Raw genomic sequence first — 55,636 nt, 5'->3', positions numbered from 1 at the left:
GCTCGTGGCCGAACAACTCGGACTGCAGCAGGGTCGGCGCGATCGCCCCGCAGTTGACCGCGTGGAAGGGGTGCCCGTTGCGCGGCGACAGGCGGTGCAGTGCATGGGCGGCGGCCTCCTTGCCGGTGCCGGTCTCGCCGGTGACCAGGACCGGCAGGTCGACCGGCGCGAACTTGCGCAGGGTCGCGCGCATGGCGAGCATCGCGCCGCTCTCGCCGATCAGGCAGGCAAGCGCATCGTCGGATCCGCCTAGCGTGGATGCCTGCTGCAGCGATGCCAGTTGCCGCAGCAGTTCGGCAGGGTCCAGCGGGTGCGACAACCGGTGCCGGCAACTCGACAGGGCGTGCCGGAGCGGGATGTCGCTCTCGTCCAGTGCCGGCGGCAGCAGCGCGAGCAGCGGAAGGTGGCGGTACGTGGTGGCCACTTCGGCGGCGGCCGCCAGCTCGCTGCCGGAGCACGTCCTGAAATCCAGCACGCCGATCACGATGTCCTCGCTGCGCATTCCCACGCCGCCGGCCTGCGACGGCGACACCGCGCGTATGTGCCATCCGCTGGAAGCCAGCAGCGCCCGTTCCGTCGAATGGGGCGTCCCGAACCAGATGACGCAGCGGCGGGAGGGAGCAGGTGTTGCGGACATGACGGTCACCTTGCTGCAGGCGACCAACTTATACCTTTCATGAATGATGCGGAATGTGCAGGAAACCCGGATATGTGCCTGAATAGGCTGGGGAAACCGCGTGGTGGGCATTCATCCGGCCGGCGGCCTGCCGGCAACGAAAAAGCCGCGGCGGTGCCGCGGCTTGTCGGGGATCGGGTCGGGAGCCGGTCCGAGGTTACAGGTCCAGGCGGCGCGCCTGCATGAACTTGTCGCCCCAGTAACCGCTGAGCAGGGTGTCGGTGCGCACGTCCTTGCCGGTGCTCGGGGCATGCAGGAAACGGCCTTCGCCTACATAGATGCCGACGTGGTCGACGCGGCCCTTGCGGCCGAAGAACACCAGGTCGCCGGCGACCAGCGCCGAGCGGTCCTTGATCAGTTCGTTGCTGGCCTGGCTGGCCATCTCGCGCGAGACGCGCGGCAGCTCGACGCCCAGGGCGGTACGGAACACGTAGCCGACCAGGCCGCTGCAGTCGAAGCCGGCATCCGGCGAGGTGCCGCCCCAGCGGTACGGGGTGCCCAGCAGGGTCATGGCGCGGCGCAGGATCGACTGCACCTTGCCGTCGTTGTCGTTGGCCAGCGCCGCATCGGTCGCATTGGCGACGCTCTTGGACGCGTCGTAGGCCGAGAGCAGGCGGCTGAGGTCGCCGGCGAACATGGCCGAGCGGTCCATCAGCGGGATGGTGTCGTTGGCGGCCAGGTGCGGGAGCAGGGCGGCCAGGGTAGCGGTAGCGGCGGCGTCGGCCTTGCTGCGCTGGGTTTCGGGCTTTGCCGCTGCCGGCTTCGCGGCGGGGTCGGCTTCCGGGACGCTCTGGGCGAAGGCCGGAACGGCGGCGATGGTCAGTGCCGCGGCGCAAAGCAGCCGGCGGAACGCGGGAAATCGGTGACCGGGTTGACCCGGATGGGACGGATTTTCGTTCGTCACGCGGCAGTCACGGAAAAAATCGATGGGCGATCATGCCCTGTGAACGGCTTGTATAGGTACAAATTTCGTTAAATTTTCATTATTCCCCATGACTTATTTCACACTTCAACGCAGCACGCGCTTGGCGCCGGTGTAATGGTCGCGCCAATAGGCGCCATCCAGATAATCCAGCCGGACCGTGCCGCCGGTGCTCGGCGCGTGTACGAAACGGCCCTCGCCGACATAGATGCCGACGTGCCAGACGTTGCCCTTGTCGCCGAAGAACACCAGATCGCCGGCGGCCAGTTGGCGCGGTTCGATGCGCGGTCCCTGCACGGCGGCCAGTTCCCGCGAGGTGCGTGGCAGGTTCAGCGCCAGCATGTCGCGGTAGACATAGCTGACCAGCCCGCTGCAGTCGAAGCCGGACTCGGGCGTGTTGCCGCCATAGCGGTAAGGGGTGCCGACCAGGCCCAGCGCCCGCATCAATACCGACGAGGCGGCGGCCGGGTCGGCCGGCGTCACCTGCGGCCAGGAATGCGTGGCCGGGGGCGGCGGGGTGCGCTTGGCGGGAGCATGGCCGCAGGCGGCCAGGACCGCGGCCGCGGCGAGCAGGGCCGGCAGCCGCCAGCGGCGGTACCGGAAAACTGGCGTGATGTGCATGGAGCCCGGATAATGCGCCACCTCAAGACGGCTGCCATGATGGCCGCCTCCCCGTCGGCCGGCAAGGCCGTCCCTACGTCTGCCAGCGGGCAGCCACCTGAAAGAGTTGCGCATGAAGATCGAAAAAGACCGCGTCGTCCGTTTCCACTACACCGTTTCCGAAGTCGGCCAGGAGCCGATCGAGAGCTCGAAAGACCGTGAGCCGCTGGCGATCCTGATCGGCCACGGCAACATCATCCCGGGCCTGGAGACGGCGATGATGGACAAGGAAGCCGGCGAGAGCTTCGGCGTGGACGTGAAGTCGGCCGACGCCTACGGCGAGCGCCGCGAGGGCCTGACCCAGCGCGTGCCGAAGAAGCACTTCGGCGAGACCCGCCTGGTCCCGGGCCAGCAGGTGATCCTGCAGACCAACTTCGGCCCGCGTGCCGTCACCGTCGAGAAGGTCGGCATGACCGTGGTCGACGTCGATCTGAACCACCCGATGGCCGGCAAGGACCTGCATTTCGACGTGGAGATCGTCGAGGTCCGCGAGGCCAGCGAGGAAGAAGTGCAGCACGGCCACGTGCATGGCGACGGCGGCCACCACCACTGATCGCCGACCGGCAGCACGACAACGAACGGCCCGCCCTGTGCGGGCCGTTTCGTTTCCGGAAGGCGGACGGTGGCGATGGGCGCATGCTCTAATCGCCGGTCCATCCACGGGGGAACCACGGACGTGTCCATCGCCACCTTCCAGCCCATCGCGCCGGACGAGCGCATCGCCACGCTCGACGTGCTGCGCGGACTGGCGCTGCTGGGCATCCTGCTGATGAACATGGAGGGCTTCGCCGGCCCGCTGGACCTGTCCACCACCGGCATCGACCCGCACTGGCAGGGCCTGGACCGCTGGGCGGATGCCTTCGTCTACATCTTCGTGCAGGGCAAGTTCTTCACCCTGTTCTCGCTGCTGTTCGGCGCCGGCTTCGCGGTGATGGCGCAGCGCGCCGAGGCCGCCGGGCGCGACTTCACCCGCTTCTACCTGCGCCGCAGCCTGGGCCTGCTGGGCATCGGCCTGGTGCACGCGCTGCTGCTGTGGTCCGGTGACATCCTGGTCGCCTATGCCCTGCTGTCCTTCCTGTTGCTGGCCTTCCGCGAGGCACCGCGCGCCTGGCTGCCGGCGATGGGCGTGCTCGCATACCTGGCCGCGGTTGGATTGATGCTGCTGCTGGGCGCGCTGATGATGCTGGTGCCGGCCGAGACCACGGCCGCGCAGGCGGCGCACGCGCAGGCGGCGATCGAGGCGCAGCGGCAGGCCTATGGGCACGGCACCTATCCGCAGGCGGTGCTGCAGCGGCTGCGCGATTTCGGCACGGCGCTGGGCGCATTGCTGGTGGTGGGGCCGCAGGTGCTGGGCATGTTCCTGATCGGCAGCTGGTTCGCGCGCAGCGGCGCCATCGCCAGGCCCGAAGGATACCGGCGCCTGTTCGCCTGGCTGCGCTGGGGCGCCCTGCCGCTGGGCCTGGCCCTGATGCTGGCCAGCGCGTGGTACCAGCCATGGCTGGCGCCGGGGCGGTTCGACCTGCGCTCGGCCGCGGCCTATGCCGCCACCTCCGTCGCCGGCCTGTTGATGTGCCTGGGCTATCTGGCCTGGGGCGTGCGCTGGAGTCATGCGCTGCGCGGGCTGGCGCCGGCCGGGCGGATGGCGTTGAGCAACTACCTCGGGCAGTCGCTGGTCTGCACGCTGCTGTTCTACGGCTACGGGCTGGGGTGGTTCGAACAGATGGGGCGCGCCTGGCAGTTGTTGTTCGCAGTGGCGCTGTTCGCCGCGCAGGTCGGGCTCAGCCGGGCCTGGCTGCGCCGTTTCCGTTTCGGGCCGATGGAATGGCTGTGGCGGGCGATCACCTATTGGCGCCTGCCGCCGTTGCGCCGCGGCGAAGCGGGAGCGAAGTAACCGCAGCGTGGGGCGGGGCATGGCATGCTCGGCCTCGGCATGAGCAGCCGGGTGGACAATCGATGGCCGACTGCACCGCAGGGCGCGCCGATGATCGCCCTTTCCCCACGCAGCAAGGAGTTACAGCAGTGAATACGCGATCGTTCGATGTGGTCGTGCTCGGCGGCGGTTCCGGCGGCCTGGCGGCTTCGTTCCGTGCCGCGTCGCATGGCGCGAAGGTGGCGATGCTGGAGCCCGCGCCGCTGGGCGGCACCTGCGTCAACGTCGGCTGCGTGCCGAAGAAGGCGATGTGGCTGGCGGCCGACCTTGCCGAACGCATCGCGCTGGCCTCGCAACTGGGGTTCGACGTGCCGGCGGCGCCGCAGGTGGCATGGCCGCGGCTGCTGCAGCGCCGGCAGCGGTATATCGATGGCATCCACGCCAGTTACCGCCAGCGGCTGCAGGACACCGGCGTGGCGCACATCGCGCAGCGCGGCCGCCTGCTTGACGCGCGGACGGTGGAGTGCGACGACGGCACCCGGCTGCACGCCCCGCACATCGTCATCGCCACCGGCTCGCATGCGCTGAAGCCGGACCTGCCGGGTGCGGCGCTGGGCGGCGTATCGGACGATTTCTTCGCCCTGCAGGCCGCGCCGGCGCGTGTTGCCATCGTCGGCGGCGGCTATATCGCGGTCGAACTGGCCGGCGTGCTGCATGGGCTGGGCAGCGAGGTGACGCTGCTGGTGCGCGGGCAGCAGCTGCTGTCCGGGTTCGACAGTGAGATGACCGCGCAGATGGCGGAAAACCTGCGCCAGCAGGGCATCGACGTGCGCTTCGGGTGCCGGGTGCAGGCGCTGGAGCGGCATGGCGGCGGCATCCGCGCGCTGTTGCAGGGCGGTCCGGCCGATGCCGTGTTCGATACCGTGCTGTTCGCCACCGGGCGTGCGCCAAGCACGCGTGGACTGGGGCTGGAAACGGCGGGGGTGGCGCTGGATGGACAGGGCGCCATTGCCGTCGATGCCTTCCAGAACACCTCGGTGCCCGGTGTCTTCGCCGTGGGCGACGTGACCGCACAGGCGATGCTGACGCCGGTGGCGATCGCCGCTGCGCGCCGGCTGATGGATCGCCTGTACGGCGGCCAGCCGGACGCGCGGCTGGACTACGACAACGTACCCAGCGTGGTGTTCTCGCACCCGCCGCTGGGCAGCGTCGGCCTGAGCGAGGAGCAGGCGCGCGCGCGTTTCGATACGGTCAACACGTATCACAGCCGCTTCCGGCCGATGCTGCAGGCGCTCGGCGACGGGCAGGTGCGCACGCTGTTCAAGATGGTCTGCGCCGGCGTGGACGAGAAGGTCGTCGGCATCCACCTGCTGGGCGAGGGTGCCGACGAGATCCTGCAGGGCTTCGCGGTGGCGTTGAAGGCCGGGGTGACCCGCCGGCAGATGGAGGACACGGTCGCGATCCACCCGACCTCGGCCGAGGAAGTGGTGCTGATGCGCTGAGCGCGCCACAGGCCGGATAATACCGGGGCCATCTCCCCCGGATGCCGTCATCACGTGAATGCTTCTTCCAGGCGCGCTGCTGCGCCGGCGCCTGTTTCTTCCCCACTGCCGACCACCTCGCGCCGCCTGCTTGCCAGCGGCCTGCTGCTGGCTGCGGTCGGCGCCATCGCCGCCTCCGGCAAGGCGGTGATCGTCAAGCTCGCCTACCGCCATGGCGCCGACGCCACCACGCTGCTGGCGCTGCGGATGCTGGTCGCGCTGCCGTTCTTCGTGGCGATGGGCGCATGGGCCGCGCGCCGGGCGCAGCCGCTGTCGCGCGGCGACCTGTGGCGGGTGGTGGTGCTGGGCTTCAGCGGCTACTACCTGTCCAGCTACCTGGATTTCCTCGGGCTGCAGTACATCAGCGCCACGCTGGAACGGTTGATCCTCTACCTCAGCCCGACCCTGGTGGTGCTGATCGCGCTGGTGGTGCTGCGGCAGCGGCCGACGCGGCTGCAGGTCGCGGCGCTGCTGGTCAGCTACCTCGGCGTATTGCTGGCGTTCGGCCACGACATCCAGCTCGAGGGCCGGCGCACGTTGATCGGCTCGGCGCTGGTGTTCGCCAGCGCGCTCAGCTACGCGGTCTATCTGTTCGGCAGCGGGCAGGCGGTGGCGCGGATCGGCGCGGTGCGCCTCACCGCCTATGCCAGTACGGTGGCCTGCGCGCTGTGCATCGGCCAGTACCTGCTGCTGCAGCCGCTGGCGGCGCTCGCTCAGCAGCCGGCGCCGGTGTACTGGCTGTCGCAGCTCAACGGCACGGTATGCACGGTGCTGCCGGTGCTGGCGATCATGGTCGGGGTCAAGCGCATCGGTTCCTCGCTGGCCGCGCAGGTGAGTATGCTGGGTCCGGTATCCACGATTGTGCTGAGCATATGGCTGCTCGACGAACCGATGGGCCCATGGCAGAGCGCCGGCACCGTGCTGGTACTGCTGGGCGTGCTGCTGGTGGGCAGCGGCGTGGCCAGGAAGCGGTGAGCCGCACCGACGACGCCGGCGCGGGGCACGCGCGCATCCTCGCGGTGATCCGCGCCATTCCGCGCGGTCAGGTGATGGGGTATGGCGAAGTCGCGGCCAAGGCCGGCCTGCCTGGCCGCGCACGGCTGGTGGCGAAACTGCTCGGTGCCAACGAGGACCGGAGCCTGCCGTGGCACCGCGTGCTGCGTTCGGACGGACGCATCGCCATGCCCGAGGGCTCGGCCGGCTGGCGCGAACAGGGCCAGCGGTTGCGCGCCGAGGGTGTCCAGGTCGAGAACGGCCGGGTCCGGCGCGAGCGGCCGGCGCGCGACCTGGATGCGGAGATCTGGGCGCCAAGGTAGTGCCGGAGGGCGTCCTCGCCTTCGCGCCGGCGTCGCATGGGGTGCATTGCAGACCGCAGGCCCGTCCCGCCATCGCTCTTGCCTCCGCCGCTTTGCGGCCTGCGCCTGGCAATCCCGCGCGATCCTGGCCTGGTGAGGAGGCCGGCCAGCGGCCGGCGCTTACCCTATAGCGCTCGACCCTTGGTTCGGTGATCGCACGAAGCAGCGTGGGCGTGGAGCGCGGAACGGAACCGGCGGTTGGCCCTGGCCGGAAACCGTGGGGCGTCAGCGCGAAGACGATGACGCAGCAGCGAAGGCGACGCCGCATCCGCGGCTATCATGGCGGCAGTTCCCAAGGATGCCGCCATGTTTCCCCGACTGCCCACCGTCACCAAGGCGCTGCTGATCGCCAACGTCGTCCTGTTCGTCCTGCAGCAGCCTTTCCTGCTGGGGATGCAGACGTTCGAGCCGTTCGTGTTGTGGCCGATCAGCTCCGGCGGTTTCGATCCATTCTCGCCGGGGCAGAACTTCCAACCCTGGCAGCTGCTCACCTATGGCTTCCTGCACGGGAGCTTCGGCCACCTGTTCTTCAACATGCTGGCGTTGTTCATGTTTGGTGCGCCGCTGGAACTGACCTGGGGCGAGAAGCGTTTCGCGACCTATTACCTGGTATGCGTGGCCGGCGCCGGCCTGTGCCAGCTGCTGGTGGCGGCGCTGGTGGGCGAGGGAGGAGCTGTGCTGGGCGCATCGGGCGGCGTGTTCGGCCTGCTGCTGGCCTACGGCATGCTGTTCCCGAACCAGCGGGTGATGCTGCTGTTCCCGCCGATCCCGATGAAGGCGCGTACCTTCGTCATCGTGTTCGGCGCCATCGAACTGATGCTGGGCTTCACCGGCTGGCAGCCGGGCGTGGCGCACTTCGCGCACCTGGGCGGCATGCTGTTCGGCTGGCTGCTGATCCGCTACTGGCGCGGGCAGCCGCCGTTCAACAGGCGTGGCGGTGGTGGGCGGCCGAACCATCTGCGCCGGGTGAAGTGAAGCGCGTCCCGTAGCGCCGGGCAGGGCCCGGCGGGCTTTATCGGTGATGCTCCAGCGGGGCGTTGCCCCGCTCTACGAGGTATAGCGCTCTGTAGCGCCGGGCAGCGCCCGGCGGGCTTTATCGGTGATGCCCCAGCGGGGCGTTGCCTGGCCCCGTGGGGGGGGGCTCCCTTACGGCGCGAAGAGACGAAAAAGCCGCGGGAAACCGCGGCTTTTTCGTTTTCAGAAGGGCTGGCGGATCAGCGCCAGACCTTGATCTGCTCGGCTTCGGTGCGCTGCATCGGCTGGCCCGGCTTGCACTGGAATGCCGCGCCGAAGGCCGGCAGGTTGGCCAGCGGGCCGTTGGTGCGCCAGCGGCCCGGTGCGCGCGGCTCGGAGGTCAGGCGCTGCACCGCTTCGTTGGGCGAGAGCTGCTGCGGCCACAGCGAGGCCCAGGCGCGGAAGAAGGCCTGGCGGTCGGCCGGCTTGGCGTCGGGCTGCGCGGCGGTGAAGGCGTCCCAGGCGATTTCCACACCGGAGATGTCGGCCATGTTCTCGTCGCGGGTCAGTTCGCCGTTGACCTTGGCATCCTTCACGCCCGGGAACGCATAGCCGCCGTACTGCGCGGCGACGCGGTTGCCGATCAGCGTCCAGGCGCTCTTGTCGGCCGGCGTCCACCAGCTGCGCAGCTCGCCCCTGGCGTCGACCAGCGCGCCCTTGGCGTCGATGGCGCGGCTGATCTCGTGGGCGACCAGCGCGCCATAGGCACCGAACTTGCCGGGCACGCCGGCGGCATCGGTGAAGATCGGGCCCTGCAACGCGGCGGCGGTGACGATCAGGCGGTTCTGCGCCAGGTCGTAGGACAGCGCCGGCTGCTGCGGCAGCACATCCCAGCGACGGTCGGCGTTGCCCTTGCCGATGCGCTTCATCTCCTGGGCATGACGCCAGGTCGAGGCGATCAGCATGTTGCCGCCGAAGCTGCCGCGGCCCATCGGTTGCACGGTGTAGTCCAGGTCGCGCAGCGGCTTGCCGATCTCGATCTTCAGCGCGGCCAGCTTGGCCTCGGCTTCACTCTTGGCCTCGGCGCTCATCCAGGTGCTGCGCTTGACCGCGGCGATCTGCGCTTCGCGGATCTGGTCGACCATCAGGCCGGCCTGGCGCAGCGCATCGCGGCTGACATAGGCGGCGGCGTATTCGTGGCCCAGCATCGGGCCGGCGGCGACGTTGATCGCCTCCAGCACCTGCTCCGGGCGGGTCGGCGCGATGGTCTGGCCGCGCAGTACGCGGCCGCGGAACTCGAACTCGGCGTCGCGGTAGGCCTTGGACAGGTAGGGCGCCATCGCATCGCCCACGCGCCAGCGCAGGTAGGCCTTCCACTGGTCGGCCGGCAGGCGGGTGATCAGGCCGTTGAGCTGCTGGAACAGCGCCGGATCGGACAGCGACACCAGGTCGTCGTTGACGCCCTGCGCCTTGAGGAAGGCGTCCAGCTGCAGGTTCTTGTAGCGGCCGGTCAGGTCCTTGGTGGATACCGGCGCGTAGTTGTTGAACGGGTTGTTGATGCCGGCCAGCGGCTGCGCGTTGCGCGCCAGCTCGGTTTCCAGCTGGATCACCAGCGCCGATTCGGCGTCGAGCTTGTTGGCCGGGGTGCCGGTCAACGCCAGGATCTGCTTGACGTAGGCGCGGTAGCGGCCCATCAGCGCGACCGTGTCGGCATCGGTGCGGGTATAGAACGCCGGGTCGGGCAGGCCCATGCCGCCCTGCATGAAGTAGCCGATGTGGCGGTCCAGCGCCTTCAGGTCCACGTCCGGGGCGAAATTGAACGCCACCGGGATGCCGACCTGGTGCAGCGCGGCGATCGAGGCGGGGATGTCCTTGGCCTTCTTGATCGCGTTGATGCGGCCCAGCAGCGGCGCGATCGGCCTGGAGCCGTCCGCCTCCACCGCCGCCTCGTCCAGGCCGCTGGCCCAGAAGTCGCCCAGCAGCTTCTGCACATTGCCCTGCGGTGCGCTCATCGCGCGCTCGAGCAGCTGGCGCTGCTGGTTGCGGGCGTTGTCGGCCAGCTGTCCCAGCGCCGTCACCGCGCCGACCTGCGGCACCGGATTCGCCTTGAGCCAGTCCGCGTTGGCCTGGTCGTGGAAATCGGTGCAGGCGGGACTGACCAGCGGCGCGGGAGCCGCCTTCTTGCGGGCGGCATCGGCGCCTGGCGCGGACAGCACGGCTGCAAGGCCGAAGGCCAGTGCCAGGGGAAGCGGGCGAACGTTGGGCATGTGCAGCGAATCCATCAAGGACTGGAAGTGGGCGGAGTTTACCAGCGGGGAATGCAGGGAGAAGACCACGGCGCGGGGGAATGGCTGGCCGGGTGGGAAATACCCCGGCGGGGCGCCACCCGCTTCGCAGGGGGCAGCGTTCCGCAGCGCCTGGCAATGCAGCACGTGACTGGCACGGCACGGCATGTTCGCGCTGTTGCTGCGCAGGGCAAGCCCTGCATCCCGGCACCCACGCATGGCATTCCGGCGACGCGCAGAAAACGAAGGCCCGGGATTCCCCGGGCCTTCGTCGACAACGTGCAGCCTCAGCGGCGGCTTACCAGATCACCACCTGCTTGTCGCCGGTGCGGACCATCGGCGAGCCGGCCTTGCACTGGAACGCGGCGGCGAAGGTCGGCAGGTTCGACGGCGCGCCCATGGCACGGAACTGGGCCGGGGCGTGCGGGTCGGTGGCCAGGCGGACCTTGGCGTTCTCCGGGGTGTACTTGCTGCGCCACACCGTGGCCCAGTTGAAGAAGAAGCGCTGGTCGCGGGTGAAGCCGTCGATCTTCGGGTCTTCCTTGCCGGCGCTGGCCTTCTGCAGGGCGTCGTAGGCCGTGGCCAGGCCGCCCAGGTCGGCGATGTTCTCGCCCAGGGTCAGCTTGCCGTCGACATGCTGGTCGCCCACCTTGTACTCGTTGAACTGGTTGATCAGCTTGCCGGTGCGGCCGGCGAAGCCCTTGGCGTCGGCCGGGGTCCACCAGTCTTCCATGTTGCCGGTCGGCCCGAAGCGCGCGCCCTGGTCGTCGTAGCCGTGGGTCATTTCATGGCCGATCACCGCGCCGATGCCGCCGTAGTTCAGCGCGTCGTCGGCGTTCGGGTCGAAGAACGGCGGCTGCAGGATGGCGGCCGGGAACACGATCTCGTTCTGCATCGGGTTGTAGTAGGCGTTGACCGTCTGCGGGGTCATGCCCCACTCGGTCTTGTCCACCGGCTGGCCGATCTTGGACAGTTCCCACTTGTAGTTGAACGCGGTGGCGGCGCGGATGTTGCCCAGGTAGTCGTCATGCGTGGTCTGCAGGCCGCTCCAGTCGCGCCACTTGTCCGGGTAGCCGATCTTCGGGGTGAAGGTCTCCCACTTGGCGATGGCCTTGGCCTTGGTCTCATCGCTCATCCAGCTCAGGTTCTGGATGCGCTCCTTCAGCGCAGCGGCCAGGTTCTTCACCAGCTCTTCCATCTTGGCCTTGGCTTCCGGCGAGAAGGCGACCTTGACGTACAGCTGGCCGAACGCGTCGCCGGCCTCGCCTTCGATGGTGCCCAGCACGCGCTTCCAGCGGGCCTTGATCTCCTTCTGGCCGTTGAGCGCCTTGCCGTAGAAGTCGTAGTTCTCCTGCACGAAGGCATCGCTCAGGTACGGCGAGGCGCCGTCGATGGTGTGGAAGCGCAGGTAGGCGCGCCACATGGCCGGGTCGGTGTCGCCCAGCATCTTGCTCACTTCCTGGTGGAAGCCGGGGATCGCCAGCGAGAACTTCTCCGGCGCGGCGATGCCCTGGGCCTCGAAGAACCTGCTCCAGCTGAAGTTCGGGGTCAGCTTGTCGGCGTCGGCCACGGTGACCGGGTTGTAGTACAGCGAGACGTCGCGCGACAGCTCGACGCTGGACTTGGACGCCTTGGCCAGGCGGGTCTCGAACTTGACCACGTCCTCGGCCTGACGGGCGGCGTCGGCGGCGGCCACGCCGGACAGTTCCAGCACCTTGGCCACGTGCGCCTGGTAGGCCTTGAGCTTGTCGGCCTTCTTGGCGTCGGTGTAGTAGGTGGTGTCCGGCAGGCCCAGACCACCCTGGCTGGCGTAGGCCATGTTCATCGACGAATTCTTGAAGTCCGCTTCCGGGCCGAAGCCGAACAGCACGTTTTCGCCCTTGGCCGCGCTGGTGCGCAGGTAGTTGGCGATGGCGTCCTTGTCGGCCAGTGCGTCGATGGCTTCGAGATCGGCCTTCAGCGGCGCGATGCCCAGCGCGTTGATCTTGGCTTCGTCCATGCCCGAAGCCCAGAAGTCGCCGACGATCTTCTCCACGCCGGTGGCGTTCTTGATCGCCGCGACCTGCTCGACCAGCTGGTGCTGCACGGCGACCGAGCGCTCGTCCAGGATGGTGAAGGCGCCCCAGCTGGTGCGGTCGCCGGGGATCTCGTTGGCATTGAGCCACTTGTCGTTGACGTAGCCGCCGAAGTCGGTGCAGACGTCCTTGCTCGGGTCCAGGTCGGCCGCGGTGAAAGCGTTGTAGGCCGGCAGCTTGGACTCGTCCAGCTTCAGTTCGGCGGCGGCCTCGGGAGCCGGCGCGGTGGCAGCGGCTGCCGGGGTTTCTTCTTTCTTGCAGCCGACCAGCGCGGCCGAGACGGCCAGGGTCAGCAGGAGAATCTGGGGTTTGCGAACGATCACGGGAGGCCTCCAGGCCGGATTCGGTGCATGGGGTGAGACCCCGATCACAGGGGCGTGCGCAGAAGATACGCCTGTAACCGTCATGGAAAGGGTGTCGAAGGTCATGCCGGCTGCCAGAGGCGGGGAGTGCTATACAAGGTCCATGGCAGAGAACTCTTCGCGGCAGTGGGATGCGGTGCTGGTCGGCGGCGGACACAACGGGCTGGTCTGCGCGGCCTACCTGGCCAAGGCCGGCAAGCGGGTGCTGGTGCTGGAGCGTCGCGACGTGGTCGGCGGCGCCGCGGTCACCGAGGAATTCCACCCCGGTTTCCGCAATTCGGTGGCGTCCTACACGGTGTCCCTGCTGCAGCCCAGGGTGATCGAGGACCTTCAGCTCGAACGTCATGGCCTGCGCGTGGTGCCGCGGCGGATCAACAACTTCCTGCCGCTGCCCGATGGCCGCTACCTGCTGGCGGGTGGAGGGCGCACCGGCGAGGAGGTGGCGAAGTTTTCGGCCCGTGACGCCGCGCGCCTGCCCGCGTACGAACAGCGCCTGGAGGTATTCGCCGACGTACTGCGCGCGGTGGCGCTGCAGCCCCCGCCGAACGTGAGCGAAGGCGGCTGGCTGCGCGCGTTGCCGGAACTGTGGAAGGCCGGCCAGCTGGGGCGGCGCCTGCAGGGGCTGGACGCCGGCCTGAAGCAGGAACTGCTGGACCTGTTCACGATCTCGGCGGCCGAGTACCTGGATCGCTGGTTCGAAAGCGCACCGATCAAGGCCCTGTTCGGCTTCGACGGCATCGTCGGCAACTACGCCAGCCCATACGCGCCGGGCACGGCCTACGTGCTGCTGCATCATGTGTTCGGGCAGAGCAATGGCGTAAAGGGCGCCTGGGGGCACGCCATCGGCGGGATGGGCGCGATCACCCAGGCGATGGCGCGATCGGCGACCGAGGCCGGCGCGGTGATCCGCACCGGCGCCGGGGTGGAGCGGGTGCTGGTGGAGGCCGGGCGGGCGACCGGCGTGGTGACCGATGCCGGGGAGGTCATCCACGCCCGGGCGGTGGTCGCGAACGTCAACCCCAAGCTGCTGTACGAGCGGCTGCTGGATCCGGCGGACGTGCCTGCCGCGACCCGCGGACGTATGGCGAACTGGCGCTGCGGCTCGGGCACCTTCCGCATGAACGTGGCGCTGTCGCGCCTGCCCGATTTCAGCGTATTGCCGGGGCAGGGCGACCATCTCACCGCCGGCATCATCATCGCCCCCAGCCTGGACTACATGGATCGCGCTTACCTCGATGCGCGCCGTTATGGCTGGTCGCGCGAACCGGTGGTGGAGATGCTGATTCCCAGCACGCTGGACGACTCGCTGGCGCCGCCCGGCCAGCACGTCGCCAGCCTGTTCTGCCAGCACGTCGCCCCGCAGTTGCCGGACGGGCGCAGCTGGGACGACCACCGCGAGGAGGTGGCCGACCTGATGATCGCCACGGTCGAGCAGCACGCCCCCGGCTTCGCCGCCTCGGTGCTGGGCCGGCAGATCCTCAGCCCACTGGATCTGGAGCGCACTTTCGGCCTGGTCGGCGGCGACATCTTCCACGGTGCGCTGAGCCTCAACCAGCTGTTCAGCGCCCGCCCGATGCTGGGCCAGGCCGACTACCGCGGCGCGCTTCCCGGGCTGTATCTATGCGGTTCGGGCACGCATCCCGGCGGGGGCGTGACCGGGGCACCGGGGCACAATGCGGCGCGGGAGATACTGAAAGACAACGGCCGCTGACGCGGCCGTTGGGGGATCAGGGCTTGTCGCCCACCCGGGGCATCGCGTCCTCTGTTTTCGGTTCCTCCGCATCGATGATCGGGGAAACCTCGGGAATGCGGCTTTCCGGCTTGGGCTGCTCGACCTGGGTCAGTTCGCCCACGTCGACCTTGGCGATACGCGGTTCCATCCAGATGTCGTCATGCCACTGCAGGTACTTGTCCGGATTCCAGTAGCGCTCGTCGTAGAACTTGGAGCCATCGATCGCTATGCCTTCGCCGTCTGGGCCGGGAACATAGATCTTGAGGTTACCGACGGTACCCAGCCGGCTGCCGGTCATGCGCATACGCTCGCGCCGCAGCACGGTGGCTAGGCGAGGCTTGGCGGCCTCGTCGCCATAGGTTGCGTAGACGGTCCGCCCTTCTTCAACGGCGCGCGCGCGTTGCTGCTCGTCTAGCTTGGACCAGTACCGCTCGCGCAACCCGGCGAATCCCTTGTAGCCCCGCTCGGCGGCCAGGTCCATCCAGGCATAGGCCAGGGCCGGATCGGCCTCGGTTCCCTGACCGTTCCACAGCATCTCCGCGACCATGCCCTGCGCCGGCTTGTCTGCATAGTAGGCGGCGCGCTTGAAGAACTCGAAGGCTTCCTTGGCCTTGCCGTCGCGCATGCGCTCCAGGCCCAGCAAGCGGTAGCGCAGGTCAGGGTGGCTGGAGAGAAAGCCCGCGGTGGTCATCAGCGGATCGCGGGTAGGGTCCGGCGGCGCTTTGCCTGGTTGGGCGGCACTGGCGGTCGGTGCGGCCGCGATACAGGCCAGCAGGAGAGCCGCCGCCAGCGATGACTTCACTGTCATGTGTACTTGTTCCTGTGTGGGCGGCCGTGGGAGTGGTCGCAGTCCTGCTAGGTTTGCAGATCACCCTGGGCAGGACACCTGCCATCAGTTGGGGCCGATGGCAGGTGCGGCGACCTCAGCGCTTCCCGCCGATGTGCCGGTTGAAGAAGCCGAGCATCTCGCTATAGAGGTTGAGGCGTGCCTCGTCGCCATAGAACCCGTGCATTTCGCCCGGCTGGATGATCATGCCTTCGGGCGGGTTGCCGGCCGCGGCCAGGGCTTTGCCCATCAACTCGGTCTGTTCCGGCACCGCACGCGCATCGCGGGCGCCGGCTGCCAAGTAGACCGGGATCTTGACTTCGGCGGCACGCTGCGCCGGCGAGGCGCGGGTCCAGTCGGCCTTGTCGCTGCCGTGGGTCCGGCGCAGGTAGCGCAGGCCCGACTCGCGTGCGGGGATGTCACCCTTGGTGAACAGCATCGGCACGTCGTAGACACCGACGTAGCCGAAAGCGCACTTGAACAATCCCGGCTCCCGGATCGGCGCCATCAGCGAGGAATAGCCGCCGAAACTGCCACCGTAGATGCAGATCCGCTCCTTGTCGACGTAGCCACGATCGATGGCCCAATGGGTGGCGTCGAGGATGTCGTTCTGGATGCCTTCGTCCCACTGGCGATGGCCCGCGTCCTGGAACTCCTTGCCGTAACCGCTCGAGCCGCGGAAGTTGACCTGCAGCGTGGCGTAACCGCGGCTGGCGAACAGCTGGGCTTCGGGGTTGAACGACCAGTCGTCGCGCGGGCCGATCGGGCCCCCGTGCGGATTGACGATCAGCGGCATGCGCTTGCCTTCCGATTCCTGCGGGAGGGTCAGGTAGGCATGGATCAGGCGTCCATCGCGCGCGGTGAAGGAGAACGGCATGGTGCGCGCCATCTTCTTCGGGTCGATCTGCGGCCTGCGTGCCAGCAGCGGACGGGCCGTGCCGGCGTCGCGGTCGAACAGGTACAGCTGGCCGGGGTTGTGGTCGCTGGTCACCGAAACGAGGATTTTCCTGCCGTCGTTGGTATAGCTGGCGAAATCCACCTTCTGTCCCTCGAACGCCGAGGCCAGGGACATGTACAACGCGGCGTCGGGGTGTTCCTCGTCCAGCAGCGTGACCTTCGGGGCGCCGGCCTCGGTCACCACGCCGAGCAGGGTGGTCTGGTCGGTGGACCAGATCCGTTGCGATACCTCCGCTACCGGGTCGCTGAACAGCTGCGTGTACTCGCCGCTGCTGGTATCCAGGGTTCCGATCGAAGCAGGCGATTTGTTGTCGCTCTGCATCGCGTAGACCGTTCCGTTCTCGGTGGTGCGCAGGACGCTGAGGTGCTTGCCCGCGGTCTTGGAAGCATTGACCAGTGTCCACGACTGGTCGTCGCGGCGATACAGTTCGGTTCGTTCCTCGTACTCGCCGAACTCGTCGCGTGTCGAGGAACAGACGGCAAATCGCGGCTGCTTGGTGGCATCCAGCGTGACGCTGCAGTTTTCCTTGGGGGCCCGGCCCAGCGATGTCCGGCGGCCGTTGAGGACGTCCATCTTCACTAGTTCGGTACCGACGCCTTCGTTGGAGCGCGCGCTGGTCGCCTCCATGATGACGTACTGGTCGTCGTTGCGGAGCGTATCGACCAACGAATAGCGCTCGTTGCCAACGGCCTTGCTTGCCTGGGTGGCGTCGCGGGTTCCATAGAACACCAGCGGCCGCGGTTGGCTACCATCGGCGTTGACCGCAAACCACTCGCCAGTGCTGAACGGCTGGGCATAGCCGCCCATCTTCTTGATGGCGGTGAACATCAAACGCTCGCCGCTGACCCAGTGGAAGTCGCCGATGCTCTTTTTGTCGGGCAACTGGTTGATCTTGATGGGGCCCATGTCGGCGGTGCGGAGTACCACCAGCACGTCCTGCTCGCCCTTGTCCACGGTCATGGCCAGATACTTGCCATCAGGTGAGATCTTGGCGGTTCCGTAGGCGGGGCGGCCGACGAAGTCGGCGATCGGCTGTTGGGCGGTTGCCAGGGCCGGCGCGATGCAGGCCGCCAGGCACAGCAGTGCCTTGCTGCGAATTCTCATGTGTGCTCCTTGCAATCTTCTGTCTCGAAACAGAGGCGGGGCTGGCGCGGCGTGCCGCCAATGCGGGCGTTGCTGAAGCCCCCGCGTGCGCATGAGAGAAAGCCCGGCGGGGGCCGGGCTTTCTCCTTGTTGCCAGGTACTCTCGTACGATCAGAACTTGTAGTTCAGCTCGGCCGAGATCTGGCGGCCCACTGCCGAGTAGGCGCGCCAGAAGTACGGGTACGAGTTGAAGGTGTCGTCGTTGCCGCCGGCCTTGTCGAACAGGTTGACGACCTGGATGCCCACCGAAGCCTTGTTGGTGATCTTCTTGTTCACCGTCAGGTTCCAGGTGAAGTACGGCGAAACGCGGCCGGTTTCGGCCCAGTTCGGCAGCGAGCCGGCACGGGTGCCGTACACCGAGGCGCTCCAGTCGTCCTTGCTCCACGCGCTGTTCAGGGTGACCTTGCTGCGGTAGTTGAAGTACTGCAGGTCGTCACGGGCGTTGTGGAGTTCGCTGTCGGGCAGGTCACGCTCTTCCAGCTTCAGGACATGGGTGTACTTCATGCCGAAGGAGAAGCGGCCCCAACGATCGGTGTCGAACTTGTAGTCCAGCGAGGCGTCGATGCCCGAGGTGCGCATCATGGCCTGGTTGAACGGAACCGACAGCTTCTCGGTCACCTTGTTGGTGCCCAGGTCGGTATTGTCGCGGGTGATCAGGTTGGTGAAGTACTTGCACGCCTGGGAGTTGCCGTCGACCGGATTACCGTTGATGTCCTTGCCCAGGAGGCAGTCCGCTTCGTTGCGGAACAGGTAATCGGAGTCGATGTCGGAAACCGCGCCTTCCAGCTTGATGTTGTAGTAGTCGACGGTCATCGCCAGGTCATCGATGATGTCCCACACGAAGCCGACGGTGAACGACTTGCCGGTCTCTTCCTCAAGCGCGCGGCTGCCCTGGCGGGTGCTGAACACCTGGTAGTAGTAGTCGGTGTTGCCGGTGCAGGCGGTGGACTTGGGGTCCAGGTTCGCCTGGCGGCAGCGCAGCTGGTCGACGATGTAGGAATACGAGCCCGACGGACCGGCGAACACGTAGTGCATGTCCGGCGCTCGGAAGCTGGTGGAGTAGTTGCCGCGCAGCAGCAGGCTGTTGAACGGACGCCATTCCAGGCCGGCCGACCAAGTGCCAGCGCCGTCGACGTTGGTGACGTCGTCGTACTTGTCGAAGCGGCCGGCCACGCTTGCCTTCAGCGAATCGAAGATCGGGATGCTGAGTTCCAGGCCCATCGCGTAACGGTCGCGCTCGCCGCCGCCGCCGGTGGCGGTCAGGTTGTAGATCTTGTCGGCACCGGTGTAAGTGACGGTGGAGCGGATGTCCGGATCCAGGGTGTACTCCTGGGTCGCGGCTTCCACCACCAGCGCCGCACCCAGCGGGCCGGCCGGCAGGTCGAACAGGTCGCCGCTGATGGTGAAGCTACCCGTGGTGTTCTTCGACGAACCGCTGTTGCGCACGTCGGTGATCAGCGAGTTGTAGACGTCCGGGGTCAGCGGGCTGAACAGGCGATCCACGTTCATCTTGTGGATCGGGTAGCTGCCCTGCATGCCGAGCTTGGGGCCCAGGAAGTAGTCGCTGATCTTGTTGGTCAGGAAGCGCGGGCGGGTGGTGTCGTAGTCGAACCTGGAGTGCGAGATGCTGGCATCCCAGTCGAAACGGTCGGCGATGATGCCGCGCACGCCGCCGACCACGTTGATCGAGGTTTCGTCATAGACGGTGGCCTGCGGGCCGCCGACTTCCTCCGGGGTGAAGATGCGCTGGGCCTGGACGTATCCCAGAGTCGGGTCGTAGACGTAACCCGGGGTCTGCCAGAACTGCGTGGAGCTGTAGCCCTTGTTGGTGCTGTCGGTGACCAGCGCCTGGGCGTATGCCTGCAGGCCATTGCTGAAGTCATAGGTGCCGGCGACGTAGCCCGAGAGCTTGTCGAACGAGTTCTGCACCGACTGGGTCGCCGGGTAGCCGAAGTAACCGCAGCGGTTCGGGGTGCTGTTGGAGACGCTGGCCGAGCTGTTGTACGGGGTGAATTCGGACGAGGTGGCCGCGCAGGCTTCGCGCAGGTTCTTCACCGAATTGTTGATGCTGCCGTCGCTGCCCTTCCACACGTACTGCGCGCCGGTATTGCGGTACAGGTACACGCCGCTGGTGGCGGTGGCGAAGTCCGGGCGGCCCTTGAAATCCGGGTTGTCGTAGTACGAATCCATGAAGTCGCGCTGCGACGCCTGGATCTCTTCACGGTTCAGGTACTCGGCCGCGTAGGTCACGCTCCAGTTGTCGCCGCTCTTGCCGCCGGTGAACTGGAACAGGCCGGTGTCGCCACCGCCACGGGTGGAGGTGCCGGCGCGGATCTTGACCGCGTTGCCGTCGTAGTTGCTCTTGGTGATGATGTTCACCACGCCGGCCACGGCGTCGGAGCCGTAGATGGCCGAGGCGCCGCCGGTCAGCACTTCGATGCGCTCGACGGCCGCACCCGGGATGCTGCTCAGGCTGACCGCGTTCGAACGGCTGTTGTAAGGCTGCGGATAGTCCGCCATGCGCTTGCCGTTGATCAGGATCAGGGTATAGCCCGGACCCATGCCGCGCATGTTCAGGAACTGGGCGTTCGGGGTGAAGCCGCTCTGGGTCAGCTCGTTCTGCACGTCGCCGGTGATCTGGCTCAGGGTGGTGAGCGCCTCATAGACGGTGTTGAAGCCTTCCTTCTCGATGTCCGCAGCCGTCAGGACCACGACAGGAGTCGGGCCTTCGACGTCGGCACGCTTGATGCGGGAGCCAGTGACCGTGACCTTGTCGAGGTTCGTGGCGCGCTCGGCGGAAGCCTTGCCGGCCTGAGCGGTTGCGTCCTGCGCGAATGCGGCGGGTGCGCTCATTACGCCCAGCAGGGCGCTGGCCAGAACGGTACGCTTGAATGTGGTTTTGCGAATCACTTTAGTGAATCCCCTGAAGTTGGCTAGGATGACAGCACCGGGCCGGAAGCGTTCCGGAATCACGGGAATAGCTGAACGGCAGCCGGCTGTATGTTGAACGTAACATGACTTTAACGATATGTGCACGTTGTCGCGGCAAGTTATGCACATTTTTTTTATGTGAACAGGTATAAGCGCGGCGAATTCTGTTCTGGCGTCGAGCTCAAGCGCCTGTAATGACAGGTGCCGGCATTGCCACAGGGTCTTCCGGCACCGGCGTGATGATTTTTGGGCATATCAGGTTGCGGTTTTTCGCCGATGCGGTGCGCATTGGCGGCGTGCGCGGGCAACTCCGTCTGGCACGACGGGCATGGCTGCTACCATTTCCAGCCCCCCAGTACGGTCCTTGATCATGTCCCAGCCAATGTCACGGGTTGCCGCCCATGCCGTCCAGAAGGGGCTTTCTCCCCACCCCCGCATCCGCAACGTCATCGCTGTGGGCTCCGGCAAGGGCGGGGTGGGCAAGTCCACGACGGCGGTGAATCTGGCCGTGGCGCTGCAGCGGCTGGGCGCACGGGTGGGAGTGCTGGATGCCGACATCTACGGGCCGAGCATGCCGGCGATGCTGGGGCTGAGCGGGCGCCCGGAGAGTCCGGACAACAAGTCGATCGAGCCGATGCGCGCGTTCGGGGTTGAGACCATGTCGATCGGGTTCCTGGTCGAGCAGGATTCGCCGATGATCTGGCGCGGGCCGATGGCGACGTCGGCGCTGACCCAGCTGTTCAACGACACCCGCTGGGGCGATCTGGACTATCTGCTGATCGACCTGCCGCCGGGCACCGGCGACATCCAGCTGACCCTGGCGCAGAAGATTCCGGTGGCCGGGGCGGTGATCGTGACCACGCCGCAGGACATCGCCACGCTGGACGCGCGCAAGGCGCTGAAAATGTTCGAGAAGGTCGAGGTACCGGTACTGGGCATCATCGAGAACATGGCGGTGCATACCTGCTCCAGCTGCGGCCACGTCGAGCACCTGTTCGGCGAGGGCGGCGGCCAGCGCATGGCCGCGCAGTACGGCGTACCGCTGCTGGGTTCGCTGCCGTTGGAGATCGGCATCCGCGAGCAGGGCGACGCCGGCTCGCCGATCGTGGCCGCGGCGCCGGAGTCGGCGGCGGCCAAGGCCTATGTGGCCGCGGCGCAGCGCATGGTCGAGGAGCTGGGCAAGCGCCCGCGTGCGGGGATTCCCATCGTTTCCTCGCTGGTCTGATATGCCGGCTGGCGCCGGCCAGCTGGCTGGAAACCCCGGATTCCGGGCATCGGCGCAGGTGCCGACCAGCGGCCGGCACTGTCATGTTGCATCCCCCTTGGCCATGGGGCGCCCAGGATGCGGGTGTGTCTGGCAGGAGTCGGAGCCCGCGGTCTGCGGTCCAGGCCGCGGGGCGACAGTGCGCAGCCCTGGCGCGTACCGGCCAGCGCCCGGCGCTACCGGCTAGAATCACGCTTTCCACCCGATCCGCCAGGACACCGAATGAGCATCAAGAGCGACCGCTGGATCCGCCGCATGTCCGAGCAGCACGGCATGATCGAGCCGTACGAGGCCGGGCAAATCAAGCAGGTCGACGGCCAGCGCATCGTCAGCTACGGCACGTCCAGCTACGGCTACGACGTGCGCTGCTCGCGCGAGTTCAAGGTGTTCACCAACATCAACTCGACCATCGTCGATCCCAAGCACTTCGACCCGAAGAGCTTCGTCGACATCGAGGCCGGCGAGTGCATCATCCCGCCGAATTCTTTCGCGCTGGCGCGCACGGTGGAGTACTTCCGCATCCCGCGCGACACGCTGGTGGTGTGCCTGGGCAAGAGCACCTATGCGCGCTGCGGCATCATCGTCAACGTGACGCCGCTGGAGCCGGAGTGGGAAGGCCACGTGACCCTGGAGTTCTCCAACACCACGCCGCTGCCGGCGCGCATCTACGCCAACGAGGGCGTGGCGCAGATGCTGTTCTTCCAGGCTGACAAGGACGATGTCTGCGAGACCTCGTACCGGGACCGCGGCGGCAAGTACCAGGGCCAGACCGGCGTGACCCTGCCGCGCACCTGAGCCGCCGCTGCGGTCGCAGCAATGAAAAGGGCGCGGAATCCGCGCCCTTTTCGTTTCCAGCGGCGGCCAGGCTTACTTGCCGCGCCCGAACAGCATGCCGATGCCCACGGCCACCAGGATGGCCGGCCACCACGTGGCCAGCATCGAGCCGATGTTGCCGTTGATCCAGCCCAGGTTCTTGGCCAGGAAGAACAGGCCGACGACGATCAGGATCAGGGCGGCGATCAGATTGGAGCGCATCGACTTGCAGGTCCTTGGTTGAGGTGGCGGCTATCGTAGCCGCTGGCGCCAGATTTCGACACGCTCGGCCAGCACGCCCGGGTCGAAGCGCTGCGCCGGACCGCTGCCCCAGACCGGTCCGGGCCAGGCGGCGTCGCCTTCGTGGCGGCCGATCAGGTGGATGTGCAGCTGCGGCACGATGTTGCCCAGCGCGCCGATGTTGAGCTTGGTGACGTTGGGTTTCTGCTTCAGGTGGCGGGAGATCTGGTTGATCTCGGCCAGCAGCAGGCGCTGCTGGTTGCCGTCCAGGTCGATCCATTCGCTGGCGCCGGTCACGCGCGGGACCAGCACGACCCAGGGGAAACGGTCGTCGTTCATCAGGCGGATCTGGGACAGCGGGCCGTCAGCGATCAGGACGCTGTCGGCGGCAAGGCGGGTGTCAAGCTCGAAATCGGACGTCACAACTTCGGTCATCGCAGGTTCTCGCTGAAGAAGGCCAAGGTGCGTTCGCGCGCCAGCGCGGCGCTCGGAGCGTGGTAGTGCATGCCGGCCTCGCGGTTGAAGGCGTGGCCGGCCGGATACACGTATACCTGCATCGACGGTTGCTTTTCACGATGCGCTGCAACGGCGGCCGGTGGGATCGAGGGATCCTGCGCGCCGAAATGGAAGATGGCCGGGGCCTTGAACGGGGCATCCAGGAACGGCACGTTGCGCGCGCCGTAGTAACTGGCCGAGGGCAGGCCCAGCCGCTGCGCGGCGAGCAGGGCGATGGTGCCGCCCCAGCAATAGCCCACGGTGCCGACCTTGCCATGGCCGGCCAGGGCGTGGGCGGCGGCCTCCACGATGTCCACCGCGCGGTCCACGCCGAGTTCGGCCACCAGCGCTTTGCCGCGGTCGGTGCCGGCGGTGTCGTAGTCCAGTTCCAGCCCCGGTTCGAGCGGGTCGAAGAACGCGGGCGCAAGCACGGCGTAACCGTCGGCGGCGTACTGTCCGGCGACGTGGCGGATATGGGCGTTGGCGCCGAAGATTTCCTGTATCACCACCAGGCCGGCGCGCGCCGGACCCGCGGGCAGGGCCTGCCAGGCGCGTACCGGGCCGTGGGCGGTGTCGAGGGTGATCCACTGGGACATGGCGGGGCTCCAAGGGGGTAGGGCGGGATTATCGCGCCGGGCAGGCCTGGCGCGCCTTTTGCTGGAAGGGCTTGAGTCGCGATGGGGCATTCCCCGTGAAGGGCGCTTCGGGAAAGCTCCATCGCGACTGAAAACGCTCCTGCAGGGGGAGGGTGGAGGCGGGGCAGGGAGTTCATGGCCGGCCCGGTATAATCGCCACGCTTCCGGCCCCAGGTCATTCCGATCCCCGGCCCCCAGAACCGCAGACCCCATGTCCCAGCTGAACCCCAAAGTCGGCTTCGTCAGCCTTGGCTGCCCGAAGGCCCTCGTCGATTCCGAGCGCATCCTCACCCAGTTGCGGGTGGAGGGCTACGACATCGTGCCGTCCTACGACTCGGCCGACGTGGTGGTGGTCAACACCTGCGGCTTCATCGACTCGGCGGTGGCCGAATCGCTGGACGCCATCGGCGAGGCGATGAACGAGAACGGCAAGGTCATCGTCACCGGCTGCCTGGGCAAGAAGTCGGAGATGATCCGCGAGCAGTACCCGGACGTGCTGTCGGTATCCGGGCCGCAGGACTACACCAGCGTGATGGATGCGGTGCACGCGGCGCTGCCGCCGAAACACGACCCGTTCGTGGATCTGGTGCCGGACTACGGCATCAAGCTGACGCCGCGCCACTATGCCTACCTGAAGATTTCCGAGGGCTGCAACCACCGTTGCAGCTTCTGCATCATCCCCTCGATGCGCGGCGACCTGGTGTCGCGCCCGGTCGAGGACGTGCTGCGCGAGGCCGAGCGCCTGGTGAAGGGCGGCGTGCGCGAACTGCTGGTGGTGTCGCAGGACACCTCGGCCTATGGCGTGGACCGCCGGTATGCGCCAGGCACCTGGCGCGGCAGGGAATACGCCACGCGCATGAAGGCGCTGTGCGAGGGCCTGTCCGAGCTGGATGCATGGACGCGCCTGCATTACGTCTATCCGTATCCGCATGTGGACGATGTCGTGCCGCTGATGGCCGAAGGGAAAATCCTGCCGTACCTGGACATCCCGTTCCAGCATGCCAGCCCGCGCATCCTCAAGCTGATGAAGCGCCCGGGCGCGGTCGACAAGACCCTGGAGCGGGTGCTGCGCTGGCGCGACATCAGCCCGGACATCACCGTGCGCTCGACCTTCATCGTCGGTTTCCCGGGCGAGACCGAGGTCGAGTTCGAACAGTTGCTCGACTTCCTCGATGCCGCCCAGCTGGATCGCGTGGGCGCGTTCGCCTATTCGCCGGTGCAGGGCGCCACTGCCAACGACCTGCCCGATCCGGTGCCGGAAGAGGTGAAGCAGGAGCGCCTGGCGCGCTTCATGGAGAAGCAGGCCGCCATTTCCGCCGCCAGGCTCGAAGCGAAGATCGGCAGCGTGCAGCAATGCCTGGTGGATGCCCTCGAGGACGGCATCGCGGTGGCGCGTTCCAAGGCCGACGCCCCCGAGATCGACGGCCTGGTGCATATCCAGAATGCCGATGAGGCCCGGCTGCGGGTAGGCGACTTCGTCGATGTGGAAATCACCGACAGCGATGAGCACGACCTGTTCGGCGACGCGCTGGTCAAGCCGGTCGCCCAGCCGTTCGACCTCAAGGTGCTGTGACCGGCCAGCCGGATGGCATGGACGGCAGTCCGGCGCTGGACGATGCCGGCGCTGATGCCGCTGCCGATCGGCGCCGCTTCGTCGCACCGCCGCGCGGGCAGGTCGATCCGGCGTGTTTCCGTCACCCCCTTTTCGAGCGGTACGCCGAGTATCGGGAACTGCTGACGGCTGCGGCGTGGCCCGGCATCGACGCGCTCAACGCGGCGCTGCCGCTGCCCGGGCGGTGTTTCGCCGCGCAGGACCCGGCGCTGCTCGGCGATGGCCTGCACTACGAGACGCGTATCGCCACGCATGGCCGCATCGCCACCCGCACGGAGAACTGGCACGACCTGTTCAATGCGCTGGTCTGGGCGCGTCATCCGGCGGTCAAATCGGCGCTCAACGCACGCCAGTGCCTGCACATCGCCGCGATGGGGCCGCAGCGGCGCAACCGCGCGCAGCAGGCGCTGACCCAGTTCGACGAATGCGGGGTGGTCGTGCGCGTCGCCGATCCGGCGCTGCTGCCGCTGTGGGACGGCCATCGCTGGCATGAACTGTTCGTCGCCCAGGCCGCACGCTGGCACGATGGCGGCATCGCCATTGCCGCGGTGATCGGGCATGCGCTGATGGAACAGGCGCTGGTGCCCGGGCGCCTGCTGGTCGGGCGGTGCGTGGTGGTGCGGGGCGGGGACGACGCGGCCTGCGTGGCCCGCGTCGCCGAAGCGATCGCGGACGGAGGAATTCTCGAAGATCCACTGGAGCTGAGGCCGCTGCCGCTGGCCGGTATACCGGGTTGGCACCCACGGCAGGATGCCGTTTTCCATGCGCAGGCCGGCTACTTCCGGCCGCTGCGCGCAGGCCGGCTGTATCCGCCGCCGCTGCGCGCTGCCCCATAGGGCGGGCCCGTTCCTCTACGGCTTTCCGGCGATCAGAAACGGCCGTCCTGCGGTTCGCCGGCGAAGGCCAGGGTGAGCCCGCCCGGGCCGATGTTCATCATCCCGGTGATGCTCATCGGCAGCACGTGCAGGTGCACGCCCTCTTTCTCGCAGATATCGCGCAGTCGCGCGAGCGCCTCCAGCTGCAGCACCTCCTGCACCGGGCCCGCATGGGAAACGACCAGGTGCGGCGCATACAGCCCGCGCCGAACCTGCGCCCCGGCATGGGCGAACAGGCGGCTCCAGGCCTCGTCGCGGCCGCGGAAGCGGGCGACCGGATGGGTGTCGCCGTTGCGGCCGAGGATGATCGGCTTGATGTCCAGCGCGCTACCCAGCAGCACGTTGAGCAGCTTGATGCTGCGGTCGCCGCGCACGCGCGAACGGGTGCGCGCATAGCCCAGGTTGTCCGGAACGTAATAGGTGTGGGTGGTGTCGATGATGCGCTGCAGGGGATCGCGGATGTCCTTGGGCGGCACCTGCGCGCGCAGCATGTCCATCAAGGCCATGGCCGGAACGCCGGAGCCGGCGAACATGTTGCGGGTATCGATGACCCGGAACTGGAACGGCCGGGTGATGCCCGATGCCTGGCGCAGCGTGCGGATGGCATTCATCGCCAAAGTGCTGCCGTGGCGGGCGGCGTCGTGGATCGGGCTGCGGCTGGCGGTGATCGTCAGGCAGAACACCGAGTCGTACTCCAGCGCGAAGCGTTCGAGGAAGAACGCGCTCATCTGCGCCGCGTCCAGCGGGATCGACTGGCCGGTCACGCCCTCGCCGTTGGCGTTCTCGCGCATGTAGCGGCTGGTGGCGTCGGCGTCGTGCTGGTCGACATAGGTGACCGGGCCTATGCGGATCGGGATGGGGATCACCGCCACGTCGGGATGGGTGATGAAATCGGCCGATACGTCGCAGGACGCATCGATGACGATGCCGGTACGCGCCGGCCGGCGCTGGCTGGTGACGTCCTGTTCGAGGGTGGGGGCCGTGGCTTCGGGCGCGTGCATGTTTCTTCCGTGGCGACATGGGCAACCGGAGAGCAATACACAGGCCAATGAAGGCGCGTCAAATACGTCCGGGTATGTTCCGGACGACGTTGCCTAGTGGCTTGATTCCACAATGCGGGCCAGTTGTCCGCATGCGCTGGCGTATGTGCCGCGTGCGCGGGATTCCGCCGCGGTCGCCGCGCTGGGCGGGCGCCCCGGGGAGCTTATGCCGGCCCCTGCGGACCCACCACGTAGTCGATGCCGACGATGGCGAAGGCCTGCCGCCCACCCGGCAGTTCCACCTCGAATTCGTCGTCGATGCGCTTTTTCAGCAGGGCGCGGGCCAGCGGCGAATCGATGCTGATCCAGCCGGCCGTCGCGTCGGTCTCGTCCGGGCCGACGATGCGGTAGACGTGGGTCTGGCCGGACTGCACGTTCTCCAGCTCCACCGTCGCACCGAAGAACACCGCTTCCGGGTCGCTGGGGCGCGTGTCCACCACCCGCAGCGCTTCCAGGCGCTTGCTCAGGTAGCGCACGCGCCGGTCGATCTCGCCCAGCTGCTTCTTGCGGTAGGTGTACTCGGCGTTTTCCGAACGGTCGCCCTCGGCCGCGGCCGCGGCCAGCGCCTTGACCACCTCTGGCCGGCGCTGCCGCCACAGTTCGTCCAGTTCGGCCTTCAGCCGCGCATGGCCCTGCGCGGTGATCAGGGCGGTGCTTTTTTCCGCGGGGGGACGCCAGCGCGACATGCGTTCAGCGCTTGCCGCCGAAGATGCCGCCGAGGATACCGCGCACGATCTGGTTGCCGATCTGGCCGCCGTACTTCTTGCCGGTCTTGCCCATCACCGATTCGCCGATCGAGCTGCCGACGCTGCGTCCGATCGAGCCGCCGACATTGCGCGTGGTCTGCTTGGCCACCGATTCGACCATGCCCTGTTTGCGCCCGCTGCCGAACAGGAGCTCGCTGATCTTCTGGCCGATTCCGCCCTGTCCAGCGCCCTGCGCGGCCGGTGCCTGCGCCTGCTCGGCGGCCTGCTGGGCGCGGGCGGCGAGGATCTCGGCGGCCGATTCGCGGTTGATGGCGGTGTCGTAGCGGCTGCCGACCGGGCTGCCGGCGCGTACCTGCATGCGTTCGGACTCGCTGATCGAGCCCATGCGGCAACGCGGCGGCGCCACCAGCGTCTTCTGCACGGGCGCGGGGATGCCCTTGTCCTGCAGCGTCGAAACCAGCGCCTCGCCGGTGCCCAGCTGCGACAGCGTGGCCACCACGTCCAGCTTCGGGTTCTGCACGAAAGTCTCCGCGGCCGTCTTCACTGCCTTCTGGTCGCGCGGGGTGAAGGCGCGCAGCGCATGCTGCACGCGGTTGCCGAGCTGGCCGAGGATGTTGGCCGGCACGTCGTCGGGGAACTGCGAACAGAAGTACACGCCCACGCCCTTGGAGCGGATCAGCCGCACCACCTGTTCGATGCGCTGCACCAGCGCGGCCGGGGCGTCGTTGAACAGCAGGTGCGCCTCGTCGAAGATGAACACCAGCCTGGGTTTCTCCAGGTCGCCCACTTCCGGCAGCTTCTCGAACAGCTCGGACAGCAGCCACAGCAGGAAGGTCGAGTACAGGCGCGGCTTGAGGATCAGCTGCGCGGCGGCGAGGATGCCGATCACGCCGCGGCCGTCGTGGTTGACGCGCATGATGTCGGCCAGTTCCAGCGCCGGTTCGCCGAAGAAGTTCTCGCCGCCGTCCTGCGACAGGCGCAGCAGCGACCGCTGGATGGCGGCGATGCTAGGCGCGCTGACGAGTCCGTATCCGGTGGATACGTCCTTGCGCTCTTCGGCGATCAGGTTGAGCAGGGCGCGCAGGTCGTCCAGGTCGAGCAGCAGCAGGCCGCGGTCGTCGGCCAGCTTGAACACGATGTCGAGCACGCCGGCCTGGGTGTCGTTGAGCTCGAGGATGCGCGCCAGCAGGGTCGGCCCCATCTCGCTGACCGTGGTGCGCACCGGGTGGCCGAGCTGGCCGTACAGGTCCCAGAAAATCGTGGGGCTGGCCTGCGCGGTGTAGCCATCGACCCCGATCTCGGCGGCGCGTGCGGCCAGTTTCTCGCTGATGTCGCCAGGTACCGCCAGGCCGGCGACATCGCCCTTCACGTCGGCCATGAATACCGGCACGCCCAGCCGCGAGAAGCCCTCGGCCAGGGTCATCAGCGTCACCGTCTTGCCGGTGCCGGTGGCGCCGGCCACCAGGCCATGGCGGTTGCCGAACTGCGGGAGCAGGGTGACGGCGATGTCGTCGGTGGTGCCTTTGCCGATCAGGATGGGGTCCATGGGGGAGCTCTTGGAGGGAGGCGTGAGGGGATTCTAACGGCCGACTGTATCGCCTCGGCGCGCCGGTTGCCGCCGGACAAGGCCGGCGGCTACCCTGCCAGCCTTTCCGTCCGTAATGCCGCTGATGCCCGCTTCCGTTCCGACTGTCCGCCGCTGCTCCCTGCTGGTCGCCGCTTCGCTGCTGGTTGCCGTTCCCACCGCCCACGCGCAGCGCGTGTCCGCCCGCGACAAGGTCAAGGTCGACGCGATCGAGCAGCGCATGGCGACAGCGGAGAAGCGCTATACCGACGCGCTGCTGCTGGTCGCCAACGCCGATCCCAAGGGCACCGCCGAGGGCAATGCGGCGCTGGAGGACATGGAGGACGTGATCGACGCCTGCATCGGCCAGAAGGGCTGCCAGGTCGGCACCCTGCTGTCCACCTACAAGCGGCTGTTGAAGAAGCAGGCCGACGACAGCGCCGGCGACGCCGCCGACGAGGCCGGCGATACGCTGGAAGCCGATCCCGACCATGTCGGTCCGCTGGTCGCCGACGTGCCGGAAGCCGCGCGCGCGGCGGCGCTGCTCAACGACCACCGCCACGCCTTCGACGAGATGGTCGAATACAACCCGGCGATCCAGGCCGGCATCCGCCGCTGGCTGACCGACATGCGCCCGGCGCTGCTGACCAGCTATGAGAACTACATGAACCTGCGCGCGGTGATGTGGCCGGAGTGGGAGAAGCGCGGCTTGCCCGAGGGGCTGCTGTTCGGCATCATGGCCAAGGAGTCCAATGGCCGCGTGCATGCCTCCTCGCGCGCCGGTGCGGCCGGGTTGATGCAGTTCATGCCGGCCACCGGCCGCCGCTTCGGCCTCGGCCCGGACGGCACCGGCTTCGACACCCGCTTCGATGCGCGCAGCGCCGCCGAGGCCAGTGCCGCCTACATGAACGAGCGGATGGGCCAGCTCAACCGTAATATCGAGCTGGCGCTGGCCGCCTACAACGGCGGCGAGGGCAGGGCGCAGCGGGTGTTCAACCAGGGCGGCGGACAGAGCTTCTGGACCGATTCGATCTACAACCAGTTCCCCGGCGAGACCAAGGACTACGTGCCGATGGTGATCGCCGCGGCCTGGATCTTCCTGCACCCGCAGCAGTACGGCGTGGAGTTCCCGAAGGTCAACGCGCAGCCGGCGACGATCCGCCTGGCCAGGTCCACCACGATCTACGAACTGACCATCTGCCTGGGCAGCGCCGGCACCCGCGACGGCTACATGCGCGTGCTGCGCAACCTCAATCCGCGTTACGAGGCCGATGGCTGGATTCCGGCCGGCACCACCATCAACGCTACCACCCGCATCGCCGGGCTGTACAACCGCCAATGCGTGAGCGGGCCGCGCGCGGACCTGGCCAGGGCGCTGATCACCGCCGATCTGAATGCCGCGATCAAGCGGCCGCAGGCCGCGGCCTACACCGGCAACGTGGCGGTGGGCGATGTGCAGTCGATGCAGTCGGCCCCGCCTGCCGCCGCGGCGCCGACCGCGCCGGCGCGCCCGGCGCCCCGTCCGGCCGCACGCAGCTACAAGGTCGCCAAGGGCGACACGCTCGGCCGCATCGCCACGCGCTTCCAGTGCGACGTGCCGACCCTGGCACGTGCCAACGGACTGCGCGCGCCGGCCTACGCGATCAAGCCGGGGCAGGCGTTGAAGCTGGAAGGCTGTTCGCGCTGAGGCCGCGGCGCGAGGCGTCGGCGGCCGCGTCGCACAGGGCCGGGAGGCATGCGCTGTCCATGCCACTGGTAGGGCGCGCTGGGCGAACCAGGCTCCGGCGTTGGTTCCGGACAACGGACGCGGTGCTGGTCGCGCCGCTCCGGCACGCATCCGATCCGGCGCGGCAGCGGCTGGTCGATGCGGAGCGCGAACGGCAACATTGCCTGGCGATGGCCTCGGCCAATCCGTCGGTACGCTGCGGGCCGGCGCAACGAACCCGGCGCCCGGCGCGTTTTTGCGCTAAAACGGAGGGCCGTTTTTTGCATGGGCGCCAGCATGTCCCCCCCTGTCGACGATCTTGAACTGGAGCGATTGGCCACCCGTCTGGGCGAACGCCTGCGCGTCGCGCGTGACCGTGTCGTCACGGCCGAAAGCTGTACCGGCGGCTGGATCGCCAAGGCGATGACCGGCGTTGCCGGCTCTTCGGACTGGTTCGACTGCGGCATGGTGGCCTACAGCTACGAGGCCAAGCAGGCGCTGCTGGGCGTGCGCCCGCAGACGCTGGAAAGCCAGGGCGCGGTGAGCCGCGAAACGGTGATCGAAATGGTGTCCGGCGCGCTGGTGCATTCCGGTGCCAGCGTCGCCGTCGCCGTCACCGGCATCGCCGGGCCGGGCGGCGGCAGCGCCGACAAGCCGGTCGGTACCGTGTGGATCGGCTGGAAGCGGCGCGGCGGTTACACGCATGCCGAACTGTTCCATTTCGACGGCGACCGCGATGCGGTGCGACGGCAGACCGTGGCGCGCGCGCTGGAGGGGCTGGAGGCCCTGCTGTGATGTCGCGGTGCGGCCCGGGAAGCGGAGGGTGCGGCTGATGTGGGAAGCCCTGGGTACCGTGCGCGATCTCGGCCGGTTGCAGGAGATCGCTGCCGTCCTGATCCGCTACGGCTTTGGCGACGTCGTCCGCCGCATCGGCATGGCCGACGTGCTGCAGCGCGCCGGCCGCCTGCTGCACTGGAACGACCCCGGACAGATCCTGAAAATGTCGGCGCCGGTGCGGGTGCGGCGCGCGATGGAAGACCTCGGCCCGACCTTCGTCAAGCTGGGGCAGGTACTGGCCACGCGCGTGGACCTGTTTCCGCCGGAATGGATCGCCGAGTTCAGCGAGCTGCAGAACGCGGTGCCGGCGTTGCCGTACGAACAGGTGCGCGGGCAGCTCGAGGCCGACCTGGGCGAGCCCCCGGAACAGGCTTTCGCCCGGCTGGAAGAGCGGCCGATGGCGGCCGCTTCGCTGGCGCAGGCGCACCGGGCCTGGCTGCACGACGGCACGCCGGTGGTGCTGAAGGTCCGCCGCCCGGGTATCCGCGACGTGGTCGAGGCCGACCTGCGCCTGCTGGCGCGCCTGGCCGAGATCATCGAGGCGCGCCTGCCGGACCTGCGCCGCTACCGGCCCTCGGAAGTGGTGCAGCAGTTCACCCAGTCGCTGCGCCGCGAACTGGATTTCGCCGCCGAGTGCCGCAACGCCGAGCGCATCGCCGGCAACTTCGCCGGTCATGCGGAGGTGCTGATCCCGCGCGTGCACTGGCAATGGACCTGCGAGAGCCTCAACGTGCAGGACTTCGTCGACGGCATCCCTGGGCGCGACCTGGACGCCGTCGATGCGGCCGGCCTGGACCGCGTGGCGCTGGCGCATACCGGCGCGGCGATCATCCTGAAGATGGTGCTCGACGACGGCTGTTTCCACGCCGACCCGCACCCGGGCAACATCTTCTACATGCGCGACGGCCGCATCGGCATCATCGATTTCGGCATGGTCGGGCGGCTGTCCGAGCAGCGCCGGTTCCAGGTCGCGCGGCTGCTGCACGGGCTGGTGTCGCAGGATCCGGAAGCGGTGACCGACGTGCTGCTGGAATGGGCTGGCGGCGTGGAGGTGGACGAATCGCGCCTGCAGCACGACCTGGGCAGTTTCGTGGACCAGTACCGCGGCGTGCCGCTCAAGGACCTGCGCGTGGGCCTGATGCTGGGCGACGTGACCGCGCTGCTGCGGCAGTACGGCCTGACCCTGCCGGCCGACCTGGCGCTGATGATCAAGACCTTCCTGACCCTGGAGGGCATGGGGCGGCAGCTGGACCCGGATTTCGACATGGCCGGCGCGGCGCGTCCGTTCCTGGAACGGATCATGCGCCGCCGGTATGCGCCGCGGGCCGTGCTGCGGCGCGGCCGCCGCAGTCTGCTCGGTGCGCTCGATCTGGCCGGAGACCTGCCGCGCGACCTGCGCCGGCTGCTGCAGGCGGCCCGCCGCGGGCGCATGCAGCTGATGGTGGATACCCCCGCGCTGAAAGGCTTCGGCGACCAGGTCAACCGCGCCGCCAACCGGCTCACCGTCGGCATCGTCACCGCCGCCCTGATCATCGGCTCGTCCATCGTCATGAACAGCATCGGCAGCGGCACCAACCGCTGGCTGCTGGCGCTGGGCGTGGCCGGCTTCCTCGGCGCGGGCCTGTGCGGGGTATGGATCCTGTTCTCGATCTGGCGCAGCGGGAAGCGGTCATGAGCCGCTCAGCATTCGCTTCCGGCCGGATCTCTGTCGACGCGATACTCGAGCAGTTCCCCCGGCTGGCACTCTAGTTCCCGGCAGATCGCCTCCAATGTAGCGAAGCGGATACCTTTGACATGGCCCTGCTTGAGCAGGGAAAGATTGGTCTCGCTGATGCCCACGCGCTCCGCCAGTTCCTTTGATTTCACCTTGCGGCGGGCCAGCATAACGTCGAGATTGACGATGATCGGCATCAGACGATGCTCTGCGCGTCGTCGGCTGCCTCGGTCGCCAACTGCATCAGGTGCGCCACGCTGTACAGGCAGAGACAGGCGATGAGGAACAGGTAGCAACCAGCGACACTGATGGAGATGTCGTGTTGTGGCACGTGATTGCCTTCGGCGGCGATGGCGGCCAGCACGATACTGCCGGCATTGAACAGGGCGAACCCCAGCACCGAATGCGCCAGCCACCGGAAGGCATCAGCTACCGGCCGGCTCAGGGCCTCATTCGCGTAAAGGCAGCGACCCAGCCGGCGCAGAGCGATCAGCGGGGTCAGATAGGCCAGCGTCCACAGCATTCCGGCCGTGCTCAACAGCCATTTGCCGGTCGTGTTCATGACGACCGCCTGCTTCCATTCGATTCCGGCAATGGTCCATACCGAGGCTTGGGGGGCCCAGTCCGGCAGCCACGACATCATTGTCAACATGAACCCCATGGCTGCGACGCAGGTGATGCCCAACGTGCCAAGCGTGACCAGAGTCCGGCCATGGACACGCACTTGGTTTTTCGGGAAGAAGGTCATTTCATTCCTTTTTGATTAATTTATGTAAAACATAAATTAATCAATCCAAAGGTGTCAATCGCTTGATTCCTCACGTCCGTTAGTAGTATTACTACTAACCATGAACCTGACCGATACCCAGCAGGCCATCCTCGACCTGATCGCCGAGCGCATCGACAGCGAGGGCGTGCCGCCCTCGCAGACCGAGATCGCCCGTGCCTTCGGCTTCAAGGGGGTGCGCTCGGCGCAATACCACCTCGATGCCCTGGAGGCTGCCGGTGCCATCGAACGCATGCCGGGCAGGGCGCGGGGCATCCGCCTGGTGCGGCCGGCCGGCGGTGACGAACCCGTCATGCCGGCAGGTGCCATGGCCGAGGAACAGGTGCTGCGCCTGCCGGTGCTGGGGCGGGTCGCCGCCGGCCTGCCGATCGGCGCGGACATCGGCTCGGACGACTTCGTGGTGCTGGACAAGGTGTTCTTCTCGCCCGCGCCGGACTACCTGTTGAAGGTGCAGGGCGATTCGATGATCGACGAGGGCATCTTCGATGGCGACCTGATCGGCGTGCACCGGACCCGCGATGCGCGTTCCGGTCAGATCGTGGTGGCGCGCATCGACGACGAGATCACCGTCAAGCTGCTCAAGGTCGGCAAGGACCGCATTCGCCTGCTGCCGCGCAACCCGGACTACGCGCCCATCGAGGTCCTGCCGGACCAGGATTTCGCCATCGAAGGGCTGTACTGCGGCCTGCTGAGGCCCAACCGGTGACGGTGTTTTTCCCATCGCAGGCGCGATGGTTTTCCTACGGAAGAAGGGCGGCGGCGTCGCTGCCGGTATCCTTCCCGGCCCGATAATCTGGCCGCGTCGCAACCAGTCTCAGCCTATGCGATACGGCCCCGCTACAGTGAACCCCATGACGAAATCCAAATCCCCCGCGAGGAACGACCTGATGGACGAGAACAAGAAGCGTGCTCTTGCCGCAGCCTTGGGCCAGATCGAGAAGCAGTTCGGCAAGGGCTCGGTGATGCGCATGGGCGACCGCGTGGTCGAGCCCGTCGAGGCCATCCCGACCGGCTCGCTGATGCTGGACATCGCCCTGGGCATCGGCGGCCTGCCCAAGGGGCGCGTCGTTGAGATCTATGGCCCGGAATCCTCGGGCAAGACCACCCTGACCCTGCAGGCCATCGCCGAATGCCAGAAGATGGGCGGCACTGCGGCCTTCATCGATGCCGAGCATGCCTTGGACCCGATCTACGCCGCCAAGCTGGGCGTGAATGTGGACGATCTGCTGCTGTCGCAGCCTGATACCGGCGAACAGGCGCTGGAGATCGCCGACATGCTGGTGCGTTCGGGCTCGGTCGACATCCTGGTGATCGACTCGGTCGCCGCGCTGACCCCGAAGGCCGAAATCGAAGGCGAGATGGGCGACCAGCTGCCGGGCCTGCAGGCCCGCCTGATGAGCCAGGCGCTGCGCAAGCTGACCGGCAACATCAAGCGCTCCAACACGCTGGTGATCTTCATCAACCAGTTGCGCATGAAGATCGGCGTGATGATGCCGGGCCAGAGCCCGGAAACCACCACCGGCGGCAACGCGCTGAAGTTCTACGCCTCGGTGCGCCTGGACATCCGCCGCATCGGCGCGATCAAGAAGGGCGACGAGATCATCGGCAACCAGACCAAGATCAAGGTCGTCAAGAACAAGCTGGCGCCTCCGTTCAAGCAGGTGATCACCGAGATCCTCTATGGCGAGGGCATCAGCCGCGAGGGCGAACTGATCGACATGGGCGTGGATGCCAAGCTCGTGGAGAAGGCGGGCGCCTGGTACAGCTACGGCGACGAGCGCATCGGCCAGGGCAAGGACAACGCCCGCGGCTACCTGCGCGACAACCCGCAGGTAGCGGCCAGGCTCGAGGCCGAACTGCGCGAGAAGTTCCAGCCGGCCGACGCCGCCCGCGAAGCGGGTGACGGCGAAGACGAGGAATGATTTTCCCGCGGGAACGGGCGGCGCATCGTCAGTGACGCCGTCCCGTTTCCGCGGTTTTCACCGGTATCGGGCTGGCCCTGCGCCGGCGCAGGGTGATGGCAGGCGATGAACGACAGCGAAGACCGGCCTGGCCGCCGCAGCCGGCGGCCGCGTGAACAGACGCCGCTGCAGCGTGCCCTGGGGCTGCTGGTAAGGCGCGAGCATTCGCGCAAGGAACTGGGACGCAAGCTCAAGGCCCGGGGCGTGGATGCGGACGAAGTCGACGCCGCGGTAGCGAAGCTGGCCGAAGAGGGCTGGCAGGACGACACCCGTTTCGCCGAGGCCCTGGTGCGCAACCGGTCCGGGGGAGGCTATGGCCCCCTGCATATCCGTGCCGAACTCGGCACCCATGGCCTGGACAGCGAGCGGATCGAGGCCGCGATGGCCACATTCGAGGGCGACTGGGCGGAACTGGCCCGGGAACTGGTCTGCCGGCGTTTCGGTCCGGAGGGGCCGCAGGATCTGGCGCAGCGGCGCAAGGCCGCGGACATGCTGGCCCGGCGCGGCTTCGACGGGGGCTGCATCCGCAGCGCTACCCGCTACGATCCTGAGGACTGAATGGACCGGGCCTGATACCCTTTCAGGGTTTCGGCCGTTCCGGATCCACGAACCGCGTGGGGAGCCGGCTGCCGCCAGCCCGCCTATCGCCAGTCCTCATGAATACACCCGCAAAGTTCACTACCTCACAGATCCGTGCCGACTTCCTCGAATTCTTCAAGGGGAAGGGCCACACCATCGTGCCGTCCGCGCCGCTGGTGCCGGGCAACGATCCGACCCTGCTGTTCACCAACTCCGGCATGGTGCAGTTCAAGGACGTGTTCCTGGGCGCGGAGAAGCGCAGCTACGTGCGCGCGGCCGACGTCCAGCGCTGCCTGCGCGCCGGCGGCAAGCACAACGACCTCGATTCGGTCGGCTACACCGCCCGCCATCACACCTTCTTCGAGATGCTGGGCAACTGGTCCTTCGGCGATTACTTCAAGAAGGACGCCATCGCCTGGGCCTGGGAGCTGCTGACCCAGGTCTGGAAGCTGCCGGCCGAGCGCCTGCTGATCACCGTCTACCACAACGACGACGAGGCCTACGCGCTGTGGCGCGACATGATCGGCGTGCCGGAAGAGCGCATCGTCCGCATCGGCGACAACAAGGGCGCGCCGTACGCCTCCGACAATTTCTGGCAGATGGCCGATACCGGCCCGTGCGGTCCGTGCACCGAGATTTTCTTCGACCACGGCGAGCATATCGCCGGCGGTCCCCCGGGTTCTCCGGATGAAGATGGCGACCGCTTCATCGAAATCTGGAACCTGGTTTTCATGCAGTTCGACCGCCAGCCCGACGGTACGCTGGTGCCGCTGCCGGCGCCGTGCGTGGATACCGGCATGGGCCTGGAGCGCCTGGCGGCGATCCTGCAGCACGTGCACACCAACTATGAAATCGACCTGTTCCAGGCGCTGATCCGCAAGGCTTCCGGGCTGACCGGCACCGCCGACCTGGAGAACAAGTCGCTGCGCGTGATCGCCGACCACATCCGCGCCTGCTCCTTCCTCATCGTCGATGGCGTGCTGCCGTCCAATGAAGGCCGCGGCTACGTGCTGCGCCGGATCATCCGCCGTGCCCTGCGCCACGGCTGGATGCTGGGCGTGCGCCAGCCGTTCTTCCACAAGCTGGTGCCGACCCTGGTCGAGCTGATGGGCGAGGCCTATCCGGAACTGCCGGCCGCGGCCGCGACGGTGCAGAAGGCGCTGCTGGCCGAGGAAGAGCGCTTCGCCGAGACGCTGGATGCCGGCATGAAGATCTTCGACGACGTCGCGGCCAAGGTCGGCGATGGCGTCATTCCCGGCGCCGATGCTTTCCGTCTGTACGACACCTACGGCTTCCCGGTCGACCTGACCGCCGACATCGCCCGCGAGCGCGGCATGACGGTGGACATGGCCGGCTTCGACTCCGCCATGGAGCACCAGCGCGAAATGGCGCGCGCCGCCGGCAAGTTCGGTGGCGGCGTGCAGCTGCCGGCGGAACTTGTCGCCACGCTGTCGCCGACCGTCTTCCTGGGCTACGACCAGCTCCAGGCCGACGGCCTGAAGGTGGTCGCGCTGCTCAAGGACGGACGCCCGGTGGATGCCGTGCAGGCCGGCGACGAGGTGATCCTGTTCACCGACAGGACCCCGTTCTATGCCGAGTCGGGCGGCCAGGTCGGCGATACCGGCACGCTGTCCGGAAACGGCGCGCAGGTGGCGGTGTCCGATACGCAGAAGTTCGCCGGGCAGTTCCACGGTCATGTCGGCACCTTGAGCCAGGGCGCGATCAAGCTCGGCGACGTGCTGTCCGGCACGATCGACAACGCCCGCCGCAGCGCCACCATCCTCAACCACTCCGCCACCCACCTGCTGCATGCCGCCCTGCGCGAGGTGCTCGGCACCCATGTGCAGCAGAAGGGCTCGCTGGTGGCGCCGGACCGCCTGCGCTTCGATTTCTCGCACTTCCAGCCGATCGGCGCGGATGAACTGGCGATCATCGAGCGCAAGGTCAACGAGCAGGTGCGCGCCAACAACGCCGCCGAAGTGCACCACATGGGCATGCAGGAGGCGCTGGACTTCGGTGCGATGGCGTTGTTCGGCGAGAAGTACGGCGAGAACGTGCGCGTGCTGAAGATGGGCGACTACTCCACCGAACTGTGCGGCGGCACCCACGTATCGCGCACCGGCGATATCGGCCTGTTCAAGATCACCTCCGAAGGTGGCGTCTCCTCCGGCGTGCGCCGCATCGAGGCGGTGACCGGGCAGGGCGCGCTGGACCATGTGGATGCCGAGGAAGCCCGTCTGGCCGAGGCCGCAAGCCTGCTGGGCGGCGCGGCGACCGACGTGGTCGAGAAGATCCGCCAGCTCGGCGAGCGGCAGAAGAAGCTCGAGCGCGAGCTGGAAGCCCTCAAGGCCAAGCTGGCTTCGGGCGCGACCGCCGACCTCGGCGCGTCGGCAGTCGAGATCGGTGGCGTGAAGGTACTGGCTGCGCGCCTGGAAGGCTTCGACGCCAAGGCGCTGCGCGATGCCATGGACCGCCTGAAGCAGCAGCTGGGCGACGCGGTGATCCTGCTGGCCGGCACCCAGGATGGAAAGGCATCCCTGGTCGCTGGCGTGAACGGCTCGGCAATGGGCAGGGTCAAGGCCGGGGAACTGCTGTCCCATGTCGCCGGTCAGATCGGTGGCAAGGGCGGTGGTCGTCCCGATCTGGCGCAGGGTGGTGGTGAAGACGGTCCCAAACTGGTCGCCGCGCTCGAAGGCGTGCTGGAATGGATCAAGCCACACTTGGCATGAACGTAGACAACCGCGCGCCTTGAAGGCGCCGGCGCCCTGCCATTAACATTGGGGGTCTTTTCCCTTTGTCGTGGGGCGCAGGTACTTGGCGCGCCAATGCCGGTGGGAAGCCCCCACTGGTTCCATGGAGATTCGCACAATGTTGATCCTGACTCGCCGTGTAGGCGAAACCCTGATGATTGGTGACTCGGTCAGCGTGACCGTGCTCGGCGTCAAGGGCAACCAGGTACGTATCGGTATCACCGCGCCGAAGGACGTGGCGGTGCACCGTGAGGAGATTTTCCAGCGTATCCAGCGCGGCGACGAGCCGGCTGCACCGGGAAGTGAAGAAACTTCCGAATAAGGGTTTACCTTTCACCCCGTTAAACGGTATTCTTCGCGCCCTGCCACGGAACACGCGGCAGGGCGAAAGAAAACGGAGTGATGCCCGAGAGGCCGAAGGGGCTCCCCTGCTAAGGGAGTATAGGGTCAAAAGCTCTATCGAGGGTTCGAATCCCTCTCACTCCGCCAGTTGAAGAACGTCTGCAGACCGCCTCGGTTTGCGGACGTTTTTCATTTCAGGGACATGGATCCGCATCGCTGCCCCGGGACACGGATGACGCCTGACTGCGGGGTGTCCAGGGAGATGCGTGGAGGTGACGCCGCTGGCGGCATCGCGTACCATGACCGACGTCGAGCATCGTCCGGACTGCATCGCGGATCTGGACGATGAAGACTGAAGATTCTTGAAGAAATCGGGGGTGCACTGGTTTCGACGGGGGTTGTGAAGTCGCTTGGTGCATGCCGAGGGGGTAGCTTTCCTCGTAAATCCAGCTGCAAAACTCATAGTTGCCAACGACGACAACTACGCTCTGGCCGCTTAAGGCCTAAGCCCCGAAACAGCTTGTGTCCGTGCTCGCTGCGTAGGGTCATCATCACGGAATCGCATGGGGTGGCTGCCCGTCAGCTCCAAGCTAGATAAAGCGGGCTGGTTCCGGGATGCGCTTTGCGCGCCGTGCTGTTCCGGGACGAGATGCAACGGCGAGCTAAGCATGTAGTACCGGGGATGGAGTGCCTTCGGACGGCGGTTCAATTCCGCCCACCTCCACCATCTATAAAGCCCAGCCTTCGCCGGCTGGGCTTTTCTTTTGCCTGAAGGCAAGGCTGCAGTGGTCGTGCCGCATGCTGGAGCGCGTGGCGGAACGGCTTAACGGCACTGCGACCATTCTGCGACATGCGGCTGTCGACCATGGCTGCCATGTTCCCGTGATGGCATGGCCAGATGAATTCTCCTTGTCCGTATCGCCTGAGTGGATTGGCTGCGACCGTTGGCGCTGATTTCCGCCGGCGGGCGATGCCCTCTTCGTGGGTCGGCCTGGGATTGGTGCTGGCGGCGGGCGCTGCGCTCATGGCCGCACAGCCGGGCGTGCAGGCGGTGGCTGTCCTGGCGCTTGCGCTGCTCTGCCGCCGGGCGTTCCGGCGGCCCTCGCTGGCGCCCCTCGGGAATCCCGGGTTTGCGGTGCTGCTGCTGTTGCTGGCGACATCGGCCTTGGGCATCGCGACGGGCATGTGGGGTGCCTGGGGCGCGGCAGGGCTGGCGGTCGTCATCGCCGTGGTGCATGTGGGCAGCTATGCGGCGCGCGTTGTCGGCCTTTCCATGCGCCTCCAGGCGGTTGTCGATTCCCTGGAGGATGTCGAGCTGCTGGCGTTGTTGCCACCGGATGCGGCAGCGGAGGCGAGGCGCTGGATGGCGGGTGCTGGCGGCGATGCAGGGCGGCTCGCGGTGGCGGTGCCGCTCGCCGCGCTGCATGTCGCACTGGGCAGGTGCGATGCCCGCGTGCGCGACAGGCGGGCGTTGCTGCTGGGCTGAAGACGGGGTGGTGGGTGGACCCGCCGCTTCACTCAGGCGTTGCGGTTGTGGGCGCGCATTGCGCGCTGCTTCTCGCGGGCCCAGTCGCGTTCCTTGGCGGTGTCGCGCTTGTCGTGGTTCTGCTTGCCCTTGGCCAGCGCGATCTCGAGCTTGATCTTGTTCTTGCTCCAGTACATCGCGGTGGGTACCAGGGTGTAGCCGTCACGCTCGACGCGGCCGATCAGCTTGTCGATCTCGCGCCGGTGCAGCAGCAGTTTGCGCTGGCGGCGGTCCTCGGGAACGGTGTGGGTGGAGGCCTGGATCAGCGGGGTGATCTGGGCGCCGATCAGGAAGATCTCGCCGTCTTTCACATAGGCGTAGGCATCGGTCATGTTGCCGCGCCCGGCCCGGATGGCCTTGATCTCCCAGCCCTGTAGCACCAGTCCGGCCTCGAAGCGTTCCTCCAGGTGGTATTCATGGCGCGCGCGCTTGTTGAGCGCGATGGTTTTGTCGGCCTGCGCGTTCTTTGCTTTATCCTTACCGGGTTTCTTGCTCATTCCCTTATTGTCTCCGATTCGGAGGCGTTCCGAACATCCGTCCGTATTCCGCATGCCTACCATCCGCCGTAGCGCTCTGGTCGAACAGCCCGCCGAGCGCATGTTCGATCTGGTCAACGATGTCGCCGCCTATCCGCGTCGTTTCCGCTGGTGCGAGGCGGCGCAGATCCTGGAGCAGGGGCCGGAACGGCTGGTGGCCCGCCTGGACCTGGGGTTGGGTTCGTTCCGGACCTGGTTCATGACCGAGAACGTGCTGCAGCGTCCGGGCAGCATCGACATGCAGTTGAAGGATGGCCCGTTCAAGCGCCTGCATGGCCGCTGGCAGTTCCAGCCGCTGTCCGATGCTGCCTGCAAGGTGAGCCTCGAGCTCGAGTTCGAGCCGACCTCGCGCCTGCTTGGGCCGGCGCTTGCGCTGGGTTTCCAGGGGCTGGCCGATCGCATGGTCAATGATTTCGTGCGCGTGGCCGAGCAGGGGGGCTGAGCCATGCGCGTGGAAGTGGTGCTGGCCTGGCCGGAGCGCTACCTGCGTCGCGAACTGATCCTGCCGGAAGGTTGCACGGTAGCCGACGCGCTGGAGGCGGCGGCGCTGGGCACCGATGGCGGCTTCGTGGCCACGGCCGTGCATGGCGTGCTCGCGCGGCCGCAGCAGGCGCTGCATGAAGGGGATCGCATCGAACTGCTCAGGCCGTTGTTGGCCGACCCAAAAGAAAATCGCCGCCGGCGGGCGCGCGGCGGCGATTGATCTGGTGCGTGGCGCCCGGGTTCAGTGGCCGCCGCGCTTCTTCTTGTCCTTGGCCAGGTTGCGGCCGAACTGGCGCACGCTCTTCTGGGCCAGTTCCGCATCCTGGTTGGGGAAGTAGTCGCCTTCCCAGCGGGCGACGCGGTCGTTCTCGAAGAACACGGTGAAATTCTTCACCTCGGTCTTGCCCAGGCGGTTCACGCGCTGGCTGGAGGTGTAGTCCCAGCGCTGGGCATGGAACGGATCGGGAATGGACGGCGTCCCCAGCAGCGCGTTGACCTGCTGCTTGCTCTGGCCGGCCTGCAGCTGCGCGACGGACTTTTCTTGCAGCAGGTTGCCCTGGTAGATGGGCTGCTTGTAGATGATGCCGCAGCCGGCGGTGGACAGGGCGACAACGGCGATCAGCAGGAGGTTGCGCATTGGGACAGGCGATTGAGGAAATCCCGGCGATGATACACTCCCCGGCACCCAGCGCGATCTGACCGGAGGCAACTGGCGTTAAACCGCCAATGAACACGATGGCCATGGAATCCAACGACCTGCGCAAAGTCGGCCTGAAAGTGACGCATCCGCGGATGCGCATCCTGGCGCTGCTTGAGCAGAACACCCCGCACCACCACCTGACCGCCGAGGACATCTACCGGCAGCTGCTCGATTGCGGCGACGAGATCGGCCTGGCGACGGTCTACCGCGTCCTGACCCAGTTCGAGGCGGCCGGCCTGGTGCTCAAGCACAACTTCGAAGGTGGGCAGGCGGTCTATGAACTTGACCGCGGCGGCCACCACGACCACATGGTGGACGTGGATACCGGCAAGATCATCGAGTTCGAGAGCCGCGAGATCGAGGAACTGCAGAAGAAGATCGCGGCCGAGCATGGCTACGAACTGGAAGAGCATTCGCTGGTGCTGTACGTGCGCAAGAAGCGGCGCTGAGGCGCCCGCACCGTGGAAGACGACACCGGCCCCGTGCCGGTGTTTTTGTCTGCGGGCGGTGTGCTGGTGGCCGGCAGATTGCCGGGGTAGTCGCCCCGGTGCCGGCCGGTGCCACATCGAGGCGCAGGAGGTGGGTGACTTCGCCGGCCCCCGGCAGTGGGTGGGCAGTGCCGGGGCTCAGACCTCGGCCAGCAGTTTGCGCGCGGCGGCGCGGGCTTCCTTGCTCACTTCGGCGCCGCCGAGCATGCGCGCCAGTTCTTCCTCGCGGCCCCTGGCATCGAGCAGTTCCACCGCGCTCTGGGTCATGCCTTCCACCGGTGCCTTGCTGACCCGGTAATGGGCATGGCCCTTGGAGGCGACCTGTGGCAGGTGGGTCACGCACAGCACCTGGCGGCGCTCGCCCAGGGCGCGGAGCTTCTTGCCGACAATGTCGGCCACGGCGCCGCCGATGCCCGAATCCACTTCGTCGAACACCATGGTCGGCACGGCATCCAGGCCCAGCGCCGCTACTTCGATGGCCAGCGAGATGCGCGACAGTTCGCCGCCGGAGGCGACCTTGCGCAGCGCCCGCGGCGGTTGCCCGGCATTGGCGGCAACCAGGAATTCGACCCGCTCGGCGCCGTTCGGGTCCGGGCGTGGCTGCGGCTGGGGTTCCAGTTCGATCAGGAACTGGCCGCCGCCCATGCCCAGCTCGCCGATCAGGGTGGTGGTGGTGTCCGACAGGGCCTTGGCCGCGCTGGCGCGGCTGGCGGTGAGCCGGGCGGCCTGCGCCTGCCAGCGCGCGGTGGCCGTGTCGATCTCGCCGGCCAGCCGCGACAGGCGCTCGTCGGCGCCGCGTAGTTGTTCCAGTTCCGCGGCGAGGCGTTCGCGGGCGTCGGCCAGCTCTTCCATCGGCACGCGGTGCTTGCGCGCCAGGTCGTGCAGGCGGCCGAGCCGGCGCTCGATCTCCTCGAACGCTTCCGGGTCGCTGTCCAGGTCGTCCAGCACCCGGTCCAGCTGGGCCAGGGCCTCGTGCAGCTGGATGCCGGCGGCGTCGAGCATGCCGTCGATCTCGCCCAGCCGCGCATCGTGCTGGCTGACCCGCGACAGTTCGTGCCGCACCTGTTGCAGCAGGCCGAGCAGGGCGGGGGCCTCATCGCCGTTGAGCGCGTTGCCGGCGTACTGGCAGGCCTCGATCAGCGCGGTGGAGTGCGCCTGGCGGCGATGGCTGGCGGCCAGCGCCACGAGCGCAGCCGGTTCCAGTTCCTCGCGCTGCAGCTCGCCGAGCTGGTGTTCGAGGAAGGTGATGCGGTCGGAGACGTCGCCCTGCTGCGACAGCGCATCGCGCTCGTCGATCAGCGCCTGCCACTGGCCGCTGGCGGCACGCACCGCGGCGCGTTCGGCGTCGTTGCGGGCATAGGCATCGAGCAGGGCCAGCTGGCTGGGGCGCGACAGCAGCGCCTGCTGGTCGTGCTGGCCATGGATCTCGACCAGGAAGGCGGCCAGCTCGGCCAGCTGCGAGACCGGCACCGGGCGGCCATTGATGAAGGCGCGCGAGCCGCCATCGGCGCGGATTACCCGGCGCAGCTGGCACTGATCCTCGTCGTCGAGCTCGTTGTCGCGCAGCCAGTGGCGGGCGGGGGCCTCGTCGGCGAGGTCGAATTCGGCCGAAAGTTCGGCCCGGGCGGCGCCGTGGCGGACCACGCCGCTGTCGGCGCGCAGCCCGGACAGGAAGCCCAGCGCGTCGACCATCAGCGACTTGCCCGCGCCGGTTTCGCCGGAAACCACGGTCATGCCCTGCCCGAACTCCAGTTCGGTGGCGCGGACGACGGCGAAATCCTTGATCGAAAGATGTCTGAGCATGGTCGGCAGAGGTTGGGGCCGCGCAAAACTAGCATGCGCATGCGGCAGGTCAATCCGGGAATGGCGCCCGGTGCCACAGATTAATGCGCGCCGGTCGCAGGGGATGAGCCTGAACCTTGAAACCCCGGGGGCAGCCCACATACGGGGAGCAGGCAGGCGGCAGAACGACCGCCAGGGAACCGGAAATGAACCAAGACCACCCCGAATTCGAGACCGAGGGCACCGCTGGCGACGCGGCCGAGGCGCAGGGCGCGCAGGTCCAGGCGCTGCGCGCCGAGATCGAGCAGCTCAAGGGCGAGTCGCTGCGCGAGCGCGCCGACCTGGAGAACCAGCGCAAGCGCGTGGCGCGCGACATCGAGCAGGCGCGCAAGTTCGCCAACGAGAAGCTGCTGGGCGAACTGCTGCCGGTGTTCGACAGCCTGGATGCGGGGCTGGTCGCGGCCGGCGCCGACCCCAGCCCGCTGCGCGAGGGGCTGGAGCTGACCTACAAGCAGCTGCTCAAGGTCGCCGCCGACAACGGCCTGACCCTGCTCGACCCGGTCGGGCAGGCGTTCAATCCGGAACACCACCAGGCCATCAGCCAGGTCGACGCCCCCGCCGGCGTGGCCCCGGGCGCGGTGGTGACCGTGTTCCAGAAGGGCTACCTGCTCAACGAGCGCCTGCTGCGGCCGGCGCTGGTGGTGGTGGCCCGGGTCGATTGACCCCCGGCCGGCTGGCCGCCGCCTTAACGCGCGCGGCCATCGGCAAACAGCGTTCCGGGGGTGGCTTGAATGTCATCCGGCCATCCCCCACATCCCGTTCATACCCGGCGGCTGCCGGCACACGAATCCTCAGGAGTCCCCCATGGGCAAGATCATTGGTATCGACCTCGGCACCACCAACTCGTGCGTGGCGATCATGGACGGCGGCAAGGCCCGCGTCATCGAGAACTCGGAAGGCGACCGCACCACGCCCTCCATCGTCGCCTATACGAAGGACGGCGAAGTACTGGTGGGCGCCTCGGCCAAGCGCCAGGCCGTCACCAATCCGAAGAACACCTTCTACGCGGTGAAGCGCCTGATCGGCCGCAAGTTCACCGACGCCGAAGTGCAGAAGGACATCGCCCACGTCCCGTACGGCATCCTCGCCCACGACAATGGCGATGCCTGGGTGGCCACCAGCGACGGCCGCAAGATGGCGCCGCAGGAAATCTCGGCCAAGGTGCTGGAGAAGATGAAGAAGACCGCCGAGGACTTCCTCGGCGAGAAGGTCACCGAGGCGGTCATCACCGTGCCGGCCTACTTCAACGACAGCCAGCGCCAGGCGACCAAGGACGCCGGCCGCATCGCCGGCCTGGACGTCAAGCGCATCATCAACGAGCCGACCGCCGCGGCGCTGGCCTACGGCCTGGACAAGGGCGACAACAAGGACCGCAAGATCGTCGTCTACGACCTGGGCGGCGGCACCTTCGACGTGTCGATCATCGAGATCGCCAACGTCGACGGCGAGAAGCAGTTCGAAGTGCTGGCCACCAACGGCGACACCTTCCTCGGCGGCGAAGACTTCGACAACCGCGTCATCGAGTACCTGGTGGACGAGTTCAACAAGGACCAGGGCATCGACCTGCGCAAGGACCCGCTGGCCCTGCAGCGCCTGAAGGACGCGGCCGAGCGCGCCAAGATCGAGCTGTCCAGCGCGCAGCAGACCGAAGTCAACCTGCCGTACGTCACCGCCGATGCATCGGGTCCGAAGCACCTGAACATCAAGCTGACCCGCGCCAAGCTGGAAGCGCTGGTGGAAGAGCTGATCAAGAAGTCGATCGAGCCGTGCCGCACCGCGCTGAACGATGCCGGCCTGCGTTCGAGCGACATCAACGAGGTGATCCTGGTCGGCGGCCAGACCCGCATGCCGAAGGTGCAGCAGGCGGTCAGCGAGTTCTTCGGCAAGGAGCCGCGCAAGGACGTCAACCCGGACGAGGCCGTGGCGCTGGGCGCCGCGATCCAGGGCGGCGTGCTGGGCGGCGACGTCAAGGACGTGCTGCTGCTGGACGTGACCCCGCTGTCGCTGGGCATCGAGACCCTGGGCGGCGTGTTCACCAAGATCATCGAGAAGAACACCACCATCCCGACCAAGGCCTCGCAGACCTTCTCCACCGCCGAGGACAACCAGTCGGCCGTGACCGTGCACGTGCTGCAGGGCGAGCGCGAACAGGCCCGCTACAACAAGTCGCTGGCCAAGTTCGACCTGACCGGCATCGAGCCGGCGCCGCGCGGCCTGCCGCAGGTGGAAGTGTCCTTCGACATCGACGCCAACGGCATCCTGCACGTCTCGGCCAAGGACAAGAAGACCAACAAGGAACAGAAGGTCGAGATCAAGGCCGGTTCGGGCCTGTCCGAGGACGAGATCGCGCGCATGGTGGCCGACGCCGAGACGCACCGCGAGGAAGACAAGAAGTTCCAGGAACTGGTGCAGGCCCGCAACCAGGCCGATGGCCTGATCCACGCCACCCGCAGCGCCATCACCGAGCATGGCAGCAAGGTCGGCGGCGATGTCATCGGCAAGGTGGAAGCGGCCCTGGCCGACCTGGAAACCGCGATGAAGGGTGACGACAAGGCGCAGATCGAAGCGAAGTCGAAGGCGCTGGAAGAAGCCGGTCAGTCGCTGTATGCCGCCGCTTCGGCCGGCGAGCAGGGCGGCCCGGCCCCGGGCGCGGGTGCGGCCGGTCCGGCTGGCGACGATGTGGTCGACGCCGAGTTCACCGAGGTCAAGGACGACAAGAAGTCCTGATGTCCATTGCCCTCTCCCCTCGGGGAGGGGCCGGGGCGAGGGTTCGGGGCCGCGGTGCGGTCCCGGACCCTTGTCGCATCAACGAACCCGCACCCCAGCCCTCCCCCGGAGGGGGAGGGAGAGGTAAAGCATGAGCAAGCGCGATTACTACGAAGTACTGGGCGTCTCCCGCGACGCCGGCGACGAGGAACTGAAGAAGGCCTATCGCCGCTGCGCGATGAAGCATCATCCGGACCGCAATCCGGGCGACGCCGCGGCCGAGGCCGCCTTCAAGGAATGCAAGGAGGCCTACGAGGTCCTGTCCGACGGCAACAAGCGGCGCATGTACGACGCCCACGGCCACGCCGCGTTCGAGCACGGCATGGGCGGGATGGGCGGCGGTCCGGGCGGCCCGGACATGGGCGACATCTTCGGCGACATCTTCGGCAACATCTTCGGTGGCGGAGGCGGCGCACGCCAGGCGCGGCGCGGCGCCGACATCGGTTACGTGATGGAGCTGGACCTGGAGGAAGCCGTTGCCGGCGTGGAGCGCCGCATCGAGATTCCGACCCTGGTCGAGTGCGGCGACTGCGACGGCAGCGGCTCGGAAGACGGCAAGGTCGAGACCTGCAACGTCTGCGGCGGCCGCGGCCAGGTGCGCATGCAGCGCGGCATCTTCGCCATGCAGCAGGCCTGCCACAACTGCGGCGGTCGCGGCCAGATCGTTGCCAAGCCATGCAAGACCTGCCATGGCAACGGCCGCGTCGAGGAAGACAAGGTGCTGTCGGTGAAGGTGCCGGCCGGTGTCGATACCGGCGACCGCATCCGCCTGCAGGGCGAGGGCGAGGCCGGTCCGGCCGGTACGCCGCCGGGCGATCTGTATGTGGAAGTGCGCGTGCGCGAGCATGCCATCTTCACCCGCGACGGCGACGACCTGCACTGCGAGGTGCCGGTGCGGATTTCGCAGGCGGCCCTCGGCGATGCCGTGCGCGTGGCCACGCTGGGCGGCGAGGCGGAGATCCGCATTCCCGCCGAGACCCAGACCGGCAAGCTGTTCCGCCTGCGCGGCAAGGGCGTCAAGTCGGTGCGCAGCCGCACCGAGGGCGACCTGTACTGCCGCATCGTGGTGGAGACGCCGGTCAACCTCACCGCCGAACAGCGCAAGCTGCTGGAACAGTTCGAGGCGACCTTCGTCGGCGAGGAAGCGCGCAAGCATTCGCCCAAATCGGCCACCTTCCTGGATGGCGTCAAGGGTTTCTGGGACAGGATGACCTCGCCCTGAGTTCCTGCCTGTCCGTAAGGGCGGCTTCAGCCGCGATGGCTCTCCCGATAGAGCCTTTTCGTGACTGAAGCCGCTTCTGCCAGAGTGTCGAAGGCCGCAGCTTGCTGCGGCCTCTTCGTTTCCGGCGTTTGGTTGCGTGCGCATCCATGCCGTCGGCCGTGGTGGCCGCAGGCGTAGAATGCGGCGATGAACGACGTCGACCACAGCCATCTCGTGCACGGTCGCCGGCAACGCCCGGATGGGCCCTCGCCGGTGGACGTGATTTCCGTACAGTCGCAGCTGGTCTATGGCCATGCCGGCAACAGCGCGGCGGTGCCACCGCTGCGCGCGCTGGGCCTGCGCGTGGCGGAGATTCCCACCACCCTGCTCAGCAATGCGCCGTTCTACGCGACGCTGCGCGGCCGCGTGCTGCCGGCCGACTGGTTCGCCGAACTGCTGCAGGGCGCCAGCGAACGCGGCCTGCCGCAGCGCGCCGGCGCGCTGGTTTCCGGTTATTTCGGCAGCGTCGCCAACGGCGCCGCCTTCGCCGACTGGCTGGACGAAACACGGCCTTCCTGCCCGGGGCTGCGCTACTGCCTGGACCCGGTGATCGGCGACACCCATACCGGGCCCTATGTCGAACCCGGGCTGGAAAAAATATTCGCCGAACGCCTGCTGCCGCACGCATGGCTGGTCACGCCCAACGCCTTCGAGCTGGGGCGTTTGACCGGCATGCCGGCGCTGCAGCAGGACGATGCCATCGCTGCCTCGCGCGTTCTGCTGGAGCGCGGCCCGCAGTGGGTGATCGCGCATTCGGTGTCCGGCGTGCCGGGCGAACTGGTCACACTGGCGATCGGCCGCGACGAAATCTGGCGCTGGACCTCGCCGCACCTGCCGGTGGACGTGGCCGGCACCGGCGACGTGCTGATGTCGTTGCTGGTGGCGTTCCTGCTCAAGGGCCATCGCTTCGAGGATGCGGTTGGGCGCGCCATCGCCGGCGTGCATGCCGCATTGGAAGCGACGCTGGCGCAGGGGGTGGAGGAGTTCGACGTGTTGGCCGCCGCACCGGCCGCGCTGGGCACGCCGTACCGCTTCCGCGCCGAGCGGCTGGCGTGAGCGCGGCGCTGGCGCCGATGGCGCCGGTCATCGGCATCGTCGGCAGCGGCGGTGCCTATGGTCGCTGGCTGCGCGGCTTCTTCCAGTCGCGCATGGGCCTGGAAGTGATCGGCCACGATCCGGTCGATGCCGCCTCGCAGTCGCCGGAGCAGCTGTTGGAACGTGCCGACGTGCTGCTGTTTTCCGCACCGATCCGGTATACGCCGGCATTGATCGACGATTACGCGAGGCGTTCGGCCGGGCGCGAGCGCGACAGGCTGTGGCTGGACGTGACCTCGATCAAGAGCGCGCCGGTGGCGGCGATGCTGCGTTCGCAGGCCAGCGTGGCCGGCCTGCATCCGATGACCGCGCCGCCCAAGGCGCCCACGCTCAAGGGCCGGGTGATGGTGGTGTGCGAGGCGCGCGTGGAGGCGCGCTGGCAGCCCTGGCTGGAACGGCTGTACGCCGCGCTGGAAGCCGAATGCGTGCCGGCCACGCCCGAGCACCACGACCGGGTGATGGCACTGGTGCAGGCGATGGTGCATGCCACCCATCTGGCGCAGGCCGGGGTGATGCGTGGTTATGCGCCGCTGCTCGGCGAGCTGCAGGCGCTGATGCCGTACCGCTCGACCGCGTTCGAACTGGATGCGGCGGTGATCTCGCGCATCCTGTCGCTGAACCCGGCGATCTACGAGGACATCCAGTTCGGCAACCCGCATGCGGGCGAGGTGCTGGATCGCCTGCTGGAGCAGCTGCAGCGGCTGCGCGCACAGCTGGCCGATGGCAGCGACGCGGCGCGGGCGGCGTTCCGCAGGCAGTTCCTCGACGACAACCGCGACGCGGTGGACGAACGGACGCTGCGCGAGGGCAACTACAGTTTCGAGCGGCTGGGCTACCTGCTGGCGGACCTGACCGACACGCGCGCGATGAGCGTGCACCTGCCCGAGGACCGGGCCGGTTCGCTGCGCGAACTGCTGCATGTGTTCGAACGGCATGGCATCAGTCTGTCCTCGATCCATTCCTCGCGCACGCCGGGCGGCGAGGTGCATTTCCGCATGGGCTTCGTGCAGCGCTATGCGCCGGAAGTGCTGGAGGCGGCCGCGCGCGAGATCGACCGCAGCGGCATCGGCAGGGTGCTCGACCGCTGAGTGCGCTTCATCCACAGCGGGTGTGGGTGACCTGCGCACAAGCCTGTGGATGAATGCCGGCAGCCCTTGCGGTGCAAGGCTGTCAAGATGGCTGGCGAATTCTTCGCCAGTCTTTTTCTCCAGCGGGGTGGCCGGCCGGGCATCGCCATCGCGCGTGCATCGCCGCAATGCCGACAACCGTTGTTCATCGATGTGCGCATTCATCCACAGCGGTTGTGGATGACCTGCGCACAAGCCTGTGGATGAACGCCGGCAGCCCTTGCGGTGCAAGGCTGTCAAGATGGCTGGTGAATTCTTCGCCAGTCGTGATCCGCACGCGGATGCATGGCCGCAGGAGCGGCGTCAGCCGCGATGGAGCATTCTTCCTGACGTCCCCGTTCGCGACTGACGTCGCTCCTGCGGAAGACGCGCTGTTTCAGATGCGCAGCCGCAACTGGCCGTCGAGCGTGGTGAATTCGCGCGCGTTGCGCTGCAGGTGGCGGCCATCGTCCAGTTCGTAGCGCGGCACGGTGTCGCCGGCACCCTTGTTTCCCTGTTCGGGAATGAACTCGATGATGATGTGGCTCTCGCCGTTGCTGTCGGTGGCGGGGAACTGGCGGAACGACATGGCGACCTCCTGCGTGGCATCCAACCCGGTTCGGCCGGGCCAGCCTGCATCGCCGCGCGTTAGCCCCGCGTCGAGAGCCTGTTCCTCACCGCACGCGGATCGTCCCGCACGCCAGGCGCCGCATGGATCGCCGGTCCGTCTCAGTCGATGAACTGCAGCCGCGCCAGTTCAGCGTACAGGCCGCCTTCGCGCAGCAGCTGCTCGTGGGTGCCCTGGGCGACGATGCGGCCGTGGTCCATGACCACGATGCGATCGGCCTTGAGCACGGTCGCCAGCCGGTGCGCGATCACCAGCGTGGTGCGGCCGGCCATCAGCCGTTCCAGCGCATGCTGCACAGCGCGTTCGCTCTGCGCGTCCAGCGCGCTGGTGGCTTCGTCCAGCAGCAGGATCGGCGCGTCCTTGAGCAGGGCGCGGGCGATGGCGATGCGCTGCTGCTGGCCGCCGGACAGGCGTGCGCCGCGCTCGCCCAGTTCGCTGGCATAGCCTTCGGGCAGGGCGCGGATGAAGTCGTCGGCCTCGGCGGCGCGTGCGGCGGCATGCAGTTCCTCGTCGCTGGCCTGCAGGCGGCCATAGCGGATGTTCTCGGCGGCGCTGGACGCGAACAGGGCCGGCTGCTGCGGCACCAGCGCGATCTGTTCGCGCAGCGCGGTGGGCTCGGCCTGGCGCAGGTCGACGCCATCGATGCTGATCGCGCCCGCGTCGGGATCGTGGAAACGCAGCAGCAGCGACAGCACCGTGCTCTTGCCGGCACCGGAGGGACCGACCAGGGCCACGGTCTCGCCTGGCTGCACGTGCAGGGTGAAGCCTTCCAGCGCGGGCTGTCCCGGGCGTTGAGGGTAGTGGAAGACCACGTCGTCGAAACGGATGTCGCCGCGCAGCGGCGCGGGCAGGGCGAGCGGCGCGGCCGGCGCGCGCACGCCGGGGCGCTCCTGCAGCAGTTCGGCGATGCGGCCCATGCCGCCGGCGGCGCGCTGCAGCTCGTTCCATACCTCGGCGAGTGCGCCGACCGAGCCGCCGCCGATCAGGGCGTAGAACACGAACTGGCCCAGCTCGCCCTTGCTGATGCGCCCGGCGATCACGTCGTGCGCGCCGGACCACAGCACCAGCACCACAGCGCCGAACACCAGGGTGATGACGATGGCGGTGACCAGCGACTGGGTGCGGATGCGGCCGCGCGCGGTCGCCACCGCCACGCGCACCGCGTCGGCGAAGCGGCCGGTTTCGTAGCCTTCGCGCGCGTGGGCCTGCACGGTGCGGACCGCGCCCAGGGTTTCGCTGGCAAGGTTGTTGGCGTCGGCGACGCGGTCCTGGCTGGCGCGCGAGGCTTTTTCCAGCCGGCGCGCGCCGAGGATGATCGGCAGCACCGCCAGCGGAATGCCGACGAGGGTGAAGGCGGCCAGGCGCGGGCTGGTGACGAACAGCATCGCCAGGCTGCCGACCACGGTGACGGTGCTGCGCAGCGCCACCGACATGCTGCTGCCGACCACGCTGCGCAGCAGTTCGCTGTCGGCCGACAGGCGCGAGACCAGCTCGCCGCTGCGGTTGCGGTCATGGAACTGCGCATCCAGTCCGATCAGGTGCGCGTACAGCTGCCGGCGCAGGTCGGCCACGACCTTTTCGCCAAGCAGCGAGACGAAGAAGAAACGCGCCGCGCTCGCGGCGGCCAGTACCACCACCACCGCGAATACCAGCAGGAATACCTGGTCGATGTTGCTGCCGTTGCTGAAGCCGTCGTCGATCATGCGCCGGAACGCGACCGGGAAGCTCAGCGTGGCCGCCGAGGCCACCGCCAGCGCCACCAGCCAGGCGATGAACAACCCCATGTGGCTGCGCACGAACGGCCACAGCGCACGCAGCGTGCCCAGCCGTGCCTTGGCGGAAGAGGGGGAAGCAGGGGCGGTATCGGTCATGGGCGGGGCATCGGAAGGAGGGAGGGCCGGCACCGGCCTCAGCCGCCGGCATCGAGCCAGCGCACCCTGTCACGGGTGGCGTCGCGCAGCTGGGTTTTCAAGCCGTCCGCGCGGTCGGCGGGCAATTCGATGGACAGCTGCGCGCCGTGCTCGTCGAACGCCTCGCCAAGTTTGTCCGCCGCATGCGCGGCCAGTTGCGAGTACACGGTGCCGAGTTCGTCGAATGGGCAGGCCAGCCGCAGCTGGCGCATCGCCACCAGCGGCAGGCGTGGCGCCAGGCGCAGGCATTCGGCAGCGGTGCCGCCGTATGCGCGCACCAGGCCGCCGGCGCCGAGCTTGATGCCGCCGTACCAGCGGGTCACGACCACGGCGATGCGGTCGTAGCCCTGACCGTCGATCGCGGCCAGGATCGGGCGACCGGCGGTGCCGGCGGGCTCGCCGTCGTCGCTGGAACGGTATTCGCTACCGTAGCGGTAGGCCCAGCAGTTGTGGGTGGCGTCGGCCACCGAGACCCCGGCGATGAAGGACAGCGCATCGGCCGCGCTGCCGATCGGCATGGCCTGGGCGAGGAAGCGGCTGTGCTTGATCTCCAGCACGTGGCTGGCGGGCGCGGCGAGGGTATCGGGCATCGCGCACATTCTAGGCGGCTGGCCGCTGGTTTGCCGGCACCCGAACGGTGCTTGCCGGTGCTGCCGCGCTTTTCGGCGGCAGGCCTCAGTCGGCGAGCAGCGGCTGCAGATCGCGCGGAATGCGGGTTTCCGGATAGGCCAGCACGAAACGCTCCAGGCTGGCGCGTGCACTATCGAGATCGCCGTTGTCGCGGCGCGAGCGGATGCGCTCCAGCCACTTCCGGCGCGGGAGCCTGGCATCTTCGTCGATGCTGGTCGGCGCCATGACCGTGCTCTTGGCCTGTTCGTGCAGGCCGGATGCGGATGCACGTACCGGCGCATCGGCAAAGGGCTGCGGCGCGCTGGAACGCAGGCGCATTGCCGCCGGTTCCGCCTGCTGCGCGGTCACGGGCGCTGCGTCGGCGGCCATGGGGGCCGGTTCCAATGTGTAGGTGGCAGGCGCCGGTGGGGCGGGGGGGCGGGGGGGGGGGGCCGCCCCCCCCCCGGGGCTGGGGGG

At 67.8% G+C, this 55,636-nt stretch carries 51 protein-coding genes, 1 tRNA gene and 1 other RNA gene (1 of these 53 cut by a window edge); 30 read left to right on the top strand and 23 right to left on the bottom strand.

Features of this window, described 5'->3' with window-relative positions; translation table 11 throughout:
• From QMX80_RS05305 to QMX80_RS05295, 3 genes are all read right to left on the bottom strand, one after another.
• Positions 1-637 carry the 5' end (the start) of a sigma 54-interacting transcriptional regulator gene (locus QMX80_RS05305; protein ID WP_282275686.1) on the bottom strand. Its footprint begins 698 nt before the window's first position, so the window shows 637 of its 1,335 coding nt (coding positions 1-637); the start codon lies at positions 635-637; the stop codon falls past the left edge of the window.
• A gap of 196 nt (positions 638-833) precedes the next feature.
• Positions 834-1,517: a C40 family peptidase gene (locus tag QMX80_RS05300; RefSeq protein WP_235504230.1), complete on the bottom strand. Its 684-nt coding sequence runs from the start codon at positions 1,515-1,517 to the stop codon at positions 834-836.
• A 168-nt stretch (positions 1,518-1,685) separates the two neighbouring features.
• Complete coding sequence (locus QMX80_RS05295; RefSeq protein WP_055764697.1) at positions 1,686-2,219, bottom strand: C40 family peptidase; 534 nt, start codon at positions 2,217-2,219, stop codon at positions 1,686-1,688.
• Between the two features lie 112 nt (positions 2,220-2,331).
• On the opposite strand from QMX80_RS05295, the gene QMX80_RS05290 reads away from it, so the two are divergent.
• The 6 genes from QMX80_RS05290 (at position 2,332) to QMX80_RS05265 (ending at position 7,999) form a co-directional block, all read left to right on the top strand.
• Positions 2,332-2,811 carry a peptidylprolyl isomerase gene (locus QMX80_RS05290; protein ID WP_055764699.1) on the top strand — a complete coding sequence of 160 codons (480 nt, stop codon included), beginning with the start codon at positions 2,332-2,334 and terminating at the stop codon, positions 2,809-2,811.
• A 123-nt stretch (positions 2,812-2,934) separates the two neighbouring features.
• Complete coding sequence (locus QMX80_RS05285; protein WP_282275683.1) at positions 2,935-4,149, top strand: DUF418 domain-containing protein; 1,215 nt, start codon at positions 2,935-2,937, stop codon at positions 4,147-4,149.
• Positions 4,150-4,277: 128 nt separating this feature from the next.
• The gene (gene gorA / locus QMX80_RS05280) at positions 4,278-5,630 is read left to right on the top strand and encodes a glutathione-disulfide reductase (protein WP_282275682.1); all 1,353 of its coding nucleotides are present in this window, start codon (positions 4,278-4,280) and stop codon (positions 5,628-5,630) included.
• Between the two features lie 105 nt (positions 5,631-5,735).
• Positions 5,736-6,644, top strand: coding sequence for a DMT family transporter (locus tag QMX80_RS05275; RefSeq protein WP_282275695.1), 909 nt, complete (start codon positions 5,736-5,738; stop codon positions 6,642-6,644).
• Entirely contained in the window at positions 6,641-6,985 is a 345-nt protein-coding gene (locus QMX80_RS05270) for an MGMT family protein (RefSeq protein WP_345782351.1), read from the top strand. Before QMX80_RS05275 ends, QMX80_RS05270 begins: the two co-directional genes overlap by 4 nt.
• A gap of 345 nt (positions 6,986-7,330) precedes the next feature.
• Positions 7,331-7,999, top strand: coding sequence for a rhomboid family intramembrane serine protease (locus QMX80_RS05265; protein ID WP_055764704.1), 669 nt, complete (start codon positions 7,331-7,333; stop codon positions 7,997-7,999).
• A 239-nt stretch (positions 8,000-8,238) separates the two neighbouring features.
• Here QMX80_RS05265 and QMX80_RS05260 read toward each other — a convergent pair whose 3' ends face one another.
• Both QMX80_RS05260 and QMX80_RS05255 read right to left on the bottom strand, forming a co-directional pair.
• On the bottom strand, positions 8,239-10,245 hold the full coding sequence (locus tag QMX80_RS05260; protein ID WP_282275680.1) for a M13 family metallopeptidase: 2,007 nt from the start codon (positions 10,243-10,245) through the stop codon (positions 8,239-8,241).
• Between the two features lie 316 nt (positions 10,246-10,561).
• Positions 10,562-12,658, bottom strand: coding sequence for a M13-type metalloendopeptidase (locus QMX80_RS05255; protein WP_282275694.1), 2,097 nt, complete (start codon positions 12,656-12,658; stop codon positions 10,562-10,564).
• 145 nt (positions 12,659-12,803) lie between these two features.
• Here QMX80_RS05255 and QMX80_RS05250 point away from each other — a divergent pair, with 145 nt between their 5' ends.
• Complete coding sequence (locus QMX80_RS05250) at positions 12,804-14,411, top strand: NAD(P)/FAD-dependent oxidoreductase (RefSeq protein ID WP_282275679.1); 1,608 nt, start codon at positions 12,804-12,806, stop codon at positions 14,409-14,411.
• A gap of 16 nt (positions 14,412-14,427) precedes the next feature.
• On the opposite strand, the gene QMX80_RS05245 is transcribed toward QMX80_RS05250, so the two are convergent.
• The 3 genes from QMX80_RS05245 to QMX80_RS05235 all read right to left on the bottom strand — a co-directional run bounded on the left by QMX80_RS05245 (position 14,428) and on the right by QMX80_RS05235 (position 20,212).
• Complete coding sequence (locus tag QMX80_RS05245) at positions 14,428-15,240, bottom strand: sel1 repeat family protein (RefSeq protein ID WP_156357980.1); 813 nt, start codon at positions 15,238-15,240, stop codon at positions 14,428-14,430.
• Between the two features lie 115 nt (positions 15,241-15,355).
• Positions 15,356-17,320, bottom strand: coding sequence for a prolyl oligopeptidase family serine peptidase (locus QMX80_RS05240; RefSeq protein WP_282275678.1), 1,965 nt, complete (start codon positions 17,318-17,320; stop codon positions 15,356-15,358).
• 150 nt (positions 17,321-17,470) lie between these two features.
• Positions 17,471-20,212, bottom strand: a complete 2,742-nt coding sequence (locus tag QMX80_RS05235) for a TonB-dependent receptor (protein WP_082443484.1) — start codon at positions 20,210-20,212, stop codon at positions 17,471-17,473.
• Between the two features lie 460 nt (positions 20,213-20,672).
• Here QMX80_RS05235 and apbC point away from each other — a divergent pair, with 460 nt between their 5' ends.
• Both apbC and dcd read left to right on the top strand, forming a co-directional pair.
• Positions 20,673-21,515 (top strand): iron-sulfur cluster carrier protein ApbC, encoded by an 843-nt coding sequence (gene apbC / locus QMX80_RS05230; RefSeq protein WP_282275693.1) that lies wholly within the window; start codon positions 20,673-20,675, stop codon positions 21,513-21,515.
• Positions 21,516-21,776: 261 nt separating this feature from the next.
• Positions 21,777-22,349: a dCTP deaminase gene (gene dcd / locus QMX80_RS05225; RefSeq protein WP_282275677.1), complete on the top strand. Its 573-nt coding sequence runs from the start codon at positions 21,777-21,779 to the stop codon at positions 22,347-22,349.
• Between the two features lie 72 nt (positions 22,350-22,421).
• Here dcd and QMX80_RS05220 read toward each other — a convergent pair whose 3' ends face one another.
• From QMX80_RS05220 to QMX80_RS05210, 3 genes are read right to left on the bottom strand one after another with little or no spacing between them, the layout of a single operon-like run.
• Positions 22,422-22,589, bottom strand: coding sequence for a DUF5668 domain-containing protein (locus tag QMX80_RS05220; RefSeq protein WP_162838910.1), 168 nt, complete (start codon positions 22,587-22,589; stop codon positions 22,422-22,424).
• 30 nt (positions 22,590-22,619) lie between these two features.
• A complete protein-coding gene (locus QMX80_RS05215; RefSeq protein WP_055764720.1) occupies positions 22,620-23,042 on the bottom strand; it encodes an HIT family protein in 423 nt (140 codons plus the stop codon).
• Entirely contained in the window at positions 23,039-23,698 is a 660-nt protein-coding gene (locus tag QMX80_RS05210; protein ID WP_282275672.1) for a dienelactone hydrolase family protein, read from the bottom strand. The genes QMX80_RS05215 and QMX80_RS05210 overlap by 4 nt, the downstream gene beginning before the upstream one ends.
• A 250-nt stretch (positions 23,699-23,948) precedes the next feature.
• On the opposite strand from QMX80_RS05210, the gene rimO reads away from it, so the two are divergent.
• Both rimO and QMX80_RS05200 read left to right on the top strand, forming a co-directional pair.
• A complete protein-coding gene (rimO, locus tag QMX80_RS05205) occupies positions 23,949-25,310 on the top strand; it encodes a 30S ribosomal protein S12 methylthiotransferase RimO (protein ID WP_282275670.1) in 1,362 nt (453 codons plus the stop codon).
• 17 nt (positions 25,311-25,327) lie between these two features.
• Positions 25,328-26,185 (top strand): DUF3025 domain-containing protein, encoded by an 858-nt coding sequence (locus tag QMX80_RS05200; protein WP_282275668.1) that lies wholly within the window; start codon positions 25,328-25,330, stop codon positions 26,183-26,185.
• Positions 26,186-26,217: 32 nt separating this feature from the next.
• On the opposite strand, the gene QMX80_RS05195 is transcribed toward QMX80_RS05200, so the two are convergent.
• The 3 genes from QMX80_RS05195 to QMX80_RS05185 form a co-directional block, all read right to left on the bottom strand.
• Positions 26,218-27,225: a DegV family protein gene (locus tag QMX80_RS05195; protein ID WP_282275667.1), complete on the bottom strand. Its 1,008-nt coding sequence runs from the start codon at positions 27,223-27,225 to the stop codon at positions 26,218-26,220.
• Positions 27,226-27,428: 203 nt separating this feature from the next.
• Entirely contained in the window at positions 27,429-27,950 is a 522-nt protein-coding gene (greB, locus tag QMX80_RS05190) for a transcription elongation factor GreB (RefSeq protein ID WP_273082001.1), read from the bottom strand.
• 4 nt (positions 27,951-27,954) lie between these two features.
• Complete coding sequence (locus QMX80_RS05185) at positions 27,955-29,517, bottom strand: helicase HerA-like domain-containing protein (RefSeq protein ID WP_273081999.1); 1,563 nt, start codon at positions 29,515-29,517, stop codon at positions 27,955-27,957.
• Positions 29,518-29,641: 124 nt separating this feature from the next.
• On the opposite strand from QMX80_RS05185, the gene QMX80_RS05180 reads away from it, so the two are divergent.
• The 3 genes from QMX80_RS05180 (at position 29,642) to ubiB (ending at position 33,752) form a co-directional block, all read left to right on the top strand.
• Positions 29,642-31,222 (top strand): transglycosylase SLT domain-containing protein, encoded by a 1,581-nt coding sequence (locus tag QMX80_RS05180; protein ID WP_282275665.1) that lies wholly within the window; start codon positions 29,642-29,644, stop codon positions 31,220-31,222.
• A gap of 315 nt (positions 31,223-31,537) precedes the next feature.
• Positions 31,538-32,035, top strand: coding sequence for a CinA family protein (locus QMX80_RS05175; RefSeq protein ID WP_055765403.1), 498 nt, complete (start codon positions 31,538-31,540; stop codon positions 32,033-32,035).
• Positions 32,036-32,072: 37 nt separating this feature from the next.
• A complete protein-coding gene (gene ubiB, locus QMX80_RS05170) occupies positions 32,073-33,752 on the top strand; it encodes a 2-polyprenylphenol 6-hydroxylase (RefSeq protein WP_282275663.1) in 1,680 nt (559 codons plus the stop codon).
• A gap of 5 nt (positions 33,753-33,757) precedes the next feature.
• On the opposite strand, the gene QMX80_RS05165 is transcribed toward ubiB, so the two are convergent.
• Positions 33,758-33,988, bottom strand: a complete 231-nt coding sequence (locus QMX80_RS05165) for a helix-turn-helix transcriptional regulator (protein WP_282275661.1) — start codon at positions 33,986-33,988, stop codon at positions 33,758-33,760.
• Entirely contained in the window at positions 33,988-34,539 is a 552-nt protein-coding gene (locus QMX80_RS05160) for a hypothetical protein (RefSeq protein ID WP_282275660.1), read from the bottom strand. The genes QMX80_RS05165 and QMX80_RS05160 overlap by 1 nt, the downstream gene beginning before the upstream one ends.
• Positions 34,540-34,639: 100 nt before the next feature.
• Here QMX80_RS05160 and lexA point away from each other — a divergent pair, with 100 nt between their 5' ends.
• The 8 genes from lexA to QMX80_RS05120 all read left to right on the top strand — a co-directional run bounded on the left by lexA (position 34,640) and on the right by QMX80_RS05120 (position 41,696).
• Positions 34,640-35,284 carry a transcriptional repressor LexA gene (lexA, locus tag QMX80_RS05155; RefSeq protein ID WP_282275659.1) on the top strand — a complete coding sequence of 215 codons (645 nt, stop codon included), beginning with the start codon at positions 34,640-34,642 and terminating at the stop codon, positions 35,282-35,284.
• Between the two features lie 181 nt (positions 35,285-35,465).
• Positions 35,466-36,500 (top strand): recombinase RecA, encoded by a 1,035-nt coding sequence (gene recA / locus QMX80_RS05150; RefSeq protein WP_055764743.1) that lies wholly within the window; start codon positions 35,466-35,468, stop codon positions 36,498-36,500.
• 105 nt (positions 36,501-36,605) lie between these two features.
• Positions 36,606-37,097 carry a recombination regulator RecX gene (recX, locus tag QMX80_RS05145; RefSeq protein ID WP_055764745.1) on the top strand — a complete coding sequence of 164 codons (492 nt, stop codon included), beginning with the start codon at positions 36,606-36,608 and terminating at the stop codon, positions 37,095-37,097.
• 98 nt (positions 37,098-37,195) lie between these two features.
• Positions 37,196-39,847 carry an alanine--tRNA ligase gene (gene alaS / locus QMX80_RS05140; RefSeq protein WP_282275656.1) on the top strand — a complete coding sequence of 884 codons (2,652 nt, stop codon included), beginning with the start codon at positions 37,196-37,198 and terminating at the stop codon, positions 39,845-39,847.
• A 139-nt stretch (positions 39,848-39,986) separates the two neighbouring features.
• Positions 39,987-40,190 (top strand): carbon storage regulator CsrA, encoded by a 204-nt coding sequence (gene csrA, locus QMX80_RS05135; RefSeq protein ID WP_055765406.1) that lies wholly within the window; start codon positions 39,987-39,989, stop codon positions 40,188-40,190.
• A gap of 74 nt (positions 40,191-40,264) precedes the next feature.
• Positions 40,265-40,357, top strand: a tRNA-Ser gene (locus QMX80_RS05130).
• A 226-nt stretch (positions 40,358-40,583) separates the two neighbouring features.
• Positions 40,584-40,937: a transfer-messenger RNA gene (gene ssrA / locus QMX80_RS05125) on the top strand.
• Between the two features lie 171 nt (positions 40,938-41,108).
• Positions 41,109-41,696, top strand: coding sequence for a hypothetical protein (locus tag QMX80_RS05120; RefSeq protein ID WP_282275655.1), 588 nt, complete (start codon positions 41,109-41,111; stop codon positions 41,694-41,696).
• A 32-nt stretch (positions 41,697-41,728) separates the two neighbouring features.
• On the opposite strand, the gene smpB is transcribed toward QMX80_RS05120, so the two are convergent.
• Positions 41,729-42,232, bottom strand: a complete 504-nt coding sequence (smpB, locus tag QMX80_RS05115; RefSeq protein WP_055764752.1) for an SsrA-binding protein SmpB — start codon at positions 42,230-42,232, stop codon at positions 41,729-41,731.
• A gap of 52 nt (positions 42,233-42,284) precedes the next feature.
• Here smpB and QMX80_RS05110 point away from each other — a divergent pair, with 52 nt between their 5' ends.
• Together QMX80_RS05110 and QMX80_RS05105 are read left to right on the top strand one after the other, a co-directional pair.
• Complete coding sequence (locus QMX80_RS05110; RefSeq protein WP_055764753.1) at positions 42,285-42,713, top strand: type II toxin-antitoxin system RatA family toxin; 429 nt, start codon at positions 42,285-42,287, stop codon at positions 42,711-42,713.
• Between the two features lie 3 nt (positions 42,714-42,716).
• Positions 42,717-42,974, top strand: a complete 258-nt coding sequence (locus QMX80_RS05105; RefSeq protein ID WP_282275652.1) for an RnfH family protein — start codon at positions 42,717-42,719, stop codon at positions 42,972-42,974.
• 21 nt (positions 42,975-42,995) lie between these two features.
• Here the strand turns inward: QMX80_RS05105 and bamE are convergent, their stop codons facing one another.
• Positions 42,996-43,391: an outer membrane protein assembly factor BamE gene (gene bamE / locus QMX80_RS05100; protein ID WP_055764757.1), complete on the bottom strand. Its 396-nt coding sequence runs from the start codon at positions 43,389-43,391 to the stop codon at positions 42,996-42,998.
• 104 nt (positions 43,392-43,495) lie between these two features.
• Between bamE and fur the strand changes: the two genes are divergently transcribed.
• Entirely contained in the window at positions 43,496-43,903 is a 408-nt protein-coding gene (gene fur, locus QMX80_RS05095) for a ferric iron uptake transcriptional regulator (RefSeq protein WP_055765410.1), read from the top strand.
• A gap of 177 nt (positions 43,904-44,080) precedes the next feature.
• Here the strand turns inward: fur and recN are convergent, their stop codons facing one another.
• On the bottom strand, positions 44,081-45,745 hold the full coding sequence (gene recN, locus QMX80_RS05090; RefSeq protein WP_282275648.1) for a DNA repair protein RecN: 1,665 nt from the start codon (positions 45,743-45,745) through the stop codon (positions 44,081-44,083).
• A gap of 185 nt (positions 45,746-45,930) precedes the next feature.
• On the opposite strand from recN, the gene grpE reads away from it, so the two are divergent.
• From grpE to QMX80_RS05065, 5 genes are all read left to right on the top strand, one after another.
• Entirely contained in the window at positions 45,931-46,446 is a 516-nt protein-coding gene (gene grpE, locus QMX80_RS05085; RefSeq protein WP_282275647.1) for a nucleotide exchange factor GrpE, read from the top strand.
• A 142-nt stretch (positions 46,447-46,588) separates the two neighbouring features.
• A complete protein-coding gene (gene dnaK / locus QMX80_RS05080) occupies positions 46,589-48,511 on the top strand; it encodes a molecular chaperone DnaK (protein ID WP_273081967.1) in 1,923 nt (640 codons plus the stop codon).
• Between the two features lie 130 nt (positions 48,512-48,641).
• Positions 48,642-49,772 carry a molecular chaperone DnaJ gene (dnaJ, locus tag QMX80_RS05075; RefSeq protein ID WP_055764766.1) on the top strand — a complete coding sequence of 377 codons (1,131 nt, stop codon included), beginning with the start codon at positions 48,642-48,644 and terminating at the stop codon, positions 49,770-49,772.
• 186 nt (positions 49,773-49,958) lie between these two features.
• Positions 49,959-50,867 carry a pyridoxal kinase gene (gene pdxY, locus QMX80_RS05070; RefSeq protein WP_273081964.1) on the top strand — a complete coding sequence of 303 codons (909 nt, stop codon included), beginning with the start codon at positions 49,959-49,961 and terminating at the stop codon, positions 50,865-50,867.
• Positions 50,868-50,884: 17 nt separating this feature from the next.
• Positions 50,885-51,994 (top strand): prephenate dehydrogenase, encoded by a 1,110-nt coding sequence (locus QMX80_RS05065; protein WP_055765413.1) that lies wholly within the window; start codon positions 50,885-50,887, stop codon positions 51,992-51,994.
• A 415-nt stretch (positions 51,995-52,409) separates the two neighbouring features.
• On the opposite strand, the gene QMX80_RS05060 is transcribed toward QMX80_RS05065, so the two are convergent.
• The 4 genes from QMX80_RS05060 to QMX80_RS05045 all read right to left on the bottom strand — a co-directional run bounded on the left by QMX80_RS05060 (position 52,410) and on the right by QMX80_RS05045 (position 55,549).
• Positions 52,410-52,601, bottom strand: coding sequence for a hypothetical protein (locus QMX80_RS05060; RefSeq protein WP_282275645.1), 192 nt, complete (start codon positions 52,599-52,601; stop codon positions 52,410-52,412).
• 140 nt (positions 52,602-52,741) lie between these two features.
• Positions 52,742-54,511: an ABC transporter transmembrane domain-containing protein gene (locus tag QMX80_RS05055; protein ID WP_282275644.1), complete on the bottom strand. Its 1,770-nt coding sequence runs from the start codon at positions 54,509-54,511 to the stop codon at positions 52,742-52,744.
• A gap of 38 nt (positions 54,512-54,549) precedes the next feature.
• A complete protein-coding gene (locus QMX80_RS05050; protein WP_282275643.1) occupies positions 54,550-55,140 on the bottom strand; it encodes a YigZ family protein in 591 nt (196 codons plus the stop codon).
• 85 nt (positions 55,141-55,225) lie between these two features.
• Positions 55,226-55,549, bottom strand: coding sequence for a hypothetical protein (locus QMX80_RS05045; protein ID WP_282275641.1), 324 nt, complete (start codon positions 55,547-55,549; stop codon positions 55,226-55,228).
• Positions 55,550-55,636: the final 87 nt, after the last annotated feature.

It is taken from the genome of Stenotrophomonas sp. PS02297 (assembly GCF_029959705.1).
Lineage (GTDB): Bacteria > Pseudomonadota > Gammaproteobacteria > Xanthomonadales > Xanthomonadaceae > Stenotrophomonas > Stenotrophomonas nitritireducens.
The sequence above is the reverse complement of the archived record's forward strand: the minus strand, read 5'-3'. Positions and strand labels throughout refer to the sequence as shown.

What these genes read in the sequence shown, in the direction of transcription:
- QMX80_RS05295 (WP_055764697.1), bottom strand. Translation starts at nt 2,219, where the DNA reads ATGCACATCACGCCAGTTTTCCGGTACCGCCGCTGGCGGCTGCCGGCC.
- QMX80_RS05290 (WP_055764699.1), top strand. Translation starts at nt 2,332, where the DNA reads ATGAAGATCGAAAAAGACCGCGTCGTCCGTTTCCACTACACCGTTTCC.
- QMX80_RS05265 (WP_055764704.1), top strand. Translation starts at nt 7,331, where the DNA reads ATGTTTCCCCGACTGCCCACCGTCACCAAGGCGCTGCTGATCGCCAAC.
- QMX80_RS05260 (WP_282275680.1), bottom strand. Translation starts at nt 10,245, where the DNA reads ATGCCCAACGTTCGCCCGCTTCCCCTGGCACTGGCCTTCGGCCTTGCA.
- QMX80_RS05250 (WP_282275679.1), top strand. Translation starts at nt 12,804, where the DNA reads ATGGCAGAGAACTCTTCGCGGCAGTGGGATGCGGTGCTGGTCGGCGGC.
- QMX80_RS05245 (WP_156357980.1), bottom strand. Translation starts at nt 15,240, where the DNA reads ATGACAGTGAAGTCATCGCTGGCGGCGGCTCTCCTGCTGGCCTGTATC.
- QMX80_RS05240 (WP_282275678.1), bottom strand. Translation starts at nt 17,320, where the DNA reads ATGAGAATTCGCAGCAAGGCACTGCTGTGCCTGGCGGCCTGCATCGCG.
- QMX80_RS05235 (WP_082443484.1), bottom strand. Translation starts at nt 20,212, where the DNA reads ATGAGCGCACCCGCCGCATTCGCGCAGGACGCAACCGCTCAGGCCGGC.
- apbC (WP_282275693.1), top strand. Translation starts at nt 20,673, where the DNA reads ATGTCACGGGTTGCCGCCCATGCCGTCCAGAAGGGGCTTTCTCCCCAC.
- dcd (WP_282275677.1), top strand. Translation starts at nt 21,777, where the DNA reads ATGAGCATCAAGAGCGACCGCTGGATCCGCCGCATGTCCGAGCAGCAC.
- QMX80_RS05220 (WP_162838910.1), bottom strand. Translation starts at nt 22,589, where the DNA reads ATGCGCTCCAATCTGATCGCCGCCCTGATCCTGATCGTCGTCGGCCTG.
- QMX80_RS05215 (WP_055764720.1), bottom strand. Translation starts at nt 23,042, where the DNA reads ATGACCGAAGTTGTGACGTCCGATTTCGAGCTTGACACCCGCCTTGCC.
- QMX80_RS05210 (WP_282275672.1), bottom strand. Translation starts at nt 23,698, where the DNA reads ATGTCCCAGTGGATCACCCTCGACACCGCCCACGGCCCGGTACGCGCC.
- rimO (WP_282275670.1), top strand. Translation starts at nt 23,949, where the DNA reads ATGTCCCAGCTGAACCCCAAAGTCGGCTTCGTCAGCCTTGGCTGCCCG.
- QMX80_RS05200 (WP_282275668.1), top strand. Translation starts at nt 25,328, where the DNA reads ATGGACGGCAGTCCGGCGCTGGACGATGCCGGCGCTGATGCCGCTGCC.
- QMX80_RS05195 (WP_282275667.1), bottom strand. Translation starts at nt 27,225, where the DNA reads ATGCACGCGCCCGAAGCCACGGCCCCCACCCTCGAACAGGACGTCACC.
- greB (WP_273082001.1), bottom strand. Translation starts at nt 27,950, where the DNA reads ATGTCGCGCTGGCGTCCCCCCGCGGAAAAAAGCACCGCCCTGATCACC.
- QMX80_RS05185 (WP_273081999.1), bottom strand. Translation starts at nt 29,517, where the DNA reads ATGGACCCCATCCTGATCGGCAAAGGCACCACCGACGACATCGCCGTC.
- QMX80_RS05180 (WP_282275665.1), top strand. Translation starts at nt 29,642, where the DNA reads ATGCCCGCTTCCGTTCCGACTGTCCGCCGCTGCTCCCTGCTGGTCGCC.
- QMX80_RS05175 (WP_055765403.1), top strand. Translation starts at nt 31,538, where the DNA reads ATGTCCCCCCCTGTCGACGATCTTGAACTGGAGCGATTGGCCACCCGT.
- ubiB (WP_282275663.1), top strand. Translation starts at nt 32,073, where the DNA reads ATGTGGGAAGCCCTGGGTACCGTGCGCGATCTCGGCCGGTTGCAGGAG.
- QMX80_RS05165 (WP_282275661.1), bottom strand. Translation starts at nt 33,988, where the DNA reads ATGCCGATCATCGTCAATCTCGACGTTATGCTGGCCCGCCGCAAGGTG.
- QMX80_RS05160 (WP_282275660.1), bottom strand. Translation starts at nt 34,539, where the DNA reads ATGACCTTCTTCCCGAAAAACCAAGTGCGTGTCCATGGCCGGACTCTG.
- lexA (WP_282275659.1), top strand. Translation starts at nt 34,640, where the DNA reads ATGAACCTGACCGATACCCAGCAGGCCATCCTCGACCTGATCGCCGAG.
- recA (WP_055764743.1), top strand. Translation starts at nt 35,466, where the DNA reads ATGGACGAGAACAAGAAGCGTGCTCTTGCCGCAGCCTTGGGCCAGATC.
- recX (WP_055764745.1), top strand. Translation starts at nt 36,606, where the DNA reads ATGAACGACAGCGAAGACCGGCCTGGCCGCCGCAGCCGGCGGCCGCGT.
- alaS (WP_282275656.1), top strand. Translation starts at nt 37,196, where the DNA reads ATGAATACACCCGCAAAGTTCACTACCTCACAGATCCGTGCCGACTTC.
- csrA (WP_055765406.1), top strand. Translation starts at nt 39,987, where the DNA reads ATGTTGATCCTGACTCGCCGTGTAGGCGAAACCCTGATGATTGGTGAC.
- QMX80_RS05120 (WP_282275655.1), top strand. Translation starts at nt 41,109, where the DNA reads ATGAATTCTCCTTGTCCGTATCGCCTGAGTGGATTGGCTGCGACCGTT.
- smpB (WP_055764752.1), bottom strand. Translation starts at nt 42,232, where the DNA reads ATGAGCAAGAAACCCGGTAAGGATAAAGCAAAGAACGCGCAGGCCGAC.
- QMX80_RS05110 (WP_055764753.1), top strand. Translation starts at nt 42,285, where the DNA reads ATGCCTACCATCCGCCGTAGCGCTCTGGTCGAACAGCCCGCCGAGCGC.
- QMX80_RS05105 (WP_282275652.1), top strand. Translation starts at nt 42,717, where the DNA reads ATGCGCGTGGAAGTGGTGCTGGCCTGGCCGGAGCGCTACCTGCGTCGC.
- bamE (WP_055764757.1), bottom strand. Translation starts at nt 43,391, where the DNA reads ATGCGCAACCTCCTGCTGATCGCCGTTGTCGCCCTGTCCACCGCCGGC.
- fur (WP_055765410.1), top strand. Translation starts at nt 43,496, where the DNA reads ATGGAATCCAACGACCTGCGCAAAGTCGGCCTGAAAGTGACGCATCCG.
- recN (WP_282275648.1), bottom strand. Translation starts at nt 45,745, where the DNA reads ATGCTCAGACATCTTTCGATCAAGGATTTCGCCGTCGTCCGCGCCACC.
- grpE (WP_282275647.1), top strand. Translation starts at nt 45,931, where the DNA reads ATGAACCAAGACCACCCCGAATTCGAGACCGAGGGCACCGCTGGCGAC.
- dnaK (WP_273081967.1), top strand. Translation starts at nt 46,589, where the DNA reads ATGGGCAAGATCATTGGTATCGACCTCGGCACCACCAACTCGTGCGTG.
- dnaJ (WP_055764766.1), top strand. Translation starts at nt 48,642, where the DNA reads ATGAGCAAGCGCGATTACTACGAAGTACTGGGCGTCTCCCGCGACGCC.
- pdxY (WP_273081964.1), top strand. Translation starts at nt 49,959, where the DNA reads ATGAACGACGTCGACCACAGCCATCTCGTGCACGGTCGCCGGCAACGC.
- QMX80_RS05065 (WP_055765413.1), top strand. Translation starts at nt 50,885, where the DNA reads ATGGCGCCGGTCATCGGCATCGTCGGCAGCGGCGGTGCCTATGGTCGC.
- QMX80_RS05060 (WP_282275645.1), bottom strand. Translation starts at nt 52,601, where the DNA reads ATGTCGTTCCGCCAGTTCCCCGCCACCGACAGCAACGGCGAGAGCCAC.
- QMX80_RS05055 (WP_282275644.1), bottom strand. Translation starts at nt 54,511, where the DNA reads ATGACCGATACCGCCCCTGCTTCCCCCTCTTCCGCCAAGGCACGGCTG.
- QMX80_RS05050 (WP_282275643.1), bottom strand. Translation starts at nt 55,140, where the DNA reads ATGCCCGATACCCTCGCCGCGCCCGCCAGCCACGTGCTGGAGATCAAG.
- QMX80_RS05045 (WP_282275641.1), bottom strand. Translation starts at nt 55,549, where the DNA reads ATGGCCGCCGACGCAGCGCCCGTGACCGCGCAGCAGGCGGAACCGGCG.